The sequence below is a fragment of the Halobellus captivus genome (genome assembly GCF_007655485.1).
GTDB classification, from domain to species: domain Archaea; phylum Halobacteriota; class Halobacteria; order Halobacteriales; family Haloferacaceae; genus Haloquadratum; species Haloquadratum captivum.
In genome coordinates this window covers 725,978-781,126 of the sequence record NZ_VJXQ01000001.1, presented here as the reverse complement: position 1 = coordinate 781,126, position 55,149 = coordinate 725,978, and the positions used below count along the sequence as shown (strand labels likewise).

Here is a 55,149-nt window from a genome sequence, read left to right as displayed (position 1 = left end):
GTACCTCGCGTCCGGCGCCGTACTGAAGGAGGAGCGTCAGGCCGACGGTACAAGCGGCGGCGACGGCCGCGACCCGCAGGTCGTCGGTTCCGGGGAGTTCGGCGGCCGAGCGGGCGTCCTGCGCGGTTTCGGTGTCCGGGTTGGCGTCTCGCTCGATTTCGGCGGGCGGGCTGACGTCCTGCTCGGTGTCGGCGTCTTGCTCGGTCATCACTGGATCGTTTGTCTCTCACCGTCCGGCGGCCGTGGGGTTCGATCGGCGAAAAAGCGGAAGGGGAAGCCCTCCTCCGGACGCGCCGTTCGATCGCTGCTGCGGCGTTACTCGTCGATGTCGCCGTCGAGTTCCTCTGCGAGTTCGTCGGCGTCGACGTCGACGTCCTCGACAGCCTCTTCGAGGTCCGCGGCGTCGAGACCGCCAGCGCCGCCGCCCATCATCCCGCCGAGACCGCCCATCATCCCGCCCATTCCGTCGATCGTCTCCTGGACGATGACGCGGTCGAGATCGAGTCGGTCCATCACGTCCTGGGCGATCTGCTGCTTCGAGAACATCCACTGCTGGTTCATCGTCATCTGCGGCGTGGCCTCGATGTACAGCGTCTCCTTTTCGGTTTCGACGGTCTCGAACTCGGGCTCGGCGTCCTCGCCGTCTTCGTCGTCTTCGTCAGTATCCTCGTCGTCCTCGACGAGCTGCTCTTCCTCGACCGTGTCCGTCTGGATCCAGACCTCGGGAGCCTGCTGGAGGTACATCTCCAGCATACTCGCGGCCTGCTCCTCGCGGTCGTCGACGAGTTCGAGGATCTCGTACTCGTATTCGAGGTCCTCACCCGCCAGCGGGTGGTTGAAGTCGACGCGCGCGCGGCCGCTGACGATCGTCACGATGCGGCCCTGCTCGCCGTCGATCTGGACCTGCGCGCCGGGGTAGCGGCTCTCCTCGTCGATCTTGTTGGCGCTGACCGTTCGCACCTGTTCGTCGTCGTACTCGCCGAACGCCTCGTCGGCGGCGATTTCGACGGTCCCGGTGTCGCCCATCTCCGAGCCGATGAGCGCCTCGTCGACGCTCTCGAAGACGTGCCCCGCGCCGACCACGATGACGCGCGGCTCGAACTCGTACTCGTCGGTGTCGATTTCGGCCTCTTCGGCCGTTTCCTCGTCGGTGGTATCGACGACGGTGCCGTCGTCTGCGGTCCGGAGCGTGTAGGCGAGACGGACGAAGTCGCCGTCCTGAATTCCGTCGGCGACCTCTTCCGCGTCGGCGTCTGCCTGCGATTCGGCGTCGTCCGCCTGCTGTTCGTCACTCATACGCGGACAATCTCCCGTGCGACCCTTAAGAATCACGTTTCGGCTCGCGAGGTATCCGAGGGCTCAGATCGTCCTGTACCGACGCCCGAGGGCCCGGACCGTACTGTTAGGGCACTGAGGTCCGCCGACGACTTCAATTCGATCGAACGATCCCCAGAAGCGCTGAGGGGGAGTGCCCCGTCGGTGCAGCGAAGATTTATCACGAATGACTCTGAATGTCTCCTGTGATCATATGCCACAGTCGACGTTCGTCGCGAGCTTTCTGCTCGGAATCATCCTCGTGGCAGCACTGATCGGCCTGCTCTCGCGCGGGCGGTTCCGCTACACGCCCAGCTTCGGGAACGGTGACGGCGATCTCGCGACCGGAATACTCACGCTCGCGCGGAGGCCCGTCACGTGGACTGTCTCGTTCCTCGCGGTGGCGATGTTCGCCGGGATCGCAACGGTGCTCGCCGTCGGCGGGTTCGACGTTTCACCGAGCGTTGCCGGGGGGGCAACCGCACTCCTCGCGGCCGTCGGAACGATCGTCCTCGTCGGCTACGTCTTCTACGGGACGTTCGTCGCCGCGCGGTCCCGGGGACTCCACGCGGCGCAGGCCGCCGCCTTCGGATCATGGGCCGTCGGACTGCTCGTGCTCGTCGCCGTCGCCGCGAGCCTCGTCGGACTTTTCTGACAGATGAGCCTATCCGCCGCCGTCAGCCGATCGAAGCGGTTCTCCGCTCGGAGCGTCCGGTTGGCGGCACTCGTCCTCCTCGCGGAAGTCGTCGCAGTCGGGACGTACCTCGCCGTCGCGGAACCGGAGATCGATGCCGTTCGATATCTGGTCTATCCGTTCGTCTGGATGAACGTCGGCCTCGCGGCCACGGTACGGGTACAGATCCCGGACGCGGACCGTCGCCTCAGACTCCTGGCTGGCGCTCTCGCGATCGGGTACTTCCTCGCGCTCGCGTTCCTCTCGGGACTCGTCGGACTGGAGTTCAGGCATTCCCACGCACACGCACACGTCTCCGGACTCCAGGTCACGCTGGCCGCTCCCGGGTGGGGACCGCGGATCGGATACGGCGGCTCCCTCCTCACGCTGAACTTCGTTCCCTATCGGGTAGTGGGCTATCTGTCGCTCGCGTTCCTCGTATACGCCGCCGCGCTCAACGCGAGCCGTCGGGCGCTCTCCGGCGTCGTCGGCGTCGCCTCCTGCGTCGGATGCAGTCTCCCGCTCGTCGAATCGGCCGCGGTGGGCGTCGTCGGCGGGGCCGCCGCGCTCGCCGCGGTCGAGCCTTTCAGCGTCGACCTCTCGACGCTCGGCTTCGTGCTCGCCGCGGGACTGCTTTCGGTCTCTCTCGGCGGGAGTAGTCGGTGACCCGCGATGTCTCGCCATCCGCTCCTCCGTGCGTGTACGACGGTCCTCGCGCTGCTCGTCTCCGCCGCGCCCGTCGCGGCACACGCCGGATCGGTGGGCCTCGCCTCGCGGGGCGCACCGGTTCCCTCCTGGTCGGTGATCGCCGCTGGCGCGGCGGCTGTCGGTGCGTCCTTCCTGTTCACGAGCCTCCTGACGGACCGCCAGTTCGTCGAACGGGTGCCGCGCCGCGGGTGGTCTCTGCCGCCCGTCGCTCCGATTTTCGTCGGTGTCGTCCGCTGGACGGCAGTCGCCGCTGTGCCGCTCGTGATCGTCGCGGGCGTGATCGGCCCCGACGAGCCCGTGGCGAACCTCCTCACGCTCGTGGTCTGGATCGCGTGGTGGGCGGGCTACACGATGACGACGTACGTCGTCGGAAACACCTGGCCCGCGCTGAACCCCTGGCGGACCGTCGCGCCCCTGTTTCCAGTCGAGCCCCGCTCGCTCCCTCGGCGGGTCGGCTCGTGGCCGAGCGTCGCCGGGCTCCTCGCGCTCGTCGCTCTCGAAGTCCTGAGCCCGGTCACCGGCGATCCGCGACTCCTCGCCGCCGCGGTGGTCGGTTACTCGCTCGTCACCGTCGCGGGGGCGGCCGCCTTCGGCGACGCCTGGTTCGACCGCGTCGATCCCGTGGCGCGGATGTTCGCGCTCTACGGCCGCTTCGCGCCGATCCGTCGGACGGACGCGGGTCTCCACATCGGTCTTCCGGGCGCAGGGCTCGCGCGCGACTCGACCGTCTACGACCCCGACGACGTGGCGTTCGTCGTCGCGCTCGTCTGGGTGACGACCTTCGACGGACTCGTGGCGACCGCCGCGTGGGAGCGCCTTACAGACGCGACCGCCGCCGTCGGCGTCCCCGCGTCGGCGGTCACGCTCTCCGGACTCCTCGGCGGGTTCGGCTGCTTCCTCGGTTGCTACTGGCTCGCCGCTCGCTGGGTGAGACGCACCGCCCCGACGTACGTGACGACGCGGTACCTCGCGGGGTGGTTTGCGCCGGCGCTCGTTCCGATCGCCGCGGGCTACCACTTCGCGCACTTCGTCGGATACCTCACCGGATTCGCGCCCACCATCGCCGCCGTCGCCGTCGATCCCGTCTCGCCGCCCGCGTCACTGCCCGTGCTGTCACCGCCCGGGTGGTTCGGCGCGCTCGTGCTCCTCGCGATCATCGTCGGCCACGTCGTCGCCGTCTGGGTCGCCCACGCCCGGGCGTTCGACCTGTTCGCGGGCCGCGTCCAGCCGATCCGGAGTCAGTACCCGTTCGCGGGCGTCGCCGTCTGCTACACGACAGTCAGCCTCTGGATCGTCGCCCAGCCGATCGCCACGGGGATCTCCTAAGATGTCTCTACAGTCACATCCCCCCGAGACGACGCTATCCGACGATGGGACGACGGCCGCCGTCTGTCCGTACTGCGACCGGCCGTTCGTCACCGAGCGGCAGCGCGCCCTCCACGTCGGCGAGCGACATAACGCGACGGAAGCCGAGCGGCGCGCCTACGAAGCGGCCCGCGACGCCGAGAGCGACGAGCTGTTCCGACTGCATTTGAAGGTGATCTTCGCCGTGGGACTGCTCTACGCGGCGTCGATCGTCGGCGGCGTCGTGGCGTTCAGCCTTCCCGGGTGAGGGGTGACTACTTCCCCGGGCACGTACCCCGTATCTCCGCGCTCATACGCCGTGGTCGTCGTTTTCGGCTGGCTCCGGAACCCGCGCGACGGCGGCCGTGAGCACGCCGACTCCGGCGAGCGCGACCATCCCGCAGGCGGCGACGACGACAGTCGACAGTCCGGCGGCCTCCGCGGCCAAGAGTCCGACGAGCCCCGCGACAACGAACACGAGCGCGACGGCCAGCGTGAGTTGCGTGGCGTCCATCGTCGCCGTATTCGGTCGCATCTGTGGTAAATGTTAACGTGAAATCACCGATCAGGGCTCCGGCGATCCGCCCGAGCCGATGGCGACGACGAGGAGAAACACCGCGGCGGCCAGCGCGAGACTCGGAGCGAACACGATCGCGTCGTTCGGACGGGATCCCGTCACTCGGAGCAGCATCACGGCGACGCCGACGCCGACCGGGAGCGAGAAGAGGAGGGCGTACCCGAGGACTGCATCTCCCGGTCGGATTCCTGCGCTTCGTCGGCTTCCTCTCGGCGCATCGTCGCCGCGAGCATCGTTAATATCGGGCGTGTCGTCGTTGGCGTCGATGGTTTCGTCGTTGACATCGGTGGTATCGTTGTTGACGCCGCGGCGACACACATCGTTACCACCCCCACGAGCCGTGTCGCTTGCGTGGTCGCGAGCCTCGATGCTGATCGTGTCGGGCGCGCCCTCGAAATCGGTTATCGAATACATCATCTGTGAGTCGGGTTCGGGAGTTAGGTTCGGGGCGCGACTCAGAGGATGGAGTACGACGCCGCGAGCGTCAGCGCCAGCGCCGCGGCGAGTCCGATGAGGACGACGTACGTCAGCGAGCGCGGCTCGAACCTGAGGTGCTGGAAGTACGCCGCGACGAGGACGGCCTTGATCACCGAGAGCACGATGATGATACCGAACGCCGTCCAGTACGCCAGCTCCGCGAACTCGACGAGCACCTGGACTGTCGCCGAGACGAACAGGACCGCGAAGATGACCGTGTACAGTTTTGTGTGTGTCATTGGTTCTCTCACAGGATGTAGAACAGCGGGAAGAGGAACAGCCAGACGATGTCGACGAAGTGCCAGTAGAGTCCGAAGTACTCCACCGGACGGTGGTCACTCAGGTACGCCCCACCGAGCGACCGCCCGAGGAGATACAGCGCGCCGATCAGTCCCGCGATGACGTGTGCGGCGTGCAGCCCCGTCGTCAGGAAGAACGTCGAGGTCTGTATCGTGGCGGTGGGCTCGACCCCCGTGTGAAAGAGGTGCAGCCACTCTAAGCCCTTGTTTCCGAGGAAGCCGATGCCGAGCACGATGGTCGCCGTCAGGCTGGCGACGACGCCCCACCGGTGCTCCTTCTGTGCCGCGACGAGGGCGAGGACGACGGTGAAACTGCTCGCGAGCAGGATGTACGTGTTCACGAGCCCGGGAATCGGGTCCTCCGGGACGGGATGCCAGCCGGTCCACCCGGCCGCGACCCGGGTGAACACGTACGCGCCGATAAAGCCGCCGAACAGCACCACGTCTGAGGCGAGGAAGATCCACATCCCGACTTTCCCGTTCTCGACGCCGTCGAACGGCCACGCCTCGCCGAAGCCGCCCTCGGGGGAATCGAACGGTTCCAGCGCCCACGCGACGAGCGAGCCGAAGACGACGAGGCCGCCAGCGACCGCGGCGAGGAGGTAGGCGGTCCCGGCCATCCCCTCGACGAGCGACCCCTCGCGGATGCCCGAGAGACCGAGGAAGAGCAGGAACCCGCCGACGCTGACGGCGAACGGCCAGATGCTGGCGTGCGTTCCGTGGTCGTGCTCCCCGGCGTGGCCGTCGGCCGCGACGCCGCCGTCTGGCTGTGTCGACGTCGCCGACGAGCCGCCGTCGGTGGCCTCCCGCGACCGGAAGGCGAGGTGGCCGTCGCGGTAGGTGGGAACCCCGGGAAAGTTCTCCGTCGGCGGCGGCGAGGGAACGGCCCACTCGGCGGTGCGGGAGAACTCCCACGGCGTGTTGCCGACGCGTTCGCCGTCGAAAGCGCTCTTCGTCAGGTTGTAGAACATCAGGACGAACGAGAGCCCCAAGATAAACGCCCCGACCGTGGCGAGTTTGTGCCACGGCGCCATCCAGGCGTCGTACTGGAAGACGCGCCGCGGCGTCTCCCAGGCGACGAACATCGGGAAGTACAGGAGGTTGAACCCGACGAAGTAGGCGGCGAAGTGCGCCTTCCCGAGGAACTCGTCGTACATCCGGCCGGTGATCTTGGGGAACCAATAGTAGAGGCCGCCGATGAGTGCGGTCACCCCGCCGACCATCACGTAGTGGAAGTGCGCGACGACCCAGTACGTGCCCCGGAACTCGTAGTCGAGGACGATGGCCCCGAGGAAGACCCCGGTGATGCCGCCGAGGATGAACAACAATAGTCCGCCGAAGGCGAAGAGGAACGGCGTCGTGAACCGGACGCGCCCCTTCACGAGCGTGTAGATCAGCGCGAACACCATCAGATCGAAGGGGAGCGAGATGCCGATCGTCGTCACCATAAACAGCGTCTTGATCTCGAGGTTGATGCCCGTCAGGAACATGTGGTGCATCCAGACGACGAAGCTCTGGAGTGCGACGAGCACCATCGCGGCGATGAACCACTTCCGGCCGACGATGCGGCGGCCCGTGAACGTCTGGAACACCTCGGCCATAATCCCCAGCGCCGGGAAGAAGACGATGTACACCTCGGGGTGGCCGAAGAACCAGAACAGGTGCGTCCACAGCAGCGTCCCGCCCGCGGTCTCCTGAACGAAGTAGGCCGTCCCGAGGATGCGGTCCGACGAGAGGATGAGCAGCGCCGCGAGCAGCGCGGCGAAGGCGAAGAGCATCATCCAGACCGTGAGGAGGATCGACCACGAGAAGATCGGAAGGCGACGGAGGGTCAGACCCTCCGCCCGCATCCGATGCATCGTCGTGAGGAAGTTCACCGACGACACCGTGACTGAGACGACGAAGAGGACGAGCGCGAGAATGGCTGTGTTGGCACCTACGTCCGGCGTGAACGTCGGGAGGTTCAGCGGGGCGTACATCGTCCAGCCGCCCGCGAAGGTGCCGCCCTGGAAGAACGAAACGACGAACAGCAGCCCCGAGGCGAGATACAGCCAGAAGCTGAGCGCGTTGAGCCGGGGGAACGCGAGGTCGTCCGCGCCCATCTGGAGCGGGACGACGTAGTTCGCGAAGCCGAACGCGAACGGCGAGAGGAACCAGAACACCATCACCAGTCCGTGTGCGGAGACCGCCTGGTTGTACGCCATCGCGCCGAGAAGCCCCTCGCCGACCGCCCGGGGTTCCCACAGTTGAATCCGCATCAACCACGCGAGCAGACCGCCCAGGAGGAGGAAGAACAGCGAGGTGACGATGTAGAGGATACCGACGTCCTTGTGGTTCGTCGTCGTGAGCCAGTGTCGGACCGTCGATCGCGAGGGATGCGTCGCCGCGGTCAGCGCGTCGGAGACGGCGCCCTGCACGGGGATCTCGTTGCCGGTGACCGTGCCGCCGTCGGCCGCCTCGCCGTCGAGGCTGCCGCCGTCCGGTAGCTCCCTGCCGGAGTCGACGTTCAGGGACTCTCGATTGACGGCGTTCGGAGTCTCTCGGCTGTCGGAGTCGACGTTCGGAGCCTTCCGGCCGTCAAAGTTGGCGTCTGCACCCTCCCGGCTATCACCAGCGTTCCGGTCCGTCGGATCTTCGTCGGTCATGAGCTATCTGCCGTCGTGTTGGCGTACCACTCACGGTACTCGTCGGGTTCCATCACGACGACGGTCGCCGTCATATACGAGTGGCCGCTGCCGCAGAGTTCGTAACACTGTGCCGTGTAGTTCCCTGTCTCGTCGGCCTCGAACCACGTGGTCGTGGTCTGTCCCGGGACCGCGTCGGTCTTGACGCGCAACTCGGCCACGCCGAAATTATGGAACACGTCGCTCGACGTGACGCGAAGCTGGATCACCTCATCGCGTGGGACGCGAAGGACGTCGCTCTCGTGACCGTTCGGATACGTGAAGTCCCAGCCGAACTGGTAGCCTTCGACCTCGACTTCCATCTCCGGCTCCGGCGGGTCTTCGACGTACAGGAGGGTCAGATAGGTCCACGAGATGAGCGAGACGACGATCACGGTGCTGAGCGCGAACGACGTGAACAGCTTCCGGCCGCCGCCACCTCCCGTGGGCAGTTCACCGAGTACTGGCGGATCGAAGTCGTCCTCGCGGTCCGCTCCGTCGCGATACTTGTACGCGTTGTACACCATATACGCGACGACGACGACGCCGACGAGCGTCCCGAGGGCGAGGAACACCTCGAAGATGCGCTCGAAAACGACTGTCCGCGTCCCTCGCGGAACCAGCTCCGCCTGCAGCGGTATCGGAACGACTGATCCCGCGGCGTGTATGGCCATCACTACCACGACTCACGCGGAGTATCGGGAACGATTGTTATAAATTATACGCAGGCTCAGACCTCGTGCTGAGGTAACCCCGTGGTCCGCGTCAGAACGAACCCCAGCGTCAGTCCGTAGATCCAGTGACCGGCGAGAGAGAACACGACGTAGGAAGCCGTCGTAAAGAGATCTGCGCCCGGCCAGAATGCCGGAAGGAATCCGACCCAGAACGCCGTCGCGAACGTCGCGCCGCGGAGATATCGCGGTGTCTCCGGCGGCATAAACGCGCCCACAACCAGGAACGTGAGCGGGAGCACCACGGTCCCGCCGAACCCGAAGAGCACGATTCCAAGCAAGACCGTCGGTTCGAGGCCGAAGAACGACGCGAACCCGGCAAACTCAGTCACTGGACCGGTCCGAAACAGTCCGAGGAGGCCCGGAATCCCCACGAGTACGGGGAGCATCGCCACTGTTCCGAGCAGGCCCCCACCCATCGCGGCGACGACCACGTGGCCGGTGATCGGTATCTCGAACGATTCGACCAGTTCCTCGTCTACCGCCGGTGTCGGTGATTCGGATGTTTCGCCACTCATAGTCTCGTGTTCACATACGACATTGTGAATAATAAATGCTGAGGGTTATATCGGTCGATCGCGGTGATTTTTCCCCGCTCGGACCGATCGACGGGCTATGATCGAAGTCGAGGTCAAACTCCGCGCGTCCCACGACGCGGTTCGGGACGCCCTCACCGCTGCGGGGGCCGAGTCGCGCGGACGACTCGTCCAAGTCGACACGTACTACGACGCGCCGCACCGCGACTTCGCGGAGACCGACGAGGCGCTTCGACTCCGGCGGGAACGGCGCCCCGGCGCCCCGGGAGCGTCGCCGGAGCAGTCCGGCGAATCGAACACCAAAGTGACCTACAAGGGACCGCTTCTCGACGAGGCGTCGAAGACGCGCGAGGAACACGAAACGACCGTCCGCGACGGCGACACCGCCGGTGCGATTTTCGACGGACTGGGCTTCGAGCCCGCGGCCGTCGTCGAGAAGGAGCGGGAGTTCTTCGATCTCGACGGTCACACCGTCACGCTCGATCGCGTCGACGGCCTGGGTGAGTTCGTGGAGGTCGAAGCCGAGGCTGCTGACGAGGCGGACGTCGAACGCGTCCGAGCGGGCGTCTTCGAAGTCCTCCAACGACTGGGCCTCGATCCGGACGAGCAGATTCGGACGTCGTATCTCGGACTGCTTCTCGCCGCCGAGGAGTGACGGGTTGTCCGGTAGAAATACTCAACAGTAATATTTGTACTGGCGAACTTTTCCGCAAGTTATAGAACGACCCGGGCAGAAGCCTCCGGCAATGACCGAACGGAACATCGCGATCGAGGCTGCAGACAGGGCCGCAGTCGAGGATCAGGGGGTCGAAATCGTCGAACGGAAGGGGATCGGCCATCCGGACTCGATCTGCGACGGGATCGCCGAAGCCGTCTCGCGGGCGCTCTCACAGCTCTATCTCGACCGGGTCGGCAAAGTGCTTCACTACAACACCGACGAGACCCAACTCGTCGCTGGCGAGTCCGCACCCACCTACGGCGGCGGCGAGATCGTCGAGCCGATCTACGTCCTCATCGTCGGCCGCGCCACACGGGAGTACGACGGCGAGCGACTGCCCGTCGACGCGACGGCGATCGCCGCCGCGCGCGAGTACCTGAACGAGAACATCCCGGAACTGGAGGTCGGCACCGACATCGTCGTCGACACCCGGATCGGCCAGGGCTCCGGCGACCTGCAGGACGTCTTCGGCGAGGACGACGTGGAAGTCCCGATGTCGAACGACACCTCCTACGGCGTCGGCCACGCGCCGCTGACCGAGACCGAGCAGATCGTGCTGACGGTCGAACAACGTCTCAACGGTCCGTACGCCGACGACAACCCGGAGCTCGGTCCGGACGTGAAGGTGATGGGCAAGCGCGAGGGTGACGCGATCGACATCACCGTCGCCGCAGCGATGGTCGACGCCTACGTCGACGACCTCGACGACTACGATCACGCGGTCGAGCGCGTCCGCGCGTACGTCGGCGACGTCGCCCGAGAGCTCACCGACCGCGACGTCACCGTCGCGGTCAACACTGCCGACGACTACGAATCCGGATCGGTCTACCTCACCGTCACGGGCACGAGCGCGGAGATGGGCGACGACGGCTCGGTCGGCCGCGGCAACCGAGCCAACGGGCTCATCACGCCGAACCGTCCGATGAGTATGGAGGCGACCTCCGGAAAGAACCCCGTCAACCACATCGGCAAGATCTACAACCTCCTTTCGACCGACATCGCCGAGAGCGTCGTCGCGGACGTCGACGGCATCCGCGACCTCCAGATCCGGCTGCTCTCCCAGATCGGTCGGCCGATCGACCGGCCGCACGTCGCCGACGCGAAGATCGTCACGGAGGAGGGCGTCGACCTCGCCGACATCGAGCCCGAAGTCCGCGCGCGGATCGACGAGCGATTGGCGAACGTCACCGATATCACTCGTCGCGTCATCGAGGGCGAGCTTTCGACGTTCTGAAGCCGCTCGCCGCGAACCATCACCCGTGACCGCGACGAACGACTCGGATTCCGGGGACACGGACGCCGACGGATCGACGGATCCAACGAACGCGGTCCTCGTGGGCCACGGCGACTTCGGAACGAAGAGCAGCGCCGTCCGTTCGAAGATGGCCGAGCGACTCGCTCGCGACGTCGAGGCCGCATTGGCGGCCGCCGAGATCGGGGGGACCGTCGAGCGCCCGTGGTCGCGAATCGTGATCCGGACGGACAACCCCACCGCAGCGGCGCGCGTCGCCGCGACGTTGCCCGGAATCGCCTTCGCCCGTCCCGCGATCGCGGTCGATCCCCGGTTGGAGCCGATCCTCGGGGCGATCCGACGCCTCGCTGAGACCGGGTCTCACGCCGAGGCAGAGAGTTACGCGGTCGACAGCGACAGGGTCGGTCCGTCGAGCGCTCACGGCTTCTCGACCCGCGATCTGAACGTCGAGGGCGGACGCGTCGTCGGCGAGGCCACCGGCGCGGCGGTCGACCTCGACGATCCGGATCGGACGTATCGGATCGAGGCGCGTCAGGACGAGGCGTACGTCTCCGCGCGCCGGTTCGACGGCCCCGGCGGGCTGCCGGTCGGCACGCAAGGGCGCGTGGCCGTGCTCGTGAGCGGCGGTCTCGACTCTCCCGTCGCGATGTGGCAACTCCTCCGGCGCGGCTGCGTGACGGTCCCCGTCTACGTCGACCTCGGCGACTACGGCGGGGCGGATCACCGCGCCCGCGCGCTCGACGTGTGTCGGACGGTCGCCGAACGCGCGCCCCGAGAGGACCTCCGTCCCCGCGTCGTCGACGGCGGTGCGTTCGTCGGGAGACTGGTCGCAGAGACCGACAACACGCGAATGCTGTCGCTCCGGCGCGCGATACTCGCCGCGGCCGAGGGGGTCGCAGAGACCGTCGGCGCACACAGCATTGCGACGGGCGAGGCGCTCGGGCAGAAGTCCAGTCAGACCGGTGCGAACCTCGCGGTGACGGACGCCGCCGTCTCGTTTCCCGTGCACCGGCCGCTGCTGACGGTCGATAAGCCCGACATCGTCGCCGCCGCGCGAGACCTCGGAACGTACACGGACGCGACGCTGCCTGTCGGCTGCGACCGCATCGCGCCGTCGCATCCGGAAACGAACGCGACGCTGAGTGACGTGCGAGCCCGCGAGCCCGCGGGCGTGCTCGAAGCGGCCCGAGAGGCGGGCCGTGAAGCGGGGCGTGCGTTCGACGGGTAGTGATTTCGCGGTACACGCCCATCCGCCGTGTACGCCCATTCGCGGTACACGCCCACCCGCCGTACACGACCGTCCTCCGTGTGAACGCACAGCACAATTTCTATGTGTATGTGTATCAAATGCCGAATCATCGTTCACTATTGTTCGATTTCTGTGTGATAATCCGGGCAAAAATGGATTTACATACCTAGAGGACGTACGTTCTGTCAATGTCAAAGAGCTGCCGTCCCTCCCCCTCGACGTCGGATGCGGAGTGGACCGTGAGACACGTAGTACCGTGCAGCGACTGGAATTCGACCACTGAAACGTGCCCGATGTGCGGCGACAGCGTCGATCTCCTGGACGCGCACTACCAGGTGGAACTGGATCGCGAACGCGCGCCCGCCGAGGGCGAGAAGCTGACCCGCGAGCGTCGGTTGCTCGCATTTTGTGACGAGAGCTGTGCCGACGCGTGGCTAGACGAGACGACGACAGTCGCCGACGAGGTCGCCGACGCGAACCACTGAATGCCTCAGACCGGGGGCGGCGAGTTTCTATCGGCCGTTTCTTGCGCGCCGTCGAATCAATACGTTCTCGACAGATGCGATGCACCGTAGTCATCACGGACGCGACGCACCGTAGTCATCACTGACGCGGCGCACCGCAACCGATTTATGGTCTCCTCGGCAACCGCGGGACAGCACCCGCGCCACCGCGCGGTCGTCTCCCTATGATCGCTCTCTCGCCGCGCATCGCGCACGCACCGACCGACAACCGACGCCGCGGTCACGTCTCGATCCTCCGATCGTGACTCGCGTTTGCTTCGTCGGGTCGGCGGACGTCGACGTTCAGTACGAACTGCTCTCCCGCGAGACTGCGCGCGAAGCGCTGTCGACGTACGACCGGTACGCGCCCTTCGAGAACTCGCTGGCGGTCGATACGGTCAGCCTCGGATCGGCGGTATCGCTCTGCAACGACCTGAACTGGTATCTCGTCCGCTTCGCCGACGTCGCCTTGGTCCGCGAGCCCAGCGTCTCGACCGACGAGTGGCTGAGTCGCGCGCTCGCGACGGCGATCCGCGACGGCGACGTGCGACCCCAAGAGACCGGCGAGCGCCTCGCGATCTACGGGCTCGAAGACGGCGCGCTGGTCGAACCGATGTACGTCACGCGTCGGCCGGACGGGACCGTCCCCGAGTACGACCTCCGCGAAGTCGAGGAGACTGTCGTCGTCCGCGTGACCGCCGAAGAGTTCGACGCGGCGTGAGTAAGATGTCGACACTCATCCGCGTTCCCGTCACCCGCGTTCTTCTCGCTTCCACCGTGTCCTGCGAACAATTAAGATGGACGCTCTCAATCACGAAGTATGGACGAGACCCCCCAGAAGATCACGACGCTCGTCGGCCGCGAGGTGTACTCGAACGAGGGCGTATTCGTCGGCGAGGTCGCCGACGTCCGACTCGATCTCACCGAGCGGCAGGCCGTGACCGGACTCGCGCTCACGCAACTCAACGACGAACTCTTTTCGGACATCGTCGGCGGCAAGCGCGGCGTCATTCTGCCGTACCGCTGGGTTCGCGCCGTCGGCGACGTCATCCTCATCAATGACGTCACCCTCCACGACGTCCTCGAACAGATGACACAGCCCAACGGCGAGGGCGACGAGGATTCGGTCCTCGCGTAACGAGAGTCGCGAATTCGATCCTGGCGTAACGAGAGTCGCGAATTCGGTCGGCACGAGGGACTGTCGTTCGCCGACCAACAGTCATTTGCGGGCCGAGCCTGTACCGGGAGGTATGTCGGAAGAACCAGACGATTCCGCCGCCGAGAACGACGCAGACCAATCACCTGCGGACGACTCCGAGGCCGAGGAGAAGTCGTTCCGCGAGCGCGTCGAGGAAATCCGCGAGCGACGCGCCGAAGAGCGAGAAGAGGGCGAACGTCCCGAGCCCGAGGAGATGATGGGCGGGGGCGGCCCCGGCGGGATGGGTGGCGGCGGTGGCAACCCGTTCGCGCAGATGATGAGCGGAATGATGGGCGGGGGCGGTCCTGGCGGAATGGGTGGCGGCCCGCCCGGAATGGGAGGCGGCCCCGGGGGTCCCGGCGGAATGGGCGGCCCCGAGGAGCGCGAGTCTGGCGGTAACGAGGAACTCGTCCGCGAGGTTCGACAGCTCCGCGACGAGGTCCGCGACGCGACGCGACAGCTTCAGCGCATCGCGCAGGCCGTCGAAGACCTCGACGACTGAGCGGATCGCCGAACTACTCGTTTTCGCTTCCGTTTTCGTCGATAACCCGTTCGTAGAGCGCCGCGAGCTGATCGACGGCGTGTTCGACGCTCAGCGACTCGCGACGTTCCAGACAGGTCCGTGAAAGCGACTCGCGCTCGTCGAGGACGCGTTCGATCGCCGCCCGGCAGCCCGCGACGTTGCCGTGGTCGTAGTGATAGCCCGTGAGGCCCTCCTCGACCGTGTCCGAGAGCGCGCCCGCGTCGACCGCGACGACGGGCGTCCCGCAGGCGTTGGCTTCGAGCGCGACGAGGCCCTGCGTTTCGACCGGGCTCGGGAAAACGAAGGCATCGAGCAGCGAGTAGAAGGCGGGTAACTCTTCGCGTGGGAGAAAGCCGAGGAAGTGCGCGTCGACGTCGAGTTCGGCCGCCAGGGTTTCGAGCTCATCGCGAGCGGGGCCGTCGCCGCCGACGACGATCGTCGCGTCCATCCCCGCGGCCGCGCGCAGGAACTCCGAGAGGTTCTTCTCGTAGCCGTGGCGGCCGGTGTAGCCGATTAGCGGACCGTCCGGAAGTTCGTAGCGCTCGCGGAACGGTTCGGGATCGGTCGGCGCGAAGAACTCGACGTCGACGCCGTTCGAGAGCACCACTGTGGGCGTGTCGGTGTCGACCGTTTCGCGGACGCGGCTTCTGGCGTCCTCGCTCGGACAGATCACCGCGTCCGAGCGGGCGAGGAACCACCGCTCGTAGCGCTCAGCCAGGCGCTCGATGCTGTGCTCGATCCGCGGTCGCGACGTGAGATAGTCGGCGTACTCCGCGGTCGGTGTGTGGTACGACGTGACGAGCGGCAGGTCCTTCCGGCGCGCGAGTCGGACGCCGCCGAGCCCGACCGCGAAGGGTGTGTGCGCGTGGACGACGTCGACGTCCTGGGCGGCGGAGGGAATCCGCGGCGTCCCGAGCCGGAACCCCTCGTACATCGGAAACGGAAGGCTCCTGATGGGGTACTCCTCGGGAGCCGGGTCGTACTCGTCGCAGCCGGGGTAGACGACGCGCATCGTCCCACCGCGGTCGCGCCAGCGGTCGCGCCACGTCTGAATCGTGTAGGAGACGCCGTTGACCGTCGGGAGATAGGTGTCGGTGAACGCCGCGACCGAGACGGGTGCCATCGACGGCGATTCACGCACGCGGGCTTAAATCGTTGCGACTTGGAGGAGTCGCGTCGCGGGAGTCGCTGTCGTTGCGAACGCGGTCGTCTCAGTCGTCGCCGTCGTCTCAGTCACCCAGTTCGACCGGGCGACCGACGCGTTTGGCGTCTCGAACCTCGCGGTAGGTCGCCGCGAGTCGCTCGCCCACTCGATCTAAGCTGTGCTCCATCGCGGTCTGTCGGGCGTTTTCGCCCAGGCGTTCCCGGAGCGCGTCGTCCCCGGCGAGCCGCTCGACGGCCGCGCGGAACTCCTCGTCCGTCTCGCACTTGAGGCAGTCGTGACCGTCGGTGTAGAACTCCTCGAACACGGGAATGTCGCGGAGCACGACCGCCTTTCCGCAGGCCATCGCTTCGAGCACGGCGATGCCCTGGTTCTCGTTTTTCGTCGGGAAGAGGTAAACGTCGCCCGCGCCGTACGCGCCGCGGATATCGTCGATCCAGCCGGTGAAGGTGACGTTCTCGGGCGAGTCCGACGTCCACCTGCGGACCGCCTTGGAGGCGTGCGGCCCGGTATCGTAGGGGCCGAACCACGCGAAGTCGTAGGGCGTCTCCTCGGCCACGCGACAGAACGTCGTCAGCCCCTTCCGCTCGAAGACGTTGCCGACGAGGAAGACGACCGTTCCCGACAGGTCGTAGCGCTCGCGGTACTCCTCGCGAAGGCCCTCGAATCCCTCTAACGCCTCGACGTCGACGCCGTTCGTCATCGACCGGATCGGGGCGTCGACGGGGTACGATTCGAGCACGCGCTTCGTGTATTCCGAGGGACACAGCACGAGGTCCGCCTGCGAGTAGAACCACTTGAGATAGCGGCCCAGCGCGGGCGCGACCGTCGTCGACCCGCGGAAGGACTCTGCGAAGTCCTCGCGCGTGACGTGGGTGTGCAGGATCAAGGGGATGTCGTTGCGCCGGGCGTGGCGCGCGACGGCGAGCGATCCCGGACCGACGAGGTTGCAATGAGCCAGGTCGTACTCCTCGAAGAGGTCGTTCCCGGTCGCGAGCGAGCGAACGCCCGAGAACGGATCGCCGCCGCGCCACGGCGAGGTGACGACGTCGACGTCGGTTCGGTCGAGAGCCGCCCGCTGTTGGTCCGTCGCGGTCCCGATGCCGCTACGCTCCAGCCGGGATTCGAGTTCGAGGTAGTTGAGCGCGCGGAGAGACACGTCGTCACCGGTTCGCGGGGGCGGACTTAGAGTGTACCGCTTCCGGTCCTTCTGCTTCGAGGCACCCAGCCGCTTCGGAACGCCTTTACTCGCCGGACTCGGTGCCTCGGTATGGGCATTCCGGCGGAGCGAATCGAGCGACTGCACGACCTCGCTCGGGAGGCGACGGCCGGAGGCGACGTCGACCGCGCCCGCGAGTACGTCCGTCTCGCCCGCCGAGTCAGCGAACGGAACCGCGTCCGACTGCCGCGGCGGTTCCGGCGGTTCACCTGCGACGAGTGCGACGCGTATCTCCGCCCGGGGGCGACCGCGCGCGTTCGGCTGCAGTCGGGGCACGTCGTCGTCAGGTGTCTGTGCTGCGGCGCGACGAAGCGATACCCGTACGACTAGCGCGGTTGAAGTCCTCCCCGAGAGTGATTATCGTCGTTTGGCCGATCAGTGTCGTCTGACCGATCGGAGTCATCTGACCGATCGGAGTCATCTCCGCGAGCGTCTGTCCGGATGTCTTAAGTTTCAAACCATCTCCCACCCTAGCGAACGCGTATGTCGGACCACGAGCTGCGAAAGGCGGCCCACGACCTGGACGTCACTGTCTGGGTGGGGAAGGGGGGTATCGATCCAGTCGTCGAGGAGGCGTCTGATCAGCTGCAAGAGCGCGACCTGATCAAAGTCAAGTTCCTCCGGGCGGCCCGCGGGGGCACGACCGCCGAGGAGCTCACCGAGGATCTCGCCGAGCGCACGAACGCGACGGTGATCGAAACGCGCGGGAACACGGGGGTCCTGCACCGATGAGCGCCGGGGTGACGCTGCAGGCCGGAATCGGGCTCAACGATTCGATCGCTCGACTTCTCGGTGGCTTCGGTCTCCCGGACGCGGTCGCCAGCCTGCTCGGGCAGGCGCTCGCGTTCCTCATCGTGTTCGCGGTCGTGTTCATCGTCGGCCGCAGCGTGCTCCTTCCGATCGCGGGGCGGATGATGGACTCCCGCGGCCTCGAACCGCACGCGCAGACACCGCTCCGGAGACTCCTCGTTATCGTCGTCGGCTTCGCGGGCGTGACGGCCGCGTTCGGTGCGGCGGGCTATCCCAACTTCCTGCAGTCGCTCGCGACGATCGCCGCCGCGGCCACGCTGGCGATCGGCTTCGCGATGCAGGACGTCCTGAAGAACTTCGTCGCCGGGATCTTCATCTACACCGACAAGCCGTTCAAGATCGGCGATTGGATCCAGTGGGACGGAAACTCGGGAATCGTCGAGGACATCAGCTTCCGCGTCTCCCGCGTCCGAACGTTCGACAACGAACTGCTCACCGTCCCGAATTCGGCGCTGACCGACGGCGTCATCAAGAACCCCGTCGCGAAGAATAAGCTCCGCCTGCAGGTGCCGTTCGGGATCGGCTACGACGACGACACCGAGAAGGCGACCGAGATCATCATCGAGGAAGCCGAGGCCCGCGAGGACATTCTCGAAGACCCCGCGCCGTCGGTCCGGCTGACCGAACTCGGCGACTCCTCGGTGACGCTCACCTCGCGCATCTGGATCTCTGACCCGAGTCGCGCGGACTTCGTGAAGACGCGCGGCGAGTACGTCACGGCCGTCAAGCGGCGCTTCGACGAGGAGGGGATCGATATCCCGTACCCGAACCGCACGCTCACCGGCGAACTCACCGTCGCCGGTCTCGAAGAGGTCTCGCCCGCGAACGATTGATCCGGTGGAGCGTCCTCGGACAAAACGGCCCGCGATTCACTGCGTTTCACAGCACGACACGATTCGTAACGCAACGCCGCTCGCGACGCAACACCGCTCGCAACTCAGAGTTCGATTCGCTCGACCAACTGATCCTCGGAGCGCTTGTTTACGGCCACGATTCGGACGTGTTCTTCGAGCCCGGACCCGTCCAGCTTCGCCTTCAGGAGGTTGTCGACCTGATAGACGCCCGCGGCGTTGACCATCTCTATCTCGACGAGCACGGCCTTGCCGTTACCCTCGCGCAGCGAGACATTCTCGATCGCCCGACTGGACAGGGTGTTGATCCCACGACCGCCCTTCTCGTAGGGGATACGCGACCGACCGCGTTCCATATCCAACGCGTCGGCGACGCGGATGATCCCCGCCTCGGTCGTCAGCGGATCCTCCTCGGTGTGGTGACAGAGGATCGCGTGCAACACCTCGGCCTTCAGGCGGACCGCCTCCGCGGTGTCGTAGAACCCCAACTGCGGGATGAGTCGATCCAGCAGATCGGCCGCGAGCGGGATCGAATAGTAGACGTGATCGTCGCGGTGGACAACGTGGCCGATGTCGTGCAGCGTGGCGGCGAGGGCGATGATCACCGCTTCGTCGGCCTCCTCGAGCCCCTGATCGACCGCGCCGTTGCACGCCACGCCGCCGCCCTTCAGGAGGTCGTACAGACAGAGCGCGCGATTGCGGACGATTTCGATGTGCTTGGCGCCGTGATCGTTGTATCCCTTTCGCGCCACGGCGTTGACGTTCTGCGCGTCCAGGTATGTCGTGATCTCCGGGTCCGTGGTGATCTCGTCGAGAACGGCGTTGAGCCGTTCGTCGGGGAAGTTGTGTTCGGTATCGGGGTCGTACTCGCGTCCCCCGTTCCCGGTCGATTGCGTCATAGCTCCCGATACTCCGCCGACGGCAAAGTAAGTGCGGATGAACCGGTCGTCGCGTTCGGTAGCGCTTGACTACACCGAGGTGACGCGCGCCGCCTTCGCGGCCGCTGCGACCTCTTCGTAATCGGGTTCGACGCCCGGATCGTCGCTCACCCACGCGTAGGTGATTTCTCCATCACTGTCGACGACGAACACGGCGCGCTTCGCGAGGTCGTAGACGCCGAGGTCCGCGAAGTCCATTGAGACGTCGTAGGCGTCGATGATCTCTCGGTTGTTGTCGCTGATGAGGCCGAAGTTGAGGTCGTTCTGCGCGCGGAACTCGTTGAGGGTGAACGGCGTGTCGATGCTGACGCCGTAGACCGCCGCGCCGACGTCCTCGAAGTTGGCCATCTGGTCTCGGAAGGTGCACATTTCGGTCGTGCACGTCCCCGTGAACGCCGCCGGGAAGAACGCGAGCACGACCGGTTCGTCGTCGAGGTTCTCCGAGAGCGTGAACGATTCGAGGTCGCCGTTCGCGAGCGGTGCGGTGAAATCAGGTGCATCGTCGCCGACTGAGACCATACGGGGGTTCGAGAGCCGTCACGGTTGAATGTTCCTGTCTTTGCTTGCAATCTCCCTTCGAGTACCGGTTTTTACCGGGCTGGCCGAGCAAAAAGCCTATAATTACCACTGGGTTAGGTTCTGGTAGCGATGTACGGAACTATCACCCCACTGTTCCCGGGGCTGCCGGGTGGGCCGGAAGTGCTCGTCGTCCTGCTCATACTGGTGCTACTGTTCGGCGCCAACAAGATCCCGAAACTCGCTCGCTCGACGGGACAAGCGATGGGCGAGTTTAGACGCGGCCGCGAGGAGATCGAAGAAGAGCTTAGCCAGATGGACAACGACGACGAGGAGGAAGATGCGGAGACCACGACGTCGACGGAATCCACCTCGACGGATTCTGCCTCGACCGAGAAGTCGACCGAAACGAACTGAGACGTCCCGTCGCGGTTGTACGTCTCGACTCACGTGATCGCACGACGGCGTGCGAACGGATGCGTACACGCGATGGCAAACGGTATCCTGCTTCCACCCGGTCCTTTTCACGAAACCGCATCCGTTTTAAGCGGTAGCTACGCTATTCGTCGGTGGGACGTGTGGCCTAGTGGACCAGGGCAAGGGGTTCCTAACCCCTAGATCGCGGGTTCGAATCCCGCCACGTTCGTTTCCCGCCGAGCGATAGCGAGGCGTGGAAACGGCACTGCGGAATTCGAATCAGGGAGGTCGCGCGCAGCGCAGCGAGCACGTCCGACTGTGGTTCGAATCCCGCCACGTTCGCTGCGCTCCGCTTGCTCACGTGGCGTACCCCCGCTCGCCCGACTCGCGGGGATCCCGCCACGTTCGTTTCCCGCCGAGCGATAGCGAGGCGTGGAAACGGCACTGCGGAATTCGAATCGAGTCGTCACGAGAGACGCGGTCCCCTCGCCTCAGAGATCGATGCGGTCGCCGATTTCGGCGACCTCCAGCGACCGCGGATACTCGTAGCTACGGGTGTGGTGGTGCAGCACCTTCGGATCGGCGGTCATCCCCTTCCACACATCCCAGTGGCTCGGGAGGAAGCGATCCAGTTGGAGGTCGGAGGCCGATTTGACCACCTCGTTCTCCGTGGAGTACCAGCGGGTTCGGACCGGCTCGCGCGTCTGCTTGTCGGGGATGTTGCCGATTGCGCCGAACGCGAGCACGCCGAGGTCGATGTCGTAGCGCTCGCCGAGCGCGTCGAACTCCTCGTGCGGCTTCGTGTCGCCGCCGTGGAAGAAGGTTCCCGAGTCGTGCTCGAAGACGTACGAGACCGGGTGCGTGGAGTCGGGATCGTTCGAGAACTCTACGTGGACGGTGAACTCCCCGACGTCGAGGGTGTCGCCCTCAGCGACCTCGGTGAACTGCGACTCGTCGAGATCGTACTCGTCGAGCCACGCCTCGTCGTCGAAGGCGACCGAAAGCGAGTCGTCCGGCCCGTAGAACGTCGCACCCGTGTTCTCGAGAATCGGTGCCTGACTCGGCCCGTGGGTGTGGTCGGTGTGCTCGTGAGTGGCGAAGACGGCGTCCATCTCCGCGACGTCTTCGGGGTCGAAGGGGACGGGAATCATGCGAACCGTCCGCGGCGGGTCGCCCGTGCCGAGGTACGGGTCGATGGCGACGGTCGTCCCCTCGCTTCCCTTCAGAACGAAGCCGTTACAGCCGAGGTACCAGACGGCGACGGTGTCGGGGTCCGCTGCTTCGACGGCGCGCGGGAGCCAGTCTCCCCAGTCGCTTCGCGTCATACGTGTCGCTGTGGCTGGCGACGGGCTAAGTGTTCCGGAGACGGACGCGCGACCGCACCTCCGTGTTCGGTGTCTTGACGGTGTTCGGACCGCATCTCCCGCTGGAACCGCATCAAAACGCGTACCCATACAGCCTACTCTTCCCCAGATAGTTGGACGTATTTAGATAAATATACTGAATATATGGTGATATACTCTATATTTCCTGCAAGTGACCTAAGTACCTCAAACTACTTCGACAGAAGACACTTATACCACACTGCCGACGTTCTTGTTATGACCTCACATAGCAGGGAAACCGCCCACTTCTCGCAGATGGATGCGACGATGCGGCAGCTCGGCTCGTGGACGCCGCGACCAGCAAACGAAGGGAGTTGACGGGGCGGGTATTCGCTACCGATTCCCCGATCGGGACGGCTATTCGGCGTCGAGGTTGCCGAACGCCTCGTCGACGAGTTCACCGGTGTCGGCGATGATGTCGGCCATCGTCTCGTCGTCGGGGGTCATTCCGACGAGCCGCGCGATTCGCATAATGCTCACGTGGTAGACGGTCTGAACGCCCGGTTCCTCCTGCCAGACCACGACATTACACGGGAACAGCCCGCCGATCTTCCGCTCGCTCGCGTCGAGCGCGCGGTCGGCCATCGTTGGGTTACACGCGCCGAGCACGTAGTACGGATCCCGCCCGGCGTCGACCTTCTCGTTCAACATCTCCGAGGGAGAGAACTCGGTGGCGACGCCGAAGCCCGCCTCCGTGAACGCCTCGCGGACGTGTTCGACGGCCTCTTCGTGCTCCATTCGGAGCGTCGCCCGCTCCTCTCCGATGTCCCCCGCGGCGATTGCGCTCGGATCGATTGGTAGCGTCATCGGTTCGACGTACGGCGTCCGACGATGAAAAAGTATGCAATTGTCTGTACTATACACTACCGTGGGAGCGTCCCGTCCTCTCGAACGACATCGAGTCGAGATTACAACGGAATCGGGAGCCACCGAAGCGCGGCGAGGACGTCCTCCGGCGGGAATATGGGGTTGTGGAGGATAAGCCAGTCGAGCAGCGTCAGCCCCAGTCCGTGGGCGACGATCGAGGGCAGGAGCGACTGGCTGTGGTAGTCGACAGCGCCGAAGAGGACGTCCGTCGGACCCGAGAGGAGCAGTTCGATCGGCGGTTTGCCGACGTGGTGTAGCGCGTAGACGACGGGGCTGATGAAGACGCTCTTGAACCCGAACTCCTCGCTGACGCCGACGCAGAGCAGCCCGCGGTAGTACGTCTCGGCGGCGACGACGACGAGCAGTTGCTGAATCGTGTGCGGCAGGAATTCGCCGAGCGCGGTCGTCGTGTGCCACATCGGATAGTACGCTCGAATGGTCGGCAGCGACGAACCCACGAGATAGAACGGGAGGACGAACGCCGCGAGAATGAGCGTGTCGCGGACGGCGGTTCGATCGACGCGAAAGCCCAGCCGACGGCCGTGAGTGACTGCTAAACTGACCGGAATTAGGAGAAACAGGATCACGTCGCGGACCACGCGGGCCCGGAGACTCGCTGGCGGAACCGACCACGTGCTCCACAGAACCGAGAGGACCAATCCGACGAGTAGCGTACGCTGCAGCCAGCTCAGTTCGTCGACGGCGGTCCGGATACGGGCGTTGACGGACACCGTCGTGCGCGGCGTTACTCGGTCGCGACGGGGCCGTCGCCCACGACGTCCTTCACGAGCGATACGAACGTCTGCCGCGAGTCGACGTACGTTTCGTCGACGTCTTCGAGCACCTCGGAGAGCGTCTGCGGTCCCGACGGGGTTCGGATGACGCTGTCGCCCTCCTGTGCGACGATCCGGCTCATCTCGTGGGGCCAGGTGAGCCGCGCGGCGACGCGCGCCAACGGCTGGCCCTCGACGGGCGTCTCCTCGCCTAGTTCAACGACGGGGCCCTCGGATTCCTCCTCATCTGCCATACGCTCCGGTTTGCCATCACCGACAATAATCCCTTCGACACACCGTGAGAGTGCGTCACGGTGGACTTCGTTACTCGGTGCGTCGACGCCTGTCGCTCGGGAGGGGCACATCCCCTCGCCCAGTCGAGCCACATCCTTCGTCGAGAGTGTCACACCCGCTCCTCAGAGAGCGTTTCACCTCGGCGGCACGCGCCGTCGATACCACTCCGTCGTGCGTCCGTCTGACGCATCGTTTTGTGTGGTGCCCGCGAAGGGCGGGTATGCCCAGTCTCTCGGAGGTCTACAGGGGAAAGCAAACGGGGGCGAGCCTCCGCCGACTGTTCTTCGGATTGGGGTTGTTTCTCGCGGGTGCTCTCCTCGTCGTCTCGGGGATCGTCGTCGCCACCACCGATCTCCTGTACGGGTCGGACGTCGCGGCACTCACGGCCAAACGACAGCTCGGTGCCGTCCTCGCTGGCGTCGGGATCCCGTCGGTGTTCCTCGGGATCTTCGCCGTGCTCCCGTCGGGGCGACTCACGAAAGCGGCCGCGGTGGTCGGCGCCGGAATCGCCGTGGTCGGCGTCGCGCTCTTCACGTACGCCTATCCCTGCCACTGGTCCGGATCGCTCTGCGCCAACAGTACGCCGGACCTGACGCTTCTGACCGTCGGGATCTACTTTCTCGGCGCGATGCTCACCTTCTGGTGTCTGTTCGTCGGCGTCGCGAACTTCAAGACGCGCAACGATCCGGGAGGCACCGCGATGGTGAACGTGACGCGCCGACACGAGACGCGATACGTCCCGGTCGAACGTCCCCGGAGCGGCTTCGGCGGAATCGGTTTCTTCGGCGGCACGCCCGACGGCGAGGTCGAGACCCAGACCGGTAGCGCGGGTCCCGGACCCACCTCCGACGGCGGCACCGACGCCGAAGTGATCTCCTCTCCCCTGGACGACTCGCCTCCGACGACGTCCGCACAGGGCCCGCAGGCCACGGGGGGACCGTCGTCGACGGCACGCCAGAACGCTGCCGCGTCGGGGCCCACTTCCCGGCAACACACCGGCCAACCGGGTCCACGGAACTACGACGCCGCAGACCATTACTGCGGCAACTGCGCGCACTTCGAGTACGTCCGGACCGACTCCGGCATCGAACCCTACTGCGGCGCTCACGAGGAACTGATGGACGATATGGACCCCTGCGAGGACTGGTCGGCGCGGCCGAACCGCTGAGGCGAGGACTGGTCGGCGCGGTCGAGCCTCCGCGAAAAGGTTCTGCACGCGGTTGCCGCCCTCAGTCAGTAACGCTCGTGAGCGTCGCGGCCACGTCGTCCCAGTGACTTCCCTTCCAGAACACCTGCCCGCAGTCGCGACACCGCCAGCAGGGTTCTTCGGCGGGATTCGGTGTTTCCGGCGGCAGCGACTCCTCGGAACCGACGCGGCGAAGTTCGCCGTTGCACGCGCTACATCGGGTCGGCGATTCAGGGAGCGCGAGCGCGTAGCCCGCCGCGTGGAGTTCCCCAAGTTGCTCGATCGTGTCGCGAGCGGTCAGTACCACGGCGTCGTCGATGCGTTCGACGAGACCGACGTCGCGCGTGAGGAGCGTTCGACCGGACCGCTTCGCCCACGCCGCGATGTCGTCGTCGGGCGGACTCTCCGATGTCGATCCCTCGGAGCCGACGCGCCCCTCCAGCACGTACGCGGCGTCGTAGCCGCACATCCGCAGGTACGTCGTCAGCTTGCCGCACATCGCGTCGACGAGAAGTCGGTCGGGCATCGTCACTCGCTCTCCAACGCTCAGTGCAGGAACGATCGCAGGTCGTCGACGGTCCAGGCGTTCAGCACGTCTGCCTCCTCGCACCACCCGCGGCGGGCCGTGTGCACGCCGTATCGGATGACGTCGAGCGTACCCGGTGCGTGAGCGTCGGTGTCGACGGCGATCGTCGCGCCGTGTTCGATCGCGACGCGAGCGAGTTCGCCGCGAAGGTCGAGACGGGCGGGATCGGCGTTGATCTCCAGCGCCGTCCCCGCATCGGCGGCCGCCGACGCGAGCCGTGCCACGTCGAGGTCGAGTCCCTCGCGCTGGTTGATGAGTCGCCCTGTGGGGTGGCCTAAAACGTCCACGCTCGGGTGTTCGACGGCGCGGACGAGCCGATCGGTGGCCGTCTCGCGGTCCTGTCCGAGCGCGGCGTGCGGAGACGCCACGACGACGTCGAGGTCGGCGAGCAGGTCGTCGTCCGTCGAGAGGTCCCCGTCGGCGTCGATGTTGGTCTCAACGCCGTGAAGCAGCGTCAGGTTGGAGTCGATCCCCGCGCGCGCCGATTCGATCGCGTCCGTCTGCTCGCGTAGCTCCGCGTCCGAGAGACCGACGCCGCCGACCATTCCGGGGCCGGTCGCGTGGTCCGTCACGGCGTAGTAGTCGTAGCCGCGTCGCTCGGCGGCGACGACCATCTCCTCGATCGACGCGCGGCCGTCGGACCAGTCGGTGTGGGTGTGGAGGTCGCCGCGGACGTCCCCTTCCTCGACGAGGTTGGGAAGGGACCCCTCGCGAGCGGCGTCGACCTCGCCGGTCCCCTCGCGGATCTCCGGCGGGACGAGCGGCAGATCGAGCGCGGCGTACATCGACTCCTCGGTCTCGCCAGCGATCCGCTCGCCGACCCGCTGGCCCGCGTCGGGGTCCTCGACGTCCGAAACGTCGAAGACGCCGTACTCGTTCATCTTCAGTCCTCGAGAAATTGCGATGTTCCGGAGTTCGACGTTGTGATCTTTACTGCCCGTGAAGTACTGCAGCGCCGCGCCGAACTCCTCGGGAATGACCACCCGGAGGTCGACGCGAACGCCGTCGATGCGGACGCCCGCCTTGTGCTCGCCCGCTTCGATGACGTCGGTCGCGGCGGGCCACTCGACGAACGCGTCGACGACCCGCTCCCCCGACTCGGACGCGACGAGGACGTCGACGTCGCCGATGGTGTCGCGCCAGCGGCGGATCGATCCCGCGATCTGGGCGGCCTCGACCCCGTCGACGTCGCGGAGGTAGCCGAGCGCGTCCTCCGCGAGCGGAAGCGCGTCGCCGAGCCGCTCGCGCTCCTTCGCGTGGCGGGCGAACTCGATGTTCTCGCGGATGTTCGACTCGGTTTTCGTGCCGAACCCCTTCACCTCCTGAATCTTCCCGTCCGTCGCCGCTTCCTCCAGTTCGTCGAGCGTGGTGATCCCGAGCGCGTCGTACAGCGCACCGACGGTCTTGGGGCCGACGCCCTCGACGCGCGTGAGCACCTCGATGTCGACCGGCAGGGCCTCTCGTAGCTCCCCTAACTCGCCGATTTCACCCGTTTCGACGTACTCGACGACCTTCGATGAGATGGCGTCGCCAACGCCGTCGATCTCCTCGACGGCGGCTTCGCCCTCCGCGGCAAGCGCCTCGATCGGCTCGGGGTGCTCGCGGATGTTCTCGGCGGCCCGACGGTAGACGTTCGGTTTGTACTCGACGCCGTCAGCTTCGAGGAGGTCGGCGAACAGTTCGAGCTGTCTTGCGACCTCCGCGTTTCGACTCACCGCCGACCCCCTCGGGACCCTCTGCCGCCTCCCGATCTGCGTCCGCCGCCGGAACCCCGCCCGCCACCGGCGTCGTCGCGACCGAGCGCCTGCTTCAGGAAGCGCACCCAGCGCTTCTGGTCGGCGGTCGCCTGGACCGCCGCCTCCCGTTCGAGGTCGACCGCCCGGAGCTGTTCGAGCGCGTTCAGCGCTCGATCGATGCCGACGATACTCTCGGCGAGACGTTCCCCTTTCTCGTACGAGACATCGCCGTCTTCGATTCGTTGGAGTCGCTGTCGCCGCTCCCGGCGGAGGTTCCGCTTCGCGTCCTCGACGCGGTCGCGCTCGCCTGACGGGATCGTGTCGCGACGCTTGATCTCGAAAACGAACTCGCGGAGATCGATCTCCTCGCCCTGGACGTCGATCGCGTCGGGGATCTCCGCGCCGACGGTCGCGGCCTCGCGGTTGACGCGTTCCAACAGCTGCTTTCGTTCGAACTCCTTCACGGCTCTTACTCACTCCTTACCGCGGCGCGTACTTCGCTCCTTCGGCGAGTTCGGCTCCGGGCGTCGAGTTCGCGCGTGCGGTTCGGTTGCGATCGATTCCGGATCGTGACCGTCGAAATCAGACCGTGATAGCCGATTCTGGGTCGTGGCAGGTGAAGCCGCTCTGTGTCAGTCGGATCTGGGCTGTGACAGTCGGAGCCGCTCTGTTTCGGTTGGAGCGTTCCGCGTCCGAGACAGCGGCAGTCGTTCGCGCGGAGACGAAACTTCTTATGAGCCACGAGGAAATACGGACGGTATGGGATTGTTCGACCGGCTGCGCGGGGAAGACCACCCGCGCGTCGCCTTCATCGGTATCGACGGCGTACCGTTTAGTCTCCTCGCCGATAACCCCGACACCTTTCCGAACTTCGCCGCACTCGCCGACGACGGCAGCGCCGGTGCGATCGAAAGCATCGTTCCCCCCGAGTCCTCCGCCTGCTGGCCCTCGCTGACGACCGGCGTGAACCCGGGCGAGACGGGGGTATACGGCTTCCAAGACCGCGAGAACGGCTCGTATGACACCTACGTTCCGATGGGGCGCGACGTGCAGGCGACGCGCCTGTGGGACCGCGTGACCGACGACGGTCGACAGGCGAGCGTGATGAACGTCCCCGTGACGTTCCCGCCGCAGCGCAACGTCCAGCGGATGGTTTCGGGATTCCTCTCCCCCGGCGTCAAGAAGGCCGCCCACCCCGACGAGTTCCGCGACGAACTCGACGAGTTGGGCTATCGCATCGACGTCAACGCCAAACTCGGCCACGACGACGACAAATCCGACTTCGTCGAGAACGCGCACGAGACGCTCGACCGTCGGTACGACGCCTTCTCCTCGATTCTCGACCGCGACGACTGGGACCTCTTCTTCGGCGTCTTTATGACGACCGATCGGGTGAACCACTTCCTCTTCGAGGACTACGAGCGCGACGGCGAGAACAAGAACGCGTTCATCGAGTTCTACGAGAAGCTCGACGACTACATCGGGAAGATCCGCGACTCCCTGCCCGAGGACGTGACGCTCGTGGTCGCGTCGGATCACGGTTTCACCTCGCTGGATTATGAGGTCCACTGCAACGCGTGGCTCGAAGAGCAGGGCTGGCTCTCCTATGCGGACGACGACCACGAGGAACTGGGCGACATCGCCGACGACGCGCGGGCGTACTCGCTCATTCCGGGGCGGTTCTACATCAACCTCGAGGGGCGCGAACCGCGCGGCAGCGTCCCGGCGGACGAGTACGAGGAGGCGCGCGCCGAACTCAAAGCCGAACTCGAAGCGATGGAGGGGCCGGACGGGCGGAAGGTCGCAGACCGCGTCGTCGAGAAGGAGGACGCCTTCCGCGGCGACCACGACGACATCGCGCCGGACCTCGTCGTCGTCCCCAACCACGGCTTCGATCTCAAATCCGGGTTCAAAGGCCACGAGGACGTGTTCGGGAAAGGGCCCCGGAACGGGATGCACAGCTTCGACAACGCCTCGCTGTTCGTCGACGACGCGGACGTCGACATCACGGACGCGGATCTCTACGACATCGCGCCGACGATCCTCGATCTGATGGACGTCGACTACGCCCGCGCGGAGTTCGACGGCGCGAGCCTCCTCCAGCAGTAACGATCGCCGCCAGTAGTAGCGACGGTCGAGGGCACGTCTCGACCGACAGCGCAGAAACGATTCCCCGACGCTTACAACAGGTCTTCGAGTTCGTCGTTGGCCCACAGATCGCCCGGGTCCGACGGCTTCGTTTCAGCGGTCGCCTCCTGTTCTCGCGCGTCTTTCGCGCGCTGCATAAACGCCTCCAGCCGTTCGGAGCGCTCCACGCCGCCGAGGAGGATGAGCACCGCGATGCGATCGCTCGCAAGCGGGAAGTCGCCGCCGCGGACCTGCAGGCTTCCGGTCTCCTCTTCGACCCAGCGGCGGGCGCGCTCGACGCCCTTCCGCGGGATCGCCTCTTGCTTCCCGGCCACGACGACCAGCGCGGCCTCCGCGTCGGTCGTATCCGGCAGGCTCGATCCCGTCAGCAGCGCGCGGCGGGTGGTGCTCATCACGGTGTTGATGTTGTCCTCGGCCTCGGGGGCCGCCTCCGCGGAGGCGTAGCCGAGCGCAGCGATCGATCCGTTCCGGAGCGTGTTGATGATCTCCGAGGAGTCGACGACGCTTTCGGCGACGCCGTCGACGGACTCGCCGGAGGCGAGCAACAGCCCGACTCGTTTGGCGATCTCCCCGTTGATGGAATCGAATCCCTCGGTGACGCTCTCGCCGACCGAGCGGAAAGCGTCGTTGTCGACGAGGAGAAGCGAGTCGGCCTCGCGAGCGAACGTCTTCAGCGACCGCCCGGCGTTGACCTGGTACATCGATCCCTCGTCGCGGCCGGGCAGGATTCCGAGGCCGTAGATCGGGACGTCGTACACGCGACTGAGCTCTTTCGCGATGACCGGTGCGCCGCCGCTGCCGGTGCCGCCGCCGAGTCCCGCGACGACGAAGATCGATTCGGTTCCGGCGGTTATGCGGCCGTCGAGCGCGGCGAGGACTTCCTGGAGATCCGATTGCATCACTTCCGCACCGAGTTCGTTGTCGCCGCCGACGCCTTGGCCTTTCACGCGGTCTTGGCCGACGAGAACGGTCTCGAACGGGAGGTCACGGAGGTCTGCCTGCGCGGTGTTGACTCCGACAGCGCCGCGGATGGAACCGAACCCCATCTGCTCGTCGAAGTCGACCAGTTCCCGGGTGAGCTTTCCCCCGGCCTGGCCGACGCCAATCAGGACGGACTTCATACCCGTGTATCTCCGAGGTGGACCTTCAACGTTGGTGCTGGTGTTTATAACCGATGGCGGAACCACTCGCGGTATGACCACCTCCCCGGAGATGGGCGAGCGCTCGAAGCCGACGACGGAACCGAACGGCAGTGATACCGAATCGAACGCCAGTGATACCGAACCGAACGTTCGCGAGGGCGAAACGCCGTCCACTGACGAACGGACTGCAACGAGTGAAACCTCGTCCACTGACGGACCACCAGCGCCGACTGAAACGATGGAGGTCGATCCGCCGGTCGAAGCGCAGATCGAGGCACTCGACGGCCGATTGACGGCGGTGGAAGCCGAGATCGACGCGGTACGCGGACTTCTCGGTGGCGTCGAAACCGTCGACGAGCGCGTCGAAAAGCGCGCGTCGATCGCGCTCGCGAAAGTTGAGTCGTTGGAACGACAGCTCGCGCCCGCGGACGACGGCCTGGTCCGTGAGCGGTTCGCCGAGGCGCGCAGGCCAGACAGCTCGACCGTCGCCGACGACAGCGATGTTCAGGATCCACTGGACGGCGATGCTCGGTCTCCGCCGGACGGCGATACTCAGTCTCCGCTCGACGGCGACTCTCGGTCTCCGAGACCCGGCGGCGCATTCGACTTCGACGCGGATGATCCCGACGCGGGACTGCCCGACGGCGACGACGAGTCGCTGGCGACTCGACTCCGCGACGCGTTCCGGTGATCCGCCTGGTCGTCGCCGCGGTGCTGACAGTGGCGACGCTGGCGGCCGCGATGCCCGCCATCGACGACGCCCGAGCGACCGGCACGGACGCGAAACTAGAGGGGACGATCGACCGAATCGAACGCGCCGGACGAGCGCTCGCAACGGGCGAAGACGCGACCTCGAGGCGGAGCCACGCGGCGACGCGACGCGTGACCGTCCGGTTCCCGCGCGCGTCGCTGACGACCGCGCGGCCGTCGTTCGTCGCCGTCGGCGGGAAACCTGACGGCCCGGGAAACCGCTCGACCGTGGTCTACGGGCCGTCTACCGGTTCGACTCGCCTTCGGAGCCTCTCGATTCCGACCCCGGTGCGCACGCCCGACGGTCCCGTCGTGTTCGAGGCGACCGGGCGGCACGCGGTGTCGATCGCGCTCGTCGCCGACAGGGGGCAGCCGGTGCTCGTCGTGACGCGCGGGTGAACGACGAAGAGACACGTCTCTGCTCCAGACGCCGAAACGCGCCCGGACCGACCGTTTATATACGGAGACGCGGCCACCGGCGCTATGACTCTGCCCCGCGACGGCGCGCACCACGCCGCGGACGAACTGACGCCCGAGGGATCGACCGCGGACGAACCCCTCGCAGACGAATCGCCCGCCGAGAGCGTCTCAGGGCTCGCCGCAGTGGCGGCAGCCGTCGACGAGCTCTCGGCGGCGTTGGGACTGACGACGGACGGCGGCAGCGACCGACACGAGGGCGGCGGTGAAGCCGAGACGCCGGAAACGGCCCACGAATGTCGGTGTGATATCGACTTCGAACAGCCTATCGGAACGGGAATGGCCGATCGTCGAGAACTCGTCGCCGACGGATCGGCCTGCCCCGGAGCGGGCGATCTGGCCCGCAGTCGGGGGTGCCGAGCGACCGTGATCGCCGCGCTCGAAGACCGCGACGTCGACGTCGTCCGAACGCGTTCCGAGGGTGTCGAACGCGCGTATTCGGACGCAGCCGTGGGGCTCTTGCTCGCCGCGGGGCGATTCGCCGAACGGGCGCGCGTCCACGACGAATCGCTGGCGGAGCGCGCTCGCGTCGATCCGCTCGGGGCCGCCCATCGGGCGGCTGGCCGGGCGGGCGCGCTCGCACGAATCGCGGCCGAATCCGGGCTCGCGGCGGGTGCCGAGCGGGTTACCGAACGGCGATCGACGGCGGCGATCGACGGGACCGCCTGGATCGACGGAACCGATGGGACCGATGCGACCGACTCGATCAACGGAACCGACGCGACCGATTCACGCCCCGGTTGCGGTCGATACGAGAGTGCCCTCCGCGCGTTCGTCGGACCGACCGTTTGCCGGGCTCGCGTTTCGACGCGTCCCCCGCCGTCGGCCGCGCTTCGCGAGACGCGTTCGCTGCCGACCGGTGCCGAGGCGCGCCGATACGACACGCCTGACGGGCCGCTGTATCACCTCACGCCGGTCGCGCACGGTCTCGATGGCGACGCGACGGCGACGCTCTCGGCGGCCTACCGCGTCCTCGCGAACGGATCCGTCGATGGCGGGCCGCGCGCGGCCGGACGGGCGGTCAGGCGCGTCACCGGGGCGGACGATCCAATCGAAACGCTCGCCGCGGTACTCGACCGACACACCCACGGTCTCGGTGTTTTCGAGCACTTCTTCGCCGACGAGCGGATCTCCGACGTCGTCGTCTCCGCCCCCGTGACGGACGCGCCCGTCCGGGTCGTCGTCGACGGCGAGCGGGTTCCGACCAACGTCCGCCTGACGCCGGACGGCGCGGCCTCGCTCGCCTCGCGGTTCCGCCGCGAGAGCGGTCGCGCCTTCTCGCGGAGTTCGCCCGCGCTCGACGCGTCGATCGTCACCGAGACGGGGCGTCGGATCCGGGTCGCCGGGGTGACCGCACCCGCTAGCGACGGGGTCGGATTCGCCTTCCGCGCCCGCGACGACGACGCGTGGACGCTCCCGCGACTCGTCGCCGCCGGATCGCTTCCGGCCGACGCGGCGGCGTTCCTCTCTCTCGCCGCCGAACGCGGTGCGGCGACCATCGTCGCTGGCACGCGCGGGGCCGGGAAGACGACGCTCCTCGGCGCGCTCCTGTGGGAGCTTCCACGGACGACGCGACTCGTGAGCATCGAGGACACCCCGGAACTTCCCGTCGACGCGCTGCGCGAGCACGGCCGCGACGTCCAGGCGTTACACACCGACGTGGGTGCGGGCGGCGGAGGCGGCGCGGGGGGGAGTCGGTCGAGCGGAACCGCTGGCGGAGCCGTGACCGGCGGATTCTCCCCGACGGACGCGCTGCGAACCGCGCTCAGGCTCGGCGACGGGGCGCTCGTCGTCGGCGAAGTCAGGGGCGACGAAGCGAAGTCCCTGTACGAGGCGATGCGCGTCGGCGCGCACGGCCACGCCGTGCTCGGGACGATCCACGGTGACTCCGCTTCCGCGGTCCGAGAGCGCGTCGTCTCCGATCTCGGCGTCGCACCGTCGTCGTTCGGAGCCACGGATCTGGTCGTCACCTGCGCGCGCCAGGGCGACTCGCGGTACGTCGCCGCCGTCGAAGAAGTGCGGACGACCGGCGAGGAATCCGCGTTCGTGTCGCTGTTTCAGCGTCGTGACGGAAGACTCCAGTCGACGGGGGCCGTCGAGCGGGGCGACAGCGCGGTCTTCGAGCGGCTCTGTCGCGACGGAGGATCCTACAGCGACCTCCTGTCGCGTCTCGACCGTCGGACGGCCCGCTTCGACCGACTCGCGAATGCCTCGCTGACGACGCCCGACGCGTGTGATCGGAGTCGGAACGGGAGTCTGCAATGACCGCGAGCGCCGCTCGGATCCGTCGGATCACTCGCGCGCTCGCCGGGTGGTACCCCGGGGAGGTCGAACCGACCGACGAACTCCACCGCTCGCTGGCGTTTCTCGGCAGCGAACTCCGCGCCGACACCCTCGTTCGCGCCGGATACGTCGCCGCGGCTCCCGTCGCTCTCTTGACGCTCTGCGCGCTCGTCGTGCTCCTTCCCGCGTTCCCCGTTGTGGCGTCGGTCACGGCGGCCGCGGGCGTCGGCCTCGGAGCCACTCACGTCGTCCACCGGCTCCCCGTCGCCGCCGCGACGCTCCGGCGGACCCGCGCACTCGGTGACGCGCCGGGGATCGTCGCGCGCGCGGCGCTCAGCCTCCGCCTCGAAGCGACGCCCGAGCGGGCCGCGGCGTTCGCCGCCCGGACCGGGACGGGGCCGCTCGCCCGCAGTCTGACCGCCCATACCGAACGAACCCGCTCGGGACCGTCCGCGGGGCTCGACGCCTTCGCCTCGGAGTGGCGTTCGTGGTTTCCCGCGCTCGAACGGTCGATCGCGCTGCTCGCGGCCGCCGTCGAAGCCCCGGCCGACGAACGGGATCGCGCACTCGACCGCGCGCTGGAAACCGTTCTCGACGGCGCGCGGACGGAGATGGTGGAGTTCGCGGGCGAGGCGCGCGGTCCCGCCAGCGGGATTTACGCCTTCGGCGTCCTCCTCCCGCTCGCGCTCGTCGGCGTACTGCCCGCCGCCCGCGCCGGTGGGGTGACGATCCCCACGTCGGTGTTCGTGGTCCTGTACGATCTCCTTCTCCCGATCGGGCTCGTCGGCGCGGGCGCGTGGCTCCTTCTCCGGCGTCCGATCGCGATCGCGCCTCCCCGCGTGACCACCGCGCATCCGGACGTTCCCTCCGGATCGCCCCACGGCGTCCCGGCGGGCGTCATCGGGATCGGTCTCGGATTCGGCGGCGGTTCGCTCGTCGCTTCGTGGGCCGCGCCCGTTGCCGCTGTGGGTGTCGGCGTCGGCGCGACGCTCGTCGTTCACTACCGACCGATGGCCGCGGTCCGGCGCGACGTGACCGAGGTCGAAGCCGGTCTCGCCGACGCGACGGCCGTCATCGGGCGCCGCGTCGGGTCCGGAGAGGCCGTTGAAACGGCGATCGAGTCGGCCGCGGCGGCGACGACTGGGCGGACCAGCGACCTGTTCGACGCGGCCGCTGGCGTCCAGCGTCGCCTGCAAGTGGGCGTTCACCGGGCGTTTCTGGGCGAGTACGGCGCGCTGCGCGATCTGCCGAGTCGACGGGCGCGGGCGACGGCTTCGCTTCTCGCGGTCGCCGCCGAAGAGGGCCGCCCGGCTGGCGCGACGCTCGTCCGACTGGCGGATCACCTCACCGAACTCCGGCGCGTCGAGGACGAGGCGCGACGGGAACTCGCCGCCATCACGGGCACGCTGGGACACACCGCGGCGCTGTTCGGTCCGCTCGTCGGCGGCGCGACCGTCGCGATGGCGACGCAGATGACGAGGTCGGGAGCGACGGCACAGGGTGCGACGATGCAGGGTGCGTCAGTCGCCGGATCGAGCGCAGCGGTTGGGGGAGCGGGTGCGCCGGGTGCCGCGACGCTCCCGCCCGCGACGCTCGGCGCGGCCGTCGGCGTGTACGTGCTCGCGCTCGCGGTGATTCTCACCGCGCTGGCGACGGGGCTCGACCGCGGCCTCGACCGCTCGCTCGTCGGCTACCGGGTCGGCCTCGCCCTCGTCTCGGCAACGGTGACGTATCTCGTCGCGTTCCTGGGCGCGTCGATGCTGTTTTGATCCGGCCGCGACCGGCGATCCACTCGCCACTCGGAGGCGATGGTTTATATACTGAAACGCGGCCAACGGGGCTATGTTCGACCTGACGCTGGACGCGTGGTACGGCTGGATCGGTCTCTCGCTGGCGGGCGTGGCGCTCGTGGGCGCGGCGACCGGACTTCCGACGGCACCGCCGCCGGACGCAGGGGCCGCCGCCGCGACGGTGGACCGCGTCGCCGCCGCGGAGTACGCCGCCACCGGCGAGCACCCGCTCGACGCCGACGAGATCAGGCTCGGGACGCGTCGGATCGGGCTCAGATCCGGGTCGGGAACGGCGCACGCGACGCTGGCGTTCGGGCCGGTCACGCCCGTTCCCGTCGACGACTCGCCGCTTCGGGACGTGTTGTACGGCACGCCGCCGGAACGGGCCTTCGACTCGCCGGACGCGTTCAGGCAGGCGGTCGTCGACGCGCGAGCGGCGGCCAGTGACGCCCCCTGGCGTCCCGTGGAACGCACGCTCATCGTCCGACGGATCTCGTGGGAGGGAGTGAATGTCGTTCTCGTCGACGCGTGAATCCGCGCTCGGAGCGTCGCGGGCGCAGACGACACCGCTCGTCGCCCTGATCGCGCTGTTCGCGGTCTGTACCGGGCTCTCGCTGTACGCGACGACCTTGGGTGTGGTCACGCCCGGTGAGACCGCGAATGCGCTCGCCGAACCGACGCTGGAACGGGTCTACGACGAGGTGAGCGACGGCGGCGTCGTCTCGCCGGTCGGTCTCCCGGACGACGGCCCCGCCACACCCGACGGCTACCGCGTCGCCGTCGCGGTGACGACGTCGAGGGGAACGTGGACGAACGGGCGCCACCCGCCGGAGCCTGCGGCGACTGTCGACGCCGATGGAACGGGTTCGAGCGCTGCCACCGGTTCCACCGCCGTCGACGCCGCCGAGCGTCCGGTGAGCGTCTCGATGGCCGACGGCGACGTCGTCTGGGGAACGCTCCGCGTCTGGGTGTGGCGATGAACGTCGCTATCGACGCCGTCGTCTCCTTACTTCTCGTCTCGGCGGCCGTCGTCGGCCTCGTCACGATCGAGCAGTCGCCGCCAGCAACGCCGGGAGCGGCCGACGCGGTCGCGGACGCGCTCGCGACGACGACGGCGCAGGTCGACTACTCGCTCGCGCCCGGCATCCGGGAGTTGGACGCGCGCGATGCGGCATCCGGCGGATCCGAGATTCCGCTCGACTCGCCCGAACTCGACCGCACCGCGCACGGGAGTCTCGCGGAGTTGCTCGCGCGCGCCACGACGGCGACCAGCGGCGTCGACCTCGAAGCGAGCGCGGATCCGAACGCGTCGACCCCGCGCGCGTCGGAGGTTCAACCGCTCACCCGGACGCGAGCGTCCTTCCGACGAGGCGTTGCCGACGCGGTTCGGACGCGGACCGGCGCGACCGTCCGCGTGGACGCGACGTGGCGTCCCTACCCCGGTTCGCCCGTCGGCGGGGCGGTCGGCGTCGGTCCGACGCCGCCGCGGAACGGCGTTCACGCCGCGACGCTCGTCGTACCGACCGGAATCGAGCCGGTTCCCGCATCGGCGACGACCGATTTCGAGTCGCTCGGTGCGGTCGTGGCCGATCGAACTGTCGCGGTGCTCGTCCCGGCGGGTCCCGCGAAAACGACGCTCCGCGGGAACGATCCGTCTGCCGCGTTGGTTCGACATCGGTACGCGCGGCTCGAAGCGGTGACGAACGAAGCGACTTCCGAGGAGAACGTATCGCTCGCGGAACCGCTCGCGACGGAGGACACCGCGGCGGCGAACGCGCGCGTCACGGCCGCGCTCGCCCCGCGGATCGCCGATGAGCTCCGCGCCCGCTACGACACGCCGACGGCTGCCGCCGAGGCGGTCACGGTCTCGTCGGTCCGGATCGTCGTCCGGACGTGGTCGCCCGCCTCGGAGGTGCGCTGATGCGACTCGCGGACGACAACCGTGGCCGCGTCCCCTTCGCACTCGTCGGCGTGCTGCTGCTCGTCGGGAGCTCTGCGTTCGCCGCATCGCTCGCTACGCCGGGGGCCGCGCCGGTCGATCGATCGGCCGATATCGCCGCCGATCGCGTCGACGCAGAGGTGACGGCCGCGCTCAGGATGGCCGTTCGAGACGCCGCCCGCGCCGCGGCGCGAGAGCCGGTGACGGTCGCCGCCGACACCGAGGCCGGTGCCGCGCTCGACGGTCCCGACACGTTCCGCCGATACCTTCGACTCCGGATCTTCCTCGCCGCGCGCGAGGCGATCGATCCGGTCGAACACCGCCGCGGCGGCAGCCTCGCCCGCGCATCGTTCGGTGACTCAGCCGAGCCGGTCCCGAACGCGATCGACCGCGTCTCGATCGAGGGCGTCGACGACGGAACTGAACTCCGCGCGACGATCCGCGACGTCGAGTTGACGGTCGAGCGGGACGGCCGCGTCGTCGACACCCGACGGGTGGATCGGACTGTCACCGTGGGCGTACCGGTACTGGCACTCCACGACAGAACTGAGAGCTTTCAAGCCCGCCTTGACGCCGGACCGCTCGAAGGGCCGGGACTCGCTCGGCGCACGACTGTCGGCGTCACCGCAATGGCGCAAGCCCGCGGGCTCGGGCAGTACGGCGGCCTGCCGATCTCGAACGTCGTCGCGAACCGCCACGTCGCGCTCTCGACGAACGCCGGACTGCTCGACGCGCAGCGCGCGGCCTTCGGTCGGAGCGATCCCGACGCGGCCGCGGGCGTTCGAGCGGCCACGGTCCGGACCGGCGCGGCCGACGTCCTCGATCTCCAGTCGAACTCTCGGGTCGCGTCCGCCGTCACGGGACAGCTACCGGACCCCAACGCCGCAGAGCGGGCAGACGCCGAACGCGGTTCCGACGCGCTCCCCGCGACTCGGACGGTTTCCGTGGGCGTGAACGAGACCGCCGACGAGGCGTTCTTGGAACTGCTTCGGGGCTCGAACGGCGCGAAGCGCCTCGATTCGATCAGTCGAGGCGGCTACGAGGCCACGGTCTCCGTGAGCACCACCGCGCAGACGGTCAGAAACGAACGTCGACCCTCGCCCCGCGCGCCCGGAGAGAACTGGACGCTCGTGTTCTCCGATACCTCGAAGGACGTCTCCGTGCGCGGCGGCGGCAGCGCTCGGTCGATCTCACGGATCGGGACCGGTGAGCGCAGGCTCTACGCGGCCACCCGGCGCGTCACCGAGCGGTGGCGGGTCGAGCGGACGTGGGTGAAGCTCAACGAGACGCCGCGGACGACTGCGGCGTCGTGGGAGGACGTCTACCGCGTCCGCGTGACGGCGACGGCCCGGTTGCGCGGGAGCGCGGCACCGACCCGATCCGTCCGGCCGCTGTTCCGATCGGGCGGTGCACTCTCAGGCCCGAATCTGCGTGAAGGCCGCACCGCGAGCGGCGCGCTCGTTTCGGACCTCGGCGGTCCCGACGCCATCGCTCGCAAAGCGGTCACCGGCGGCCGGACGAGCGCGTCGCGGACGGTCACCGGCGAGCGCCCCGCCGATCTCGATTCCTGGATCTACGCCGACGTCGCCGACCTCCGCGAGCGCGTTCGCGGTCTCTCGGTGGAAGTCGAGGCCAGCGACGCCGCGACCGGCCGCGAGAACGGGGCTGCAGAACTCGCATCGGTCATTCGCGACCGCCGCGTGGACCTGGTCGACGCTCCGCGAGCGTACGACGGCGTCGCCGACCGCGCGCGGATCGCCGCCCGCGAGGCATACCTCGATCGGGTGGTCGCGCGGCTCGACGAGCGCGCCGGTGCGACCCAGTCGCAGAACGCCGGGATCGAGCGCGCGCTGAGCGCGAGGGGGCTCGCCGCCTCGCGGGTGAACGAGCTCGCGTCGCTCACGCCCGAACCACCCGCGCCTCGGGTAGATCACGGGACGGAAGCAGGCGCTCGCGGCGAGACGACGTTCGTCCCCGACGGCGACCCCGCCTACCTCGCGCCCGACCCCGTCGAGGGCGCGCTCGTCGACGGCGTCGCGGACGACGAGCAGTACGTTGGTCTCGCGGTCAGAAACGTCAACGTGTTCAGCGTCCCCTACGGCGACACCGCGGACATCGTCACGCGGGTGCTGTTCGGCGATCCCGGCCGCGTGTCGCTGCACACGGCCGGACAGGCGCTCGTCTCGGCTGACCGGACGCTCGAGTCGCATCCGGACCCGACGCTCCGAGACCAACGGGACGTCCTCGAGCGGAAGGTCGACGGATCGATGCGAGACGTCCGCCGAACGGCGAGGCGGACCCTCATGCGGGAGACGGCGCTCACGCGCGAGGAACGGGACTGGGTCGTCCGTCGCTCGTTTGCCCGCTTCGACGGCCCCGGCGAGCGCGCGGTGGCGGCCACCGACGGCTCGCTGGCGCGCGAGGTCGCGTCGGTCGCGATCGACGCGGGAGCGGGCGGCCGCGGGGATCCGTCCGCCGTCGCCGAGGATCGCATTCGGACGGCGTTGCGCGTGGATCTCCGACACGTCGCGAGCTCCGAGCGGGTTCGCGTTCCGGAATCCGCGGTCGATGACGCCGTCTCCTCGGTGCGCGCGGAGATCGAACGAGAGGCGAACGACGCCGCAGAGCGCGCGACGGAAACGGCGATCACGCGAGCGACGAACGACACCGTCGGCGGCATTCCCGCGGGGCTCCCTATCTCGCCGACGCTCAGCCCGTGGGTCGCCACGGCGAACCTCTGGATCGTCGAATCGCGCGGCGCGTACGGCCGGTTCACCGTGGGCGTCTCCGGATCGGAGACGACGTACGTCCGCGACGGCTCTGCGGTCGCGCTCGACGTCGATGCCGACGGGGCCGAGGAGTCGCTGGGGCGAAGCGAGCGCGTCGATTTCAGCGTCCGGACCGTCGCGCTCGCGGTCGTCCCGCCCGGCAAACTCGGCGTCGGCGACACCGACGGAAATTCGGACGAGCGGTCGCTCGCGTGGAGCGATCCGTCTCCGGGACCGCGCTGCGTCACGCCGACCGGACAGTGTCCGCGGGAAAATGGGAGATAACGAATCGAGAGGGGATAACGAACCGAGAGGTCGGTAAGGGTCCGACCGAGACGCCGGTGAGGGGCGAACCGGGCGCCGTTACCGAAGCCGCGCGGCGATCAGTTCTTCGAGGTCCTCGCGGAACTCGTCGACGTCGATCTCGTCGAGCACGGGAACGAAGAAGCCCTCGACGAGCATATTGCGCGCCTTCTCGGGGTGGATCGCGCGCGACACCATATAGAACAGGTCCTCCTGATCGACCTGTCCGACCGTCGCCGAGTGCGACGCCTCGGTGTCGTGGTTGTGGATGATCAGCTTCGGCGACGCGTCGGCCTCGCTCTCGTCGGAGAGCATCAGCGTGTTCTCGCGCTGGTACGAGGAGGTGTTCCACGCGTCGCGGCCGACGTCCTGGACGCCCTCGTACACCGATCGGGCGGCGTCGTCGAGGACGCCGCGGGTGACGAGGTCGGCCGTCGTGTTCTCGGCGTTGTGCCAGACGCGGGCGTTGACGTCGAAGTGCTGTTCGTCGTGGCCGAAGAACGCGCCGACGATCTTCGTCTCCGCGGAGTCGCCGTTGAGTTCGGATTCGACGTCCGAGCGGGTGAGCCGCGAACCGAGGTTGCCCTCGATCCAGTTGACCGTGGCGTAGGTTCCGACGTCCGCGCGCTTGAGCGAGTAGCTGTAGGTATCTTCTGCGAGGTTTTGCAGGGATCCGTACTGCACGTAGGAGTTCTCGCCCGCGTCGATTTCGACGAGGTTCGAAAAGTACCGCGCGTCGTCGCTCTCGGCACCGGACTCGATGCTCTCCAGAATCGTCACCGACGAGGATTCCTCGGTGATCACGAGCGTGTGACTGAACAGCGAGCGGGAGTTCATCTCCGCGCGGATCGTCACGTCCTCGGCGTCGACGCCCTCGGGGACGTAGACGACGGTTCCGGTCGTGAAGAGTGCGGCCGACAGCGCCGTGAGGTAGTTCTCCTGCGGATCGATCGTCGAGCCGAACGCGGACTCGACGAGATCCGGATGCGCCTCGAGCGCGTCAGTGAACGTGAGCACGTCGACGCCTTCGTCCGCCGTGCGCTCGGTCTCGTCGGCCTGATTGAGCGGGTCGACGAGTGACTCGAAGTCGAGCGCTTCGAGGTTGGTCCAGCGGCGGCCGGGCGTCTGGATGACGTCCGGCAGGTCGATGGCGTCGAGCGCGTCGAGCGCGTCGAGCCGCGCCTCCAGCAGCCACTCGGGTTCGTCCCGCCGCTCCGAGATCTCTCGAACCGTCTGCTCTGACAGGTTCGCGGGAAGTTGTGCGCTGCTCATACTATCCGAGGCTGCCCTCCATTTCGAGTTCGACGAGGCGGTTCAGTTCGACCGCGTACTCGATCGGCAGTTCCTCGGTGATCGGCTCGATGAAGCCCGAGACGATCATCTGCTTCGCGTCGTCGTCGTCGAGACCGCGCGACTGGAGGTAGAAGATGTCCTCGTCGCCGATCTTTCCGACTGTGGCCTCGTGGGCGACGTCGACCTTCGACTCGTTGATCTCCATATACGGCATCGTATCGGAGGTCGACTCGTTGTCGAACATCAGCGCGTCGCACTCGACCGCAGTGGAAGAGTTCTCCGCGCCGTCGGCGATGTGAACGAGGCCGCGGTAGTTCGTGCGGCCGCCGTCCTTCGAGATCGACTTCGACTCGATCGTCGACTTGGTGTTCGGCGCGTTGTGGTAGACCTTCGCGCCGGTGTCGATGTTCTGGCCCTCGCCCGCGAAGGCGATGGTGATGTGGTTGTCGGAGGCGCCGCGGCCCTTCAGGACGCTCGAGGGGTACAGCATCGTCGCCTTCGAGCCCATCGATCCGGAGATCCACTCCATTCGTCCCCCGGCTTCGACGAGCGCGCGTTTCGTGTTGAGGTTGTAGGTGTTCTTCGACCAGTTCTGAACGGTCGAGTACTGGACGTGTGCGTCCTCGCCCACGAACACCTCGACGCCGCCGGAGTGGAGGTTGAACGCGGAGTACTTCGGGGCCGAACAGCCCTCGATGTAGTGGACTTCCGAGCCCTTCTCGGCCACGATGAGCGTGTGCTCGAACTGGCCCATTCCCTCCGAATTCATCCGGAAGTACGCCTGGACCGGCATCTCGACGGTGACGTCCTCGGGGACGTACACGAACGAGCCGCCGGACCATACCGCGCCGTGAAGCGCGGCGAATTTGTTGTCGCTCGGGGGCACGCACTTCGTCATGAAGTGCTCTCTGACGATCTCTTCGTGCTCTTGGACGGCCTCGTCCATGTTGCAGAAGATGACGCCCTTCTCCTCCCAGCGCTCCTGCATATTCTGGTAGACGACCTCCGACTCGTACTGCGCGCCGACGCCGGAGAGTGCGTTCTTCTCGGCCTCCGGGATGCCCAGTTTGTCGAAGGTGTCTTTGATCTCGTCGGGCAGTTCCGTCCAGTCGTCGACGCCCGCGCGGACGTCGACGTCGGGGCGGATGTACGGGACGATCTCGGCGATGTCGACTTCCGAAAGGTCCGGCTGTCCGGGCCAGTCGGTCGGCATCGGCATCTCCTGGAACTGTTCGAGCGCGCGGAGCCGACGCTTCAGCATCCACTCGGGTTCGTCTTTGTCCTCGGAGATGACCCGGACGGTCTCCTCCGTCAGGCCCTTCTCGGTTTGGAACGCCGAAGTCTCTTCCTTCTTGAAGTCGAAGCGGGCTTCGGTGTCCGTCTCTTTGAGGTGGTCTTGTTCGGAACTCATGGGTGTAGTTGTGTGTTCACTGTCGGGTTAGGCCGTCTCGTAGACTTCCTCGCGGACCCAGTCGTAGCCCTTGTCTTCGAGTTGTTCGGCCAGCGACGCGTCGCCGCTCTTGACGACGCGGCCGTCGAGCATGATGTGAACGTGGTCGGGCTCGACGTATTCGAGGATCCGCTGGTAGTGGGTGATCTGGAGGATGCCCGTGCCCTGCTCGTCGCGGAGCGCGTTGATCCCCTTCGAGACGTCCTGCAGGCGGTCGATGTCGAGCCCGGAGTCGATCTCGTCGAGGACGGCGATCGACGGCTCGAGGATGGCCGCCTGCAGCACCTCGTTCTGTTTCTTCTCACCGCCGGAGAACCCGGCATTGAGATAGCGCTGCATAAACTTCTCGTCCATGTCGAGCAGCTCCATCTTCTCTTTGAGGAGCTTTTGGAACTCGGCGACGCCGACCTCGCCCTCGTCTGCGGGGCCCTCCATCGGCGACGTCTCGTAGCCCGCTTCGTCCTCGTCGGCCTCCGCCTCCTCGGATTCGTCTTCGTCTTCGAAGAGCTCCTCGCGCTCTTCGAGCTTCGCGTTGAGCGCCGTCCGCAGGAAATTCGTCATTGTGACGCCCTCGATCTCTGCGGGGTACTGGAAGCCGAGGAAGATACCGAGCGCCGCGCGCTCGTTCGGCTCCAGTTCGAGAAGGTCCCACGTCAGTTTCTCTTCGGGGACGTCGTCGTCGACCTCGTCCTCGCCGAAGCGGAGCAGGATCTGCCCGTCAGTCACCTCGTAGGCGGGGTGCCCGGCGATAATCTTCGCCGTCGTCGACTTCCCCGACCCGTTTGGACCCATCAGGGCGTGGATCTCACCGGAGTCGACCTCCAGGTCGACGCCGCGAAGAATCTGTTCGCCGCCTTCCTCCGCCACGCTCGCGTGGAGGTTCTTGATTTCGAGTGTAGCCATCGTTGTTTCGTTGCCTCGTGACTGTGAAATGGGTTCTAACGCCCATAATGGTTACGCATTCGCCCCTCGTCTCTTTATTGTCGAGAAAAATTATTTGTGTTTCACGAAACCGAAAACGGCTACGTCGCCGCAGTCCCCGTGAGTTGCTTCTGCGCCCTACACGAAGCTTCCGAGGCCGGTCTGTTCCTGTCCCGACTTCACCTCGTCCCACGACATCCCGAGCGCCTCGATGATGCGATCGATCGGCCCCTTCAGCGTCTTCTCCAACATCTTGTCCCAGTCGACCTCGAACTCCTCGGGAAGCTGGTCGTCGTACTCGACGCAGATGACGTCGGGGTCGCGTTTGAACTCGCCGTAGAGGGCGTCTCGCTGCGGGTCGAATCCCTTCTCGCCCTCCATTTTCCGGAACCACGAGGGGTGGACCTTCCGCAGGTAGAGCCGCTTCGGCTTCGACCCGCGCCCGAAGTTCGTCCCGAGGAACTCGTTGGCGTACTTCGCGCCGCGGACCTGCGCGGTCGCGGTGTCGTAGGCGTCCAGCCGCTTGCCGATTCCGCCGGGGATTCCGATCTCCTCGACCGGGACCTCGCCCGTCTCGAAGTCCTCGATGATCCCGTGGATGTAGTCGGCGATGGCGTCGTTCGATTCGCCGTGAACGATCATCTCGATGACGCGCTTTTGCACCTCCTTCGTGATCGGTGCGATGTCCGAGCGCTTGTACTCGAAGCCCGTGATGTCGATATCGTCGACGTCCTTGCCCTCCTTCCAGACGATGTGGCCCGCGTAGCGCTTCTTCTTGCCCGCCTGGAAGAACCGCCGATAGAGCTTCTCGAACTCGATCTGGAAGCGGTGGTGTTCGGCGTCGAGTTCGCGGGCGGCGAACTCGTCGTAGGAGTCGTTGATGTGCGCCTCCAACTCGAACGACTGCTCGATCGCGTCCGCTTTGGAGACGTCGCCGCCGAGTTCTAACATCACCGAATCGGTGTCTCCATAGATGACACGCTTGCCGAGTTCGTTCGCTGCTTCGGCGGTGTGCTCGATCACGTCGCGACCGGTCGCAGTGACCGCAGCGCCCATCTCCTTGTCGTACAGGCGGAATCGATCCCAGCCGAGAACGCCGTACAACGAGTTCATAATCACCTTGACAGCCCCCTGCTGTCGGTCGTACTGCTCGTAGGCGGCGGACCCGGGATCGTTCTCGTTTCGCAGCGACTTCTTCTCCTCGCGCTCGGCGAGGAGGTCGTCGATCATCTCACGGATAATCCCCTCGGGTTCGCGCCGGAAGTGCGTCCCGTTGGGGGCGCGGAACGTCTCGCCGTCGTACCCGTCGGGGTCGACCTTCGTCTCCGGCGACGCGTTGATCGTCACCATACACATCGGATAGAGGCTTTTCAGGTCGAGCACCGTCACGTTCTCCTTCACGCCGGTGATCGGATCGAAGACCGCGCCGCCCTCGTAGTCCTCCGCGTCGGCCTGTCCCTTCGACGGCAGGGCGAAGCGGCCGTGGGCCTCGTGGAGGATGTAGACGTCGACGGTGTCGCCCGGCGTCGTCGCGTCTTCCAGCTTGCAGCCGACGAACGTACGCACCTCGTCCCAGAAGGCGATGACCTCCTGCTTGCGGTCGATCTCGACGCAGAGTTCCACGTCGCGAACGTTGTATTCGAGCAGGCGCTCGGGCTCTTGCTCCCAGAGGTCGCCGATGTCGCCCGCGTAGCGTTCCTTTCCGACGTCGAGTTCGAGTTCGCCGACGGCGTCGAGGCGATACGACTCCAGTTCGGAGAACTGCGTGCGCTTGTACGCGTAGAGGAGGTCGAAGACGACCCGGCCCTTCACGTTGGGGCCGCCCCACCCGCTGCGCCAGACTTCGCCGATTCGAGAGAAGCGCTCGGGGTCGAGATCGTACTCGGAGGTGGGGCGTATCACGTCCATCCGATCGAGGAGGTAGGGCATATCGAAGTCCTCGAAGTTCCAGCCGGTCAGCACGTCGGGATCGGTCCGCTCGATGTAGGCGATAAAGGCGTCGAGCATCTCGCCCTCGCGCTCGAAGGTGCGGACCTCGATCTCGGTGTCGTCGCGGAGCGGTTCGTAGCCCGGAAGCGACTCCGGCGAGCCGACGCCGTCGCCCGCGTCGGGAGCGTCGTACAGCCACGCGACGTACTCGTCGCGGTAGGAGTCGTGACTCGTGAGGCAGACGATCGGCTCTTCGCCCTCCTCGGGGAAGCCCGAGCGGTCGTCGACCTCGATGTCGAAGGTGTTCACGCGGAGGTCGGCGTCGACCTCGACGGGCTCGATCTCGTCGTGCGGGATCTGGATCGAGGGTTTCTCGCCCCCGGACGCGTCCGGATCGTCCGGCTCGTCGCCGAGTCGACGGGCGGGGACGCGGATGCCGCTCTTGATGTCCTTGTCGATCAGCAGGCGGTTCGGAAAGAGGATGTCGGCCTCGTAGTGGTCGAACTCGTCGCGGATCTGCCCGACGTCCCGCGGGGTCCGCGTGCAGACCTTCGTCAGCTCGTCGCCGCGGATACTCTGAAAGCCCTCCTCGGTGCGCGTGATGACGTTCTTGTCGAGTTTGTCGTCGTCGAGCGTGTCCGTCGGCGCGTAGAAGTACGGCTCGAATCCGAGCACGCGAACGTGTTCGACCTCGTTCTCTCGGGTCCTGCCGAACACGTGGACGACGGGGTACTCGCGGTCGCCGCTGCCCTCGACGGAGTAGTTCACCTGGGTCACCATCAGCTCGATTGTGTCGTCGGCGTCGGGGAAGCGGATATCCTCGGCGTCGACGACCTCTGAGACGTGCTGGGTGCCGTTTCCCGCGACGGCGACCGCCTCGTCCTCGGGCCGGGGGCCGTCGGCGGAGCCACCGCCGCCCCCCCAGTTGTCCGTGAGCCCTGCCTGTTTCATAGGGACGCCTTCGACACTGTCGAGTAAAAGCTTCGGCATTGCCCCCGACCGTCGATCGGTGATTGTCATCCAGTCGTAGCCGATCGGTGACCGTCGGCCAGCAATTATCGGTCAATGATTGTCGGCCAGCAATTACCAGTCAGTTGTTGACGGACCCGCAAGACCTATAATATGGTAACACATAACACGATTTACAATGGTCGACCCTGTGGACTCCGAACGGACGGATCGGTCGCCAGCCGCACCGGCGCGGGTGGGCGAAGCGAGCGGACTCGACGACGTCGAGTCCTATGAGGTCGACGGCGGAGTCGTCTTCTACGACCCGCAGAACCCGCTGGCGTGGGTCGAGACGTCACAGACGATTCTGCTTTCCGAGCACTGCTGAACGTTCTCCGGTGCGGCGGAACGCACCCCTTCTGGGGCCTAAGGCCTCTATGCGGTGCAGTGGAACGCACCCCGCTCTGGTCGAACGTCTCGACCGCGCGCCGGAACGAACCGTTTTTGCGGTGACCCTTCCTGCATCCGAACGTGCCGACGGAGTTCGACGACTGGCCCGACGAACCCGAGGAGCCCGATCCCGAAGGTCGGTGGGGCGATCCCGAGACCGATCTCGCCACGGTTCCGTCCGTCGAAGTCCCCGGTGACGACGTCGACGACGAGGGTGCTGGCGTCAACATCGACGGCGACCTCGCGAAGTACTTCTGGGCGACGGTCATCTACGCCAACGTCGCGCTCGCGGGAATCAGCCTGGGGCTGTTACTGATCGGCTTCCGAGGCCAGTGGGTGTGGGGCGGCGGCGGCGTCGCGATCGGCCTCTTCGCGCTCTACCGTACGTACGACCTCTACCGGCGCTACCGCACGGACGTCGCAGCGGGCGACGACCGCGACGAGACGTCCGAGGAGTGACGCAGTACTGCCACGGTTGATCGATTATGCTTCTCTCGCCCGTTCGGCGCCAACGCAACCGATAAGCGCCTGACGGTCCACTCGTCGACTATGCAGACCGTCCGCGACGCCGACGGCGACCCCTACCTGCTCGTGAAGCGCTCCGCGGAGTCGAGTCGCGTGCGAGATCCGGCGACCGGCGAGGAGCGGTACCTCCCGAACGAGACGCTGCGGTTCGATGCGGGCGATGCCGCGCCGCTCTCCGTCGCGGCGAGCGGCATCCCGAAAGCGACGCGCCGCCTCGTCACCGCCGCGCACGACGAGCAGTCGCTGGGGCTGCTTGTCGAACTCGCCGACCGGGGGCCGATTTCGGTCGTCGAACTCCTCGACGCGTACTCGCTGTGTGAGTCGGATCTCCACGGTCGCCTCTCTGAACTTCGGGCGGCGCGGCTCATCGAGGAGGCGACAGTGTACGGCGAACGCGGCTACGACGCGACCGAGGAGACGCGCCGAGCGGTCGAGTCGCTCCGCTCGGGGGCTATTGACCCAGATCAGAAATCGGAATAGAACGGTTCTTCGGCGGATCGATGCGTGCCAGCGATCAGGCGAACGCGCGGCTCGCGGTCCCCTCGTCGACGGCGTCGGACTGGATCTTCTCCCACGCCTCGAGGAAGTCCGCCATCGTGATCTCCGTCCTGTCGTCGCGGATGGCGAACATCCCGGCCTCCGTACAGACCGCCTTGATGTCCGCGCCAGAGGCGTCGTCCGCAAGTTCGGCGAGATGCTCGAAGTCGACATCGTCGTCGACGTTCATATCGCGCGTGTGGATCTGGAAGATGAGCGCGCGACCCTCCTGGGTCGGCTTCGGCACCTCGATGAGTCGGTCGAAGCGACCCGGCCGGAGGATCGCCTCATCGAGCATATCGAAGCGGTTCGTGGCGGCGATGATGCGGATGTCGCCGCGGTCGTCGAAGCCGTCCATCTCGGACAGCAGTTGCATCATCGTCCGCTGGACCTCCGCGTCACCCGACGTTTTCGAGTCCGTCCGCTTCGAGGCGATCGCGTCGATCTCGTCGATGAACAGGACGGCGGGCTCGTTCTCGCGGGCCACCTCGAAGAGGTCCCGGACCAGCTTCGCGCCCTCGCCGATGAACTTGTGGACGAGTTCGGAGCCCGCCATCTTGATGAACGTCGCGTCGGTCTGGTTCGCGACGGCCTTCGCGAGCATCGTCTTTCCCGTTCCGGGCGGGCCGTAGAGCAGCACGCCGGACGGCGGCTGGATCCCGACCTGCTCGAACATTTCCGGCGATTCCAGCGGCATCTCGACGGTTTCGCGCACTTCCTGCATCTGCTCTTCGAGGCCGCCGATGTCGGCATAGGTGACGTCCGGGCTGTGATCGACCTGCATCACCCGAGCGCGCACGTCTGTCTCGTTGTCGAGGCGCTTCACGACTGAAAGCGAGTTGTTGACGGCGACGCGCGCGTCGGGTTCGAGGTCCTCGCGCATCTCGTCTGTCACTTCCGTGAGCGCCTCCTGATTGTTGCCGTGCTGTTTGATCACGACGCCGTCGTCGGTGAGTTCCTGCACCGTCGCGACGAACAGCGGCGACTGCTTGAGTTTCTTGTTCTCGTGGGTCAGCCGCTCGAGTTTCTGCTGGTACTTGTTATTCTCGGCGTTCGCGTCCAGAAGTTTGTCCCGCATCTCCTCGTTTTGGGACTCGAGAATGTCCAACCGCTCTCTGAGCGCTTGGATCTTCTCCTGCTGCGACGTCGCCTCCTCGTCGTAGGGAAGCTCGACGTCGTCCACAGTGTCAGTCATCACCCACCGTAGGATGTGGTTTCATAAGAGACTTCGGGTGGACGAAACGCTAGCAGTGAGCGCGCGGTCGAAACCGGTTCTACGGACGGAGTCCATGTGAGCGAAGGTGTTCTACGAACGGAGTCAATCCGAGTAACGACGGCGTTCATTCGACCTCGAACGGTGCCGACTCGATGTCGTCGGTGGACCGAGCCCTCGATGAAATTCTTTAGAGTAATAATCTAATACAGAAAATATTATCAAGCTACATCCCACAGTGAGAGGTACGAATGAGCACCACCGAGGCACTCGCCCCCGAAGAGGCGTCGACCGACCGCTGGGAACCGGTGCGCGAGATGCCGCCGAGCGCGAAACTGGTCGCGAAGGTACTCGACTACAACGAGACGCTGACGCAGAGCCAACTCGCCGAGGAGACGCTCCTCCCGCCGCGGACGGTTCGCTACGCCCTCGCCCGACTCGAAGACGCTGGCGCGGTCGACTCGCGCTTTTCGTTCACCGACGCGAGGAAACGGCTGTACACGCTGAATCTGTGAGCGGACCTGGGCGGGACGCACAGAGTTCCGTCGTGTGAGCGGAGCCGAGACGGCCGTACGCCCGCGACCGCACCGCTGAACGGTCTAGTCCCCACCGCCGAACCGTCGGGCCTCCACCGCCGAACGTTCAAGTGCGATTACGACGCTATCCTCTCCGTGACCGACTCCCGCTCTGCGACCGGCGCACCGCCGTCGAGAACCGTCCGCCGGTCGCTCCGCGCGCTCACTGACGGCACGGCGCCGTCCCGGACGCCGATCCGCTCGACGGATGCACCTTCTTACCGGCGTATCGACGAGGTCGTCAGCGACGCTGAAACGGCCACTTCGTGCGCCCGAACGGCGGCCCGGTTTCTGCGCGACGGCCGAATCGCCGAGTTGGAGGCGGCTATTGCGGCGGCCGATCGGCGCGGCGCGCGCGAGGCGACGCGGCGCGGGCAAGAGGCACGCGAGACGCTCCGTGGGCTTTCGGCCGCCCTAGATGGGGAGGCGAACGCGCCGGTGGCGACCACTTCCGCTCCGGTCGCGGAACGGTTTTAGGACGGAGCGATCAATCAGGGGACAGATGACACGGGTGATCCACACCGGCGACACCCACCTCGGGTACCAGCAGTACCACTCGCCGACGCGCCGCGCGGACTTCCTCGACGCGTTCGAGCAGGTGGTCGACGACGCCATCGAGGACGACGTCGACGCCGTCGTCCACGCGGGCGACCTGTTCCACGACAGGCGACCGGAACTGCGCGACCTCCTCGGCACGATCCGCGTCCTCCGACGACTCAGGGAGACGGGAATCCCGTTTCTCGCGGTCGTGGGAAACCACGAATCGACGCGCGGCGGGCAGTGGCTCGACCTCTTCGAGAACCTCGGCCTCGCCGAGCGACTCGGCGCGGAACCCCGGCTCGTCGGCGAGACGGCCTTTTACGGCCTCGATCACGTCCCGAAATCGCGGCGCGAGGACCTCGACTATTCGTTCGAGCCCCACGACGCGACCCGCGCGGCGCTCGTGAGCCACGGGCTGTTCACCCCCTTCGCCTACGCCGACTGGGAGACCGAGACCGTCCTGGAGCGCTCGAACATCGACTTCGACGCGGTGCTCCTCGGGGATAACCACGCGCCGGGCGTCGAGACCGTCGCCGACACGTGGGTGACCTACTGCGGGTCGACGGAGCGCGCCAGCGCCGCCGAAAAAGAGCCGCGCGGCTACAACCTCATCGAGTTCGGTGCGTCGGAAGCAGCCGCGGTCGACATCCGGCGGCGAACGCTCGACACGCGCGAGTTCGTCTTCGTCCCCGTCGAATTGGCCGCGGGCGAGGGGCCCGGGCGCGTCCGCGAGCAACTCCGACAGCGCGAGGTCGACGACGCGGTCGTCGTCGTCGAGATCCTCGGCGAGGGCGAGCCGGTGACGCCCGCGTCGATCGAGGAATCGCTCACGGACCGCGGCGCGCTGATCGCCCGCGTCACCGACCGCCGCGAGCGGGACGTCGAGGCCTCCGTCGACGTCTCCTTCGCCGACCCCGACGACGCCGTCGAGGAGCGCGTCCGCGAACTGGGCCTCTCCTCGGCCGCGCTCGACGTCGACGAGACGATCCGCGCGAGCAAGACGGCCGACTCGAACGTCCGTGAGGTCGTCGAAGACCGGGTGGCTACCCTGCTCGACGAGGAGCGAGACGCGTTCGCTCCCGCGCCGGACGCGCCCGATGGCGACGATGCGGCCGCTGACGACGAAGACGTTGGTTCCGTGGCCGATGGTGACGGAGACGCCGACGAAGGCAACGACACGGATGCGACGGATGAAGTAGACGCTGACGACGGCGGCGGAGGCGACGCAGACTCGAACCCTGCGACCGATGAGAACGCGGAGACCAGTGAGAATGAGCCACCTGAACCGGCCGAGGGGTCGGCGTCGACTCCGACCGACGGGCAAGTGACGATGGAGGACTTCTAGATGCGCTTCGAGCGGCTCCACCTGAAGAACTTCAAGCCGTACGCGGACGCGGATCTCGACCTCCGCGACGGCGTCACCGTCATTCACGGGCTGAACGGCAGCGGGAAGTCTTCGCTCCTCGAAGCGTGTTTCTTCGCGCTCTACGGCGCACACGCGCTCGACGAGACGCTCGACGACGTCGTGACGACCGGTGAGGACGAGGCCGAAATCTCGCTGCAGTTCGTTCACGAGGGGGAGACGTTCCGCATCGAGCGGGAGCTGCGGCGCTCCGGCGACCGGATTCAGACGATCACCTGCACGCTCGAAGGCCCGGACATCGCGGTCGACGGCGCGACCGACGTCCGCGCGTTCGTCACCGACCTCCTCCGGATGGACGCGGAGGCGTTCGTCAACTGCGCGTACGTTCGACAGGGCGAGGTGAACAAGCTCATCAACGCCACGCCCGCCCAGCGGCAGGACACCATCGACGACCTGCTGCAACTGGGGAAGTTAGAGGAATACCGCGAGCGGGCCAGTCGGGCGCGCCTCGGCGTCGAGGACGTCCGCTCGGAGACGAAGGGCGCGCTCGCGAAGCTCGACTCCCAGATCGAGGCCAAGGAGGACGCCGACCTCCACGCGCGGTTGAACGAACTGGAGACCGAGCTGACCGAGGTCGAAGACGAAATCGAGCGCTTCGAGGGGAACGAGGCGCGCGCGGAGGAGACGCTCGCGGACGCCGAAGAGATCCTGGAATCCTACGAGGAGACGCGGGCGAAGCTCGACGGCATCGAGGAGGACATCGCCGACCTCCGAGAGACGATCCAGTCAGACGAGTCCGAACGCGACGAGCTCCGAGAGGCGATCGTCGAGGCGCGCGACCGGATCGACGACGTCGAAACCGAGCTCGAAACCGCGGCGGCGGCGACCGAGCTGGACGCGACGACCGCCGCCGCGGTTGACGTCGACGCGCTGGAGGCCCGCCGGGAGGTACTCGACGAACGGGAGACGGAGCTTCGCGAGGATCTCGCAGACGCCCGCCAGCGCGAGACGATGCTGTCGAACCAGGCTGAGAAGCTGGCCGAGCGCGCCGACGAGTTCGAAGAACGCGCCGCGGAGTTGCGAGATCGCGCCAGCGAGGCCGCATCGACCGCCGCCGCCGCGGCGGAGCGAGTGGAGAACCGCACCGACGAACTGGACGCGCTCGACGGCGAGACGGACTCGCTCCGCGCGCAGTTCGATGACGCACCGGTGAGTGTCGGGGAGGCGGCCGCACACCGCGACTCGGTGCAAGCGTCGCTTCGGGAGGCGCGCGAACGGGTCGCGACGACGCAGGCGGAACTGTCGTCGGTCCGAGACCGCCTCGACGAGGCGCGGGAACTCCGCGCGGAGGGGAAGTGCCCGGAGTGCGGTCAGCCGGTCGAGGAGTCGCCGCACGTCGACGCGATCGGCGAGTACGAGACGGAGATCGCCGACCTCGAATCCGACCTCGACGACTTCCGTGCGGGGGTGGACGAACTCGAATCGGATCTGGAGCGCGCCGAGTCGCTCGGCGACGCCGAGACGCGGCTGCAGAACCTCCGGGAGAAGCGATCGCTGATCGAAGACAGCATCGAGGACGCGCGCGAGACGGCCGACGAACGCGGCTCGGAGGCCGAGTCGCTCCGCGAGGAAGCGACCGACCTCGACGAACGGGCGGTCGAAAAGCGCGAAGCGGCGGAGACACAGTCGGCGACGGCTGCGGAGGCCGACGAGCGCGTCGCGTCGCTCGAAGCGGATCTCGACGAGATCGAGACCGCACGCGAGCGACTCGATCGGGTCGAGCGTCTCCGATCGACGATCGACGACGCGGAATCGGAGATCGACCGGCTTCGGGAGCGCCGACAGACGCTCGCAGAGCGGAACGACGAGCGTCGGGAGTACCTTCAGGAGAAGCGCGAGCGGCGCGAGGAACTCGCCGAGGCGGTCGACGAGGCGCGCGTCGAAACGGCGAGAGAAAACAAGGCCGAAGCGGAGGAATACCTGAGCAACGTCGCCGAGAAACTCGCCGAACTCCGCGAGCGGCGTAACGCGCTCCAGAGCGACGTCGGCGGCGTGAAGACGTCGATCTCGGAGTTGGAATCCCTACGGGAAGATCGAGAGCGAATCGCCGAGCGGGTCGACGCCCTGGAGTCGCTCCACGGCGAGATTTCCACGCTCGAATCGACGTACAGCGACCTGCGGGCCGAGCTTCGGCGGCGGAACGTCGAGACCCTCGAACGGATGCTCAACGAGACGTTCGACCTCGTCTACGCCAACGACGCGTACTCGCGGATCCGCCTCGACGACGAGTACGAACTGAC

The 55,149-nt window shown here is 66.9% G+C and carries 57 protein-coding genes and 1 tRNA gene (2 of these 58 only partly in view); 33 read left to right on the top strand and 25 right to left on the bottom strand.

The features are described from left to right. Both FJT57_RS16900 and FJT57_RS03860 read right to left on the bottom strand, forming a co-directional pair. A protein-coding gene (locus tag FJT57_RS16900; protein ID WP_238993896.1) for a hypothetical protein crosses the window boundary here: on the bottom strand, positions 1 to 208 show its 5' portion. 155 nt of this gene lie to the left of the window's left edge; only the first 208 of its 363 coding nucleotides appear in the window; its start codon is at positions 206 to 208; the stop codon falls past the left edge of the window. A 107-nt stretch (positions 209 to 315) separates the two neighbouring features. Next, positions 316 to 1,296, bottom strand: a complete 981-nt coding sequence (locus FJT57_RS03860) for an FKBP-type peptidyl-prolyl cis-trans isomerase (protein WP_144901861.1) — start codon at positions 1,294 to 1,296, stop codon at positions 316 to 318. Positions 1,297 to 1,528: 232 nt separating this feature from the next. Here FJT57_RS03860 and FJT57_RS03855 point away from each other — a divergent pair, with 232 nt between their 5' ends. The 4 genes from FJT57_RS03855 to FJT57_RS03840 are packed head-to-tail and all read left to right on the top strand — an operon-like array spanning position 1,529 to position 4,307. Beyond that, positions 1,529 to 1,969, top strand: coding sequence for a hypothetical protein (locus tag FJT57_RS03855; RefSeq protein ID WP_144901859.1), 441 nt, complete (start codon positions 1,529 to 1,531; stop codon positions 1,967 to 1,969). A 3-nt stretch (positions 1,970 to 1,972) separates the two neighbouring features. Then, the gene (locus tag FJT57_RS03850) at positions 1,973 to 2,653 is read left to right on the top strand and encodes a DUF7546 family protein (RefSeq protein ID WP_144901857.1); all 681 of its coding nucleotides are present in this window, start codon (positions 1,973 to 1,975) and stop codon (positions 2,651 to 2,653) included. Between the two features lie 6 nt (positions 2,654 to 2,659). Then, a complete protein-coding gene (locus FJT57_RS03845; protein WP_144901855.1) occupies positions 2,660 to 4,021 on the top strand; it encodes a hypothetical protein in 1,362 nt (453 codons plus the stop codon). A gap of 1 nt (position 4,022) precedes the next feature. Beyond that, positions 4,023 to 4,307 (top strand): DUF7410 domain-containing protein, encoded by a 285-nt coding sequence (locus tag FJT57_RS03840; RefSeq protein ID WP_144901853.1) that lies wholly within the window; start codon positions 4,023 to 4,025, stop codon positions 4,305 to 4,307. Between the two features lie 42 nt (positions 4,308 to 4,349). On the opposite strand, the gene FJT57_RS03835 is transcribed toward FJT57_RS03840, so the two are convergent. Genes FJT57_RS03835 through FJT57_RS03810 form a run of 6 tightly spaced genes read right to left on the bottom strand, consistent with a single transcriptional unit; the run spans position 4,350 to position 9,304 of the window. Continuing rightward, positions 4,350 to 4,553 carry a hypothetical protein gene (locus FJT57_RS03835; protein WP_144901851.1) on the bottom strand — a complete coding sequence of 68 codons (204 nt, stop codon included), beginning with the start codon at positions 4,551 to 4,553 and terminating at the stop codon, positions 4,350 to 4,352. Between the two features lie 51 nt (positions 4,554 to 4,604). Next, positions 4,605 to 5,030 carry a hypothetical protein gene (locus FJT57_RS16895; protein WP_238993895.1) on the bottom strand — a complete coding sequence of 142 codons (426 nt, stop codon included), beginning with the start codon at positions 5,028 to 5,030 and terminating at the stop codon, positions 4,605 to 4,607. A 41-nt stretch (positions 5,031 to 5,071) separates the two neighbouring features. Next, a complete protein-coding gene (locus FJT57_RS03825; protein ID WP_144901849.1) occupies positions 5,072 to 5,332 on the bottom strand; it encodes a cytochrome C oxidase subunit IV family protein in 261 nt (86 codons plus the stop codon). 8 nt (positions 5,333 to 5,340) lie between these two features. Further along, on the bottom strand, positions 5,341 to 8,037 hold the full coding sequence (locus FJT57_RS03820) for a cbb3-type cytochrome c oxidase subunit I (protein WP_144901847.1): 2,697 nt from the start codon (positions 8,035 to 8,037) through the stop codon (positions 5,341 to 5,343). Further along, entirely contained in the window at positions 8,034 to 8,729 is a 696-nt protein-coding gene (gene coxB / locus FJT57_RS03815; RefSeq protein WP_144901845.1) for a cytochrome c oxidase subunit II, read from the bottom strand. Before coxB ends, FJT57_RS03820 begins: the two co-directional genes overlap by 4 nt. A 56-nt stretch (positions 8,730 to 8,785) precedes the next feature. Continuing rightward, complete coding sequence (locus FJT57_RS03810) at positions 8,786 to 9,304, bottom strand: DUF6789 family protein (protein WP_144901843.1); 519 nt, start codon at positions 9,302 to 9,304, stop codon at positions 8,786 to 8,788. A 97-nt stretch (positions 9,305 to 9,401) separates the two neighbouring features. Here FJT57_RS03810 and cyaB point away from each other — a divergent pair, with 97 nt between their 5' ends. The 7 genes from cyaB to FJT57_RS03775 all read left to right on the top strand — a co-directional run bounded on the left by cyaB (position 9,402) and on the right by FJT57_RS03775 (position 14,744). Further along, a complete protein-coding gene (cyaB, locus tag FJT57_RS03805; RefSeq protein WP_144901841.1) occupies positions 9,402 to 9,977 on the top strand; it encodes a class IV adenylate cyclase in 576 nt (191 codons plus the stop codon). Positions 9,978 to 10,068: 91 nt separating this feature from the next. After that, positions 10,069 to 11,274 (top strand): methionine adenosyltransferase, encoded by a 1,206-nt coding sequence (locus FJT57_RS03800; protein WP_144901839.1) that lies wholly within the window; start codon positions 10,069 to 10,071, stop codon positions 11,272 to 11,274. Positions 11,275 to 11,374: 100 nt separating this feature from the next. Beyond that, positions 11,375 to 12,520: a tRNA sulfurtransferase gene (locus FJT57_RS03795; protein WP_238993917.1), complete on the top strand. Its 1,146-nt coding sequence runs from the start codon at positions 11,375 to 11,377 to the stop codon at positions 12,518 to 12,520. Between the two features lie 314 nt (positions 12,521 to 12,834). After that, positions 12,835 to 13,026: a hypothetical protein gene (locus FJT57_RS16890; RefSeq protein ID WP_238993894.1), complete on the top strand. Its 192-nt coding sequence runs from the start codon at positions 12,835 to 12,837 to the stop codon at positions 13,024 to 13,026. Between the two features lie 280 nt (positions 13,027 to 13,306). Next, entirely contained in the window at positions 13,307 to 13,765 is a 459-nt protein-coding gene (locus FJT57_RS03785) for a DUF5804 family protein (RefSeq protein ID WP_144901835.1), read from the top strand. Positions 13,766 to 13,864: 99 nt separating this feature from the next. Beyond that, positions 13,865 to 14,182, top strand: a complete 318-nt coding sequence (locus tag FJT57_RS03780; RefSeq protein ID WP_144901833.1) for a PRC-barrel domain-containing protein — start codon at positions 13,865 to 13,867, stop codon at positions 14,180 to 14,182. Between the two features lie 112 nt (positions 14,183 to 14,294). Further along, positions 14,295 to 14,744: a hypothetical protein gene (locus tag FJT57_RS03775; protein ID WP_144901832.1), complete on the top strand. Its 450-nt coding sequence runs from the start codon at positions 14,295 to 14,297 to the stop codon at positions 14,742 to 14,744. A 13-nt stretch (positions 14,745 to 14,757) separates the two neighbouring features. Here the strand turns inward: FJT57_RS03775 and FJT57_RS03770 are convergent, their stop codons facing one another. Together FJT57_RS03770 and FJT57_RS03765 are read right to left on the bottom strand one after the other, a co-directional pair. After that, positions 14,758 to 15,888: a glycosyltransferase gene (locus FJT57_RS03770; protein ID WP_144901830.1), complete on the bottom strand. Its 1,131-nt coding sequence runs from the start codon at positions 15,886 to 15,888 to the stop codon at positions 14,758 to 14,760. A gap of 106 nt (positions 15,889 to 15,994) precedes the next feature. Further along, the gene (locus tag FJT57_RS03765) at positions 15,995 to 17,086 is read right to left on the bottom strand and encodes a glycosyltransferase family 4 protein (RefSeq protein WP_144901828.1); all 1,092 of its coding nucleotides are present in this window, start codon (positions 17,084 to 17,086) and stop codon (positions 15,995 to 15,997) included. A 111-nt stretch (positions 17,087 to 17,197) separates the two neighbouring features. On the opposite strand from FJT57_RS03765, the gene FJT57_RS03760 reads away from it, so the two are divergent. The 3 genes from FJT57_RS03760 to FJT57_RS03750 all read left to right on the top strand — a co-directional run bounded on the left by FJT57_RS03760 (position 17,198) and on the right by FJT57_RS03750 (position 18,789). Continuing rightward, a complete protein-coding gene (locus FJT57_RS03760; protein WP_144901825.1) occupies positions 17,198 to 17,476 on the top strand; it encodes a ribonuclease P protein component 4 in 279 nt (92 codons plus the stop codon). A 153-nt stretch (positions 17,477 to 17,629) separates the two neighbouring features. Continuing rightward, the gene (locus FJT57_RS03755; protein WP_144901823.1) at positions 17,630 to 17,878 is read left to right on the top strand and encodes a YhbY family RNA-binding protein; all 249 of its coding nucleotides are present in this window, start codon (positions 17,630 to 17,632) and stop codon (positions 17,876 to 17,878) included. Then, a complete protein-coding gene (locus FJT57_RS03750; RefSeq protein WP_144901821.1) occupies positions 17,875 to 18,789 on the top strand; it encodes a mechanosensitive ion channel family protein in 915 nt (304 codons plus the stop codon). Before FJT57_RS03755 ends, FJT57_RS03750 begins: the two co-directional genes overlap by 4 nt. Positions 18,790 to 18,893: 104 nt before the next feature. On the opposite strand, the gene FJT57_RS03745 is transcribed toward FJT57_RS03750, so the two are convergent. Next, positions 18,894 to 19,706: an HD domain-containing protein gene (locus FJT57_RS03745; RefSeq protein ID WP_144901819.1), complete on the bottom strand. Its 813-nt coding sequence runs from the start codon at positions 19,704 to 19,706 to the stop codon at positions 18,894 to 18,896. A 69-nt stretch (positions 19,707 to 19,775) separates the two neighbouring features. Beyond that, complete coding sequence (locus FJT57_RS03740; RefSeq protein ID WP_144901817.1) at positions 19,776 to 20,264, bottom strand: redoxin domain-containing protein; 489 nt, start codon at positions 20,262 to 20,264, stop codon at positions 19,776 to 19,778. 129 nt (positions 20,265 to 20,393) lie between these two features. On the opposite strand from FJT57_RS03740, the gene tatA reads away from it, so the two are divergent. Next, positions 20,394 to 20,678: a twin-arginine translocase TatA/TatE family subunit gene (gene tatA / locus FJT57_RS03735; protein ID WP_144901815.1), complete on the top strand. Its 285-nt coding sequence runs from the start codon at positions 20,394 to 20,396 to the stop codon at positions 20,676 to 20,678. A 155-nt stretch (positions 20,679 to 20,833) separates the two neighbouring features. After that, positions 20,834 to 20,907: transfer RNA gene (locus FJT57_RS03730), tRNA-Arg, on the top strand. Between the two features lie 262 nt (positions 20,908 to 21,169). On the opposite strand, the gene FJT57_RS03725 is transcribed toward FJT57_RS03730, so the two are convergent. The 4 genes from FJT57_RS03725 to FJT57_RS03710 form a co-directional block, all read right to left on the bottom strand. Further along, positions 21,170 to 22,003, bottom strand: a complete 834-nt coding sequence (locus FJT57_RS03725) for an MBL fold metallo-hydrolase (protein ID WP_144901813.1) — start codon at positions 22,001 to 22,003, stop codon at positions 21,170 to 21,172. Between the two features lie 417 nt (positions 22,004 to 22,420). Beyond that, the gene (locus FJT57_RS03720; RefSeq protein WP_144901810.1) at positions 22,421 to 22,870 is read right to left on the bottom strand and encodes a DUF302 domain-containing protein; all 450 of its coding nucleotides are present in this window, start codon (positions 22,868 to 22,870) and stop codon (positions 22,421 to 22,423) included. Between the two features lie 101 nt (positions 22,871 to 22,971). Further along, a complete protein-coding gene (locus FJT57_RS03715) occupies positions 22,972 to 23,661 on the bottom strand; it encodes a CPBP family glutamic-type intramembrane protease (RefSeq protein ID WP_144901808.1) in 690 nt (229 codons plus the stop codon). A 14-nt stretch (positions 23,662 to 23,675) separates the two neighbouring features. Next, entirely contained in the window at positions 23,676 to 23,957 is a 282-nt protein-coding gene (locus FJT57_RS03710; RefSeq protein WP_144901806.1) for a DUF5789 family protein, read from the bottom strand. Positions 23,958 to 24,217: 260 nt separating this feature from the next. Between FJT57_RS03710 and FJT57_RS03705 the strand changes: the two genes are divergently transcribed. Continuing rightward, on the top strand, positions 24,218 to 25,165 hold the full coding sequence (locus FJT57_RS03705) for a DUF7139 domain-containing protein (protein ID WP_144901804.1): 948 nt from the start codon (positions 24,218 to 24,220) through the stop codon (positions 25,163 to 25,165). A 61-nt stretch (positions 25,166 to 25,226) separates the two neighbouring features. On the opposite strand, the gene FJT57_RS03700 is transcribed toward FJT57_RS03705, so the two are convergent. From FJT57_RS03700 to FJT57_RS03690, 3 genes are read right to left on the bottom strand one after another with little or no spacing between them, the layout of a single operon-like run. Beyond that, a complete protein-coding gene (locus FJT57_RS03700) occupies positions 25,227 to 25,709 on the bottom strand; it encodes a Mut7-C RNAse domain-containing protein (protein WP_144901802.1) in 483 nt (160 codons plus the stop codon). Positions 25,710 to 25,729: 20 nt separating this feature from the next. After that, positions 25,730 to 27,484, bottom strand: coding sequence for a DNA polymerase/3'-5' exonuclease PolX (gene polX / locus FJT57_RS03695; RefSeq protein WP_144901800.1), 1,755 nt, complete (start codon positions 27,482 to 27,484; stop codon positions 25,730 to 25,732). Continuing rightward, positions 27,481 to 27,969: a DUF5788 family protein gene (locus FJT57_RS03690; RefSeq protein WP_144901798.1), complete on the bottom strand. Its 489-nt coding sequence runs from the start codon at positions 27,967 to 27,969 to the stop codon at positions 27,481 to 27,483. The genes polX and FJT57_RS03690 overlap by 4 nt, the downstream gene beginning before the upstream one ends. A 295-nt stretch (positions 27,970 to 28,264) precedes the next feature. On the opposite strand from FJT57_RS03690, the gene FJT57_RS03685 reads away from it, so the two are divergent. Next, positions 28,265 to 29,614, top strand: coding sequence for an alkaline phosphatase family protein (locus FJT57_RS03685; RefSeq protein ID WP_144901796.1), 1,350 nt, complete (start codon positions 28,265 to 28,267; stop codon positions 29,612 to 29,614). 71 nt (positions 29,615 to 29,685) lie between these two features. Here FJT57_RS03685 and FJT57_RS03680 read toward each other — a convergent pair whose 3' ends face one another. Beyond that, positions 29,686 to 30,774, bottom strand: a complete 1,089-nt coding sequence (locus FJT57_RS03680) for a tubulin/FtsZ family protein (protein WP_144901794.1) — start codon at positions 30,772 to 30,774, stop codon at positions 29,686 to 29,688. Positions 30,775 to 30,847: 73 nt separating this feature from the next. On the opposite strand from FJT57_RS03680, the gene FJT57_RS03675 reads away from it, so the two are divergent. The 8 genes from FJT57_RS03675 to FJT57_RS03640 all read left to right on the top strand — a co-directional run bounded on the left by FJT57_RS03675 (position 30,848) and on the right by FJT57_RS03640 (position 41,087). After that, complete coding sequence (locus FJT57_RS03675; RefSeq protein WP_144901792.1) at positions 30,848 to 31,486, top strand: DUF7310 family coiled-coil domain-containing protein; 639 nt, start codon at positions 30,848 to 30,850, stop codon at positions 31,484 to 31,486. Continuing rightward, positions 31,483 to 31,944, top strand: coding sequence for a DUF7311 family protein (locus FJT57_RS03670; RefSeq protein ID WP_144901790.1), 462 nt, complete (start codon positions 31,483 to 31,485; stop codon positions 31,942 to 31,944). Before FJT57_RS03675 ends, FJT57_RS03670 begins: the two co-directional genes overlap by 4 nt. Before the next feature lie 84 nt (positions 31,945 to 32,028). Further along, entirely contained in the window at positions 32,029 to 34,287 is a 2,259-nt protein-coding gene (locus FJT57_RS03665; protein ID WP_238993893.1) for a type II/IV secretion system ATPase subunit, read from the top strand. Then, positions 34,284 to 36,074 (top strand): type II secretion system protein, encoded by a 1,791-nt coding sequence (locus tag FJT57_RS03660; RefSeq protein WP_144901787.1) that lies wholly within the window; start codon positions 34,284 to 34,286, stop codon positions 36,072 to 36,074. Before FJT57_RS03665 ends, FJT57_RS03660 begins: the two co-directional genes overlap by 4 nt. A 73-nt stretch (positions 36,075 to 36,147) precedes the next feature. Next, positions 36,148 to 36,627: a DUF7283 family protein gene (locus FJT57_RS03655; protein ID WP_144901785.1), complete on the top strand. Its 480-nt coding sequence runs from the start codon at positions 36,148 to 36,150 to the stop codon at positions 36,625 to 36,627. Next, entirely contained in the window at positions 36,605 to 37,075 is a 471-nt protein-coding gene (locus FJT57_RS03650; RefSeq protein WP_144901783.1) for a DUF7285 family protein, read from the top strand. The genes FJT57_RS03655 and FJT57_RS03650 overlap by 23 nt, the downstream gene beginning before the upstream one ends. Beyond that, on the top strand, positions 37,072 to 38,016 hold the full coding sequence (locus tag FJT57_RS03645; protein WP_238993892.1) for a DUF7284 family protein: 945 nt from the start codon (positions 37,072 to 37,074) through the stop codon (positions 38,014 to 38,016). Before FJT57_RS03650 ends, FJT57_RS03645 begins: the two co-directional genes overlap by 4 nt. After that, positions 38,016 to 41,087 carry a DUF7286 family protein gene (locus tag FJT57_RS03640; RefSeq protein WP_144901780.1) on the top strand — a complete coding sequence of 1,024 codons (3,072 nt, stop codon included), beginning with the start codon at positions 38,016 to 38,018 and terminating at the stop codon, positions 41,085 to 41,087. Before FJT57_RS03645 ends, FJT57_RS03640 begins: the two co-directional genes overlap by 1 nt. Positions 41,088 to 41,165: 78 nt before the next feature. Here the strand turns inward: FJT57_RS03640 and sufD are convergent, their stop codons facing one another. The 4 genes from sufD to FJT57_RS03620 all read right to left on the bottom strand — a co-directional run bounded on the left by sufD (position 41,166) and on the right by FJT57_RS03620 (position 47,649). Beyond that, positions 41,166 to 42,377, bottom strand: coding sequence for a Fe-S cluster assembly protein SufD (gene sufD, locus FJT57_RS03635; protein ID WP_144901778.1), 1,212 nt, complete (start codon positions 42,375 to 42,377; stop codon positions 41,166 to 41,168). A gap of 1 nt (position 42,378) precedes the next feature. Next, on the bottom strand, positions 42,379 to 43,809 hold the full coding sequence (gene sufB, locus FJT57_RS03630) for a Fe-S cluster assembly protein SufB (RefSeq protein WP_144901775.1): 1,431 nt from the start codon (positions 43,807 to 43,809) through the stop codon (positions 42,379 to 42,381). A 27-nt stretch (positions 43,810 to 43,836) separates the two neighbouring features. Then, entirely contained in the window at positions 43,837 to 44,751 is a 915-nt protein-coding gene (locus FJT57_RS03625) for an ABC transporter ATP-binding protein (RefSeq protein WP_144901773.1), read from the bottom strand. A gap of 156 nt (positions 44,752 to 44,907) precedes the next feature. Further along, a complete protein-coding gene (locus FJT57_RS03620) occupies positions 44,908 to 47,649 on the bottom strand; it encodes a DNA-directed DNA polymerase (RefSeq protein ID WP_144901771.1) in 2,742 nt (913 codons plus the stop codon). A 196-nt stretch (positions 47,650 to 47,845) separates the two neighbouring features. Here FJT57_RS03620 and FJT57_RS03615 point away from each other — a divergent pair, with 196 nt between their 5' ends. The 3 genes from FJT57_RS03615 to FJT57_RS03605 all read left to right on the top strand — a co-directional run bounded on the left by FJT57_RS03615 (position 47,846) and on the right by FJT57_RS03605 (position 49,101). Then, a complete protein-coding gene (locus FJT57_RS03615; RefSeq protein ID WP_144901769.1) occupies positions 47,846 to 48,034 on the top strand; it encodes a DUF7331 family protein in 189 nt (62 codons plus the stop codon). Between the two features lie 143 nt (positions 48,035 to 48,177). Beyond that, entirely contained in the window at positions 48,178 to 48,555 is a 378-nt protein-coding gene (locus tag FJT57_RS03610) for a DUF7322 domain-containing protein (protein WP_144901767.1), read from the top strand. A 90-nt stretch (positions 48,556 to 48,645) separates the two neighbouring features. Then, entirely contained in the window at positions 48,646 to 49,101 is a 456-nt protein-coding gene (locus tag FJT57_RS03605) for a DUF7346 family protein (protein ID WP_144901765.1), read from the top strand. A gap of 34 nt (positions 49,102 to 49,135) precedes the next feature. On the opposite strand, the gene pan1 is transcribed toward FJT57_RS03605, so the two are convergent. Continuing rightward, positions 49,136 to 50,353: a proteasome-activating nucleotidase Pan1 gene (gene pan1 / locus FJT57_RS03600; protein WP_144901763.1), complete on the bottom strand. Its 1,218-nt coding sequence runs from the start codon at positions 50,351 to 50,353 to the stop codon at positions 49,136 to 49,138. Positions 50,354 to 50,622: 269 nt separating this feature from the next. Here pan1 and FJT57_RS03595 point away from each other — a divergent pair, with 269 nt between their 5' ends. The 4 genes from FJT57_RS03595 to rad50 form a co-directional block, all read left to right on the top strand. Further along, positions 50,623 to 50,886, top strand: a complete 264-nt coding sequence (locus tag FJT57_RS03595; RefSeq protein ID WP_144901761.1) for a MarR family transcriptional regulator — start codon at positions 50,623 to 50,625, stop codon at positions 50,884 to 50,886. A 156-nt stretch (positions 50,887 to 51,042) separates the two neighbouring features. Further along, a complete protein-coding gene (locus FJT57_RS03590) occupies positions 51,043 to 51,423 on the top strand; it encodes a hypothetical protein (RefSeq protein WP_144901760.1) in 381 nt (126 codons plus the stop codon). Between the two features lie 25 nt (positions 51,424 to 51,448). Then, the gene (mre11, locus tag FJT57_RS03585; protein WP_144901758.1) at positions 51,449 to 52,831 is read left to right on the top strand and encodes a DNA double-strand break repair protein Mre11; all 1,383 of its coding nucleotides are present in this window, start codon (positions 51,449 to 51,451) and stop codon (positions 52,829 to 52,831) included. After that, positions 52,832 to 55,149, top strand: the 5' portion of a protein-coding gene (rad50, locus tag FJT57_RS03580) for a DNA double-strand break repair ATPase Rad50 (protein ID WP_144901755.1). 382 nt of this gene lie beyond the right edge of the window; only the first 2,318 of its 2,700 coding nucleotides appear in the window; it begins with the start codon at positions 52,832 to 52,834; its stop codon lies beyond the right edge, outside the window.

What these genes read in the sequence shown, in the direction of transcription:
- FJT57_RS03860 (WP_144901861.1), bottom strand. Translation starts at nt 1,296, where the DNA reads ATGAGTGACGAACAGCAGGCGGACGACGCCGAATCGCAGGCAGACGCC.
- FJT57_RS03855 (WP_144901859.1), top strand. Translation starts at nt 1,529, where the DNA reads ATGCCACAGTCGACGTTCGTCGCGAGCTTTCTGCTCGGAATCATCCTC.
- FJT57_RS03850 (WP_144901857.1), top strand. Translation starts at nt 1,973, where the DNA reads ATGAGCCTATCCGCCGCCGTCAGCCGATCGAAGCGGTTCTCCGCTCGG.
- FJT57_RS03845 (WP_144901855.1), top strand. Translation starts at nt 2,660, where the DNA reads ATGTCTCGCCATCCGCTCCTCCGTGCGTGTACGACGGTCCTCGCGCTG.
- FJT57_RS03840 (WP_144901853.1), top strand. Translation starts at nt 4,023, where the DNA reads ATGTCTCTACAGTCACATCCCCCCGAGACGACGCTATCCGACGATGGG.
- FJT57_RS03835 (WP_144901851.1), bottom strand. Translation starts at nt 4,553, where the DNA reads ATGGACGCCACGCAACTCACGCTGGCCGTCGCGCTCGTGTTCGTTGTC.
- FJT57_RS16895 (WP_238993895.1), bottom strand. Translation starts at nt 5,030, where the DNA reads ATGTATTCGATAACCGATTTCGAGGGCGCGCCCGACACGATCAGCATC.
- FJT57_RS03825 (WP_144901849.1), bottom strand. Translation starts at nt 5,332, where the DNA reads ATGACACACACAAAACTGTACACGGTCATCTTCGCGGTCCTGTTCGTC.
- FJT57_RS03820 (WP_144901847.1), bottom strand. Translation starts at nt 8,037, where the DNA reads ATGACCGACGAAGATCCGACGGACCGGAACGCTGGTGATAGCCGGGAG.
- coxB (WP_144901845.1), bottom strand. Translation starts at nt 8,729, where the DNA reads ATGGCCATACACGCCGCGGGATCAGTCGTTCCGATACCGCTGCAGGCG.
- FJT57_RS03810 (WP_144901843.1), bottom strand. Translation starts at nt 9,304, where the DNA reads ATGAGTGGCGAAACATCCGAATCACCGACACCGGCGGTAGACGAGGAA.
- cyaB (WP_144901841.1), top strand. Translation starts at nt 9,402, where the DNA reads ATGATCGAAGTCGAGGTCAAACTCCGCGCGTCCCACGACGCGGTTCGG.
- FJT57_RS03800 (WP_144901839.1), top strand. Translation starts at nt 10,069, where the DNA reads ATGACCGAACGGAACATCGCGATCGAGGCTGCAGACAGGGCCGCAGTC.
- FJT57_RS16890 (WP_238993894.1), top strand. Translation starts at nt 12,835, where the DNA reads ATGTGCGGCGACAGCGTCGATCTCCTGGACGCGCACTACCAGGTGGAA.
- FJT57_RS03780 (WP_144901833.1), top strand. Translation starts at nt 13,865, where the DNA reads ATGGACGAGACCCCCCAGAAGATCACGACGCTCGTCGGCCGCGAGGTG.
- FJT57_RS03775 (WP_144901832.1), top strand. Translation starts at nt 14,295, where the DNA reads ATGTCGGAAGAACCAGACGATTCCGCCGCCGAGAACGACGCAGACCAA.
- FJT57_RS03770 (WP_144901830.1), bottom strand. Translation starts at nt 15,888, where the DNA reads ATGGCACCCGTCTCGGTCGCGGCGTTCACCGACACCTATCTCCCGACG.
- FJT57_RS03760 (WP_144901825.1), top strand. Translation starts at nt 17,198, where the DNA reads ATGGGCATTCCGGCGGAGCGAATCGAGCGACTGCACGACCTCGCTCGG.
- FJT57_RS03755 (WP_144901823.1), top strand. Translation starts at nt 17,630, where the DNA reads ATGTCGGACCACGAGCTGCGAAAGGCGGCCCACGACCTGGACGTCACT.
- FJT57_RS03750 (WP_144901821.1), top strand. Translation starts at nt 17,875, where the DNA reads ATGAGCGCCGGGGTGACGCTGCAGGCCGGAATCGGGCTCAACGATTCG.
- FJT57_RS03745 (WP_144901819.1), bottom strand. Translation starts at nt 19,706, where the DNA reads ATGACGCAATCGACCGGGAACGGGGGACGCGAGTACGACCCCGATACC.
- FJT57_RS03740 (WP_144901817.1), bottom strand. Translation starts at nt 20,264, where the DNA reads ATGGTCTCAGTCGGCGACGATGCACCTGATTTCACCGCACCGCTCGCG.
- tatA (WP_144901815.1), top strand. Translation starts at nt 20,394, where the DNA reads ATGTACGGAACTATCACCCCACTGTTCCCGGGGCTGCCGGGTGGGCCG.
- FJT57_RS03725 (WP_144901813.1), bottom strand. Translation starts at nt 22,003, where the DNA reads ATGACGCGAAGCGACTGGGGAGACTGGCTCCCGCGCGCCGTCGAAGCA.
- FJT57_RS03720 (WP_144901810.1), bottom strand. Translation starts at nt 22,870, where the DNA reads ATGACGCTACCAATCGATCCGAGCGCAATCGCCGCGGGGGACATCGGA.
- FJT57_RS03710 (WP_144901806.1), bottom strand. Translation starts at nt 23,957, where the DNA reads ATGGCAGATGAGGAGGAATCCGAGGGCCCCGTCGTTGAACTAGGCGAG.
- FJT57_RS03705 (WP_144901804.1), top strand. Translation starts at nt 24,218, where the DNA reads ATGCCCAGTCTCTCGGAGGTCTACAGGGGAAAGCAAACGGGGGCGAGC.
- FJT57_RS03700 (WP_144901802.1), bottom strand. Translation starts at nt 25,709, where the DNA reads ATGCCCGACCGACTTCTCGTCGACGCGATGTGCGGCAAGCTGACGACG.
- FJT57_RS03685 (WP_144901796.1), top strand. Translation starts at nt 28,265, where the DNA reads ATGGGATTGTTCGACCGGCTGCGCGGGGAAGACCACCCGCGCGTCGCC.
- FJT57_RS03680 (WP_144901794.1), bottom strand. Translation starts at nt 30,774, where the DNA reads ATGAAGTCCGTCCTGATTGGCGTCGGCCAGGCCGGGGGAAAGCTCACC.
- FJT57_RS03675 (WP_144901792.1), top strand. Translation starts at nt 30,848, where the DNA reads ATGACCACCTCCCCGGAGATGGGCGAGCGCTCGAAGCCGACGACGGAA.
- FJT57_RS03665 (WP_238993893.1), top strand. Translation starts at nt 32,029, where the DNA reads ATGACTCTGCCCCGCGACGGCGCGCACCACGCCGCGGACGAACTGACG.
- FJT57_RS03660 (WP_144901787.1), top strand. Translation starts at nt 34,284, where the DNA reads ATGACCGCGAGCGCCGCTCGGATCCGTCGGATCACTCGCGCGCTCGCC.
- FJT57_RS03655 (WP_144901785.1), top strand. Translation starts at nt 36,148, where the DNA reads ATGTTCGACCTGACGCTGGACGCGTGGTACGGCTGGATCGGTCTCTCG.
- FJT57_RS03650 (WP_144901783.1), top strand. Translation starts at nt 36,605, where the DNA reads ATGTCGTTCTCGTCGACGCGTGAATCCGCGCTCGGAGCGTCGCGGGCG.
- FJT57_RS03645 (WP_238993892.1), top strand. Translation starts at nt 37,072, where the DNA reads ATGAACGTCGCTATCGACGCCGTCGTCTCCTTACTTCTCGTCTCGGCG.
- FJT57_RS03640 (WP_144901780.1), top strand. Translation starts at nt 38,016, where the DNA reads ATGCGACTCGCGGACGACAACCGTGGCCGCGTCCCCTTCGCACTCGTC.
- sufD (WP_144901778.1), bottom strand. Translation starts at nt 42,377, where the DNA reads ATGAGCAGCGCACAACTTCCCGCGAACCTGTCAGAGCAGACGGTTCGA.
- sufB (WP_144901775.1), bottom strand. Translation starts at nt 43,809, where the DNA reads ATGAGTTCCGAACAAGACCACCTCAAAGAGACGGACACCGAAGCCCGC.
- FJT57_RS03625 (WP_144901773.1), bottom strand. Translation starts at nt 44,751, where the DNA reads ATGGCTACACTCGAAATCAAGAACCTCCACGCGAGCGTGGCGGAGGAA.
- FJT57_RS03620 (WP_144901771.1), bottom strand. Translation starts at nt 47,649, where the DNA reads ATGAAACAGGCAGGGCTCACGGACAACTGGGGGGGCGGCGGTGGCTCC.
- FJT57_RS03615 (WP_144901769.1), top strand. Translation starts at nt 47,846, where the DNA reads ATGGTCGACCCTGTGGACTCCGAACGGACGGATCGGTCGCCAGCCGCA.
- FJT57_RS03605 (WP_144901765.1), top strand. Translation starts at nt 48,646, where the DNA reads ATGCAGACCGTCCGCGACGCCGACGGCGACCCCTACCTGCTCGTGAAG.
- pan1 (WP_144901763.1), bottom strand. Translation starts at nt 50,353, where the DNA reads ATGACTGACACTGTGGACGACGTCGAGCTTCCCTACGACGAGGAGGCG.
- FJT57_RS03595 (WP_144901761.1), top strand. Translation starts at nt 50,623, where the DNA reads ATGAGCACCACCGAGGCACTCGCCCCCGAAGAGGCGTCGACCGACCGC.
- mre11 (WP_144901758.1), top strand. Translation starts at nt 51,449, where the DNA reads ATGACACGGGTGATCCACACCGGCGACACCCACCTCGGGTACCAGCAG.